Source organism: Actinoplanes sandaracinus (genome assembly GCF_030009775.1).
Lineage (GTDB): Bacteria > Actinomycetota > Actinomycetes > Mycobacteriales > Micromonosporaceae > Actinoplanes > Actinoplanes sandaracinus.
In genome coordinates, this window is sequence record NZ_JASCTH010000032.1 from 1 (window position 1) to 57,671 (window position 57,671).

The 57,671-nt window shown below is 69.7% G+C and carries 48 protein-coding genes (1 of these 48 running past the window's edge); 20 read left to right on the top strand and 28 right to left on the bottom strand.

What is annotated here, in order from left to right; all coding sequences use genetic code 11:
- The first annotated feature begins 123 nt into the window (after positions 1–123).
- Positions 124–1,038 (top strand): IS5 family transposase, encoded by a 915-nt coding sequence (locus QLQ12_RS37310; RefSeq protein WP_282765628.1) that lies wholly within the window; start codon positions 124–126, stop codon positions 1,036–1,038.
- A gap of 47 nt (positions 1,039–1,085) precedes the next feature.
- On the opposite strand, the gene QLQ12_RS37315 is transcribed toward QLQ12_RS37310, so the two are convergent.
- Genes QLQ12_RS37315 through QLQ12_RS37325 form a run of 3 tightly spaced genes read right to left on the bottom strand, consistent with a single transcriptional unit; the run spans position 1,086 to position 6,146 of the window.
- Positions 1,086–3,083: a serine/threonine-protein kinase gene (locus tag QLQ12_RS37315; protein WP_282765629.1), complete on the bottom strand. Its 1,998-nt coding sequence runs from the start codon at positions 3,081–3,083 to the stop codon at positions 1,086–1,088.
- Between the two features lie 42 nt (positions 3,084–3,125).
- Positions 3,126–5,147, bottom strand: a complete 2,022-nt coding sequence (locus QLQ12_RS37320) for a hybrid sensor histidine kinase/response regulator (protein ID WP_282765630.1) — start codon at positions 5,145–5,147, stop codon at positions 3,126–3,128.
- 60 nt (positions 5,148–5,207) lie between these two features.
- The gene (locus tag QLQ12_RS37325) at positions 5,208–6,146 is read right to left on the bottom strand and encodes a ribose-phosphate diphosphokinase (RefSeq protein WP_282765631.1); all 939 of its coding nucleotides are present in this window, start codon (positions 6,144–6,146) and stop codon (positions 5,208–5,210) included.
- A 68-nt stretch (positions 6,147–6,214) separates the two neighbouring features.
- Here QLQ12_RS37325 and QLQ12_RS37330 point away from each other — a divergent pair, with 68 nt between their 5' ends.
- Positions 6,215–7,057 carry an ABC transporter ATP-binding protein gene (locus tag QLQ12_RS37330; protein ID WP_282765632.1) on the top strand — a complete coding sequence of 281 codons (843 nt, stop codon included), beginning with the start codon at positions 6,215–6,217 and terminating at the stop codon, positions 7,055–7,057.
- Between the two features lie 158 nt (positions 7,058–7,215).
- On the opposite strand, the gene QLQ12_RS37335 is transcribed toward QLQ12_RS37330, so the two are convergent.
- The 4 genes from QLQ12_RS37335 to QLQ12_RS37350 form a co-directional block, all read right to left on the bottom strand.
- Complete coding sequence (locus QLQ12_RS37335; RefSeq protein ID WP_282765633.1) at positions 7,216–7,869, bottom strand: ABC transporter ATP-binding protein; 654 nt, start codon at positions 7,867–7,869, stop codon at positions 7,216–7,218.
- A 167-nt stretch (positions 7,870–8,036) separates the two neighbouring features.
- Entirely contained in the window at positions 8,037–11,030 is a 2,994-nt protein-coding gene (locus QLQ12_RS37340; RefSeq protein WP_282765634.1) for an FtsX-like permease family protein, read from the bottom strand.
- Positions 11,027–14,041, bottom strand: a complete 3,015-nt coding sequence (locus tag QLQ12_RS37345; RefSeq protein ID WP_282765635.1) for an FtsX-like permease family protein — start codon at positions 14,039–14,041, stop codon at positions 11,027–11,029. The genes QLQ12_RS37340 and QLQ12_RS37345 overlap by 4 nt, the downstream gene beginning before the upstream one ends.
- Before the next feature lie 83 nt (positions 14,042–14,124).
- Complete coding sequence (locus tag QLQ12_RS37350) at positions 14,125–15,081, bottom strand: magnesium transporter CorA family protein (protein WP_282765636.1); 957 nt, start codon at positions 15,079–15,081, stop codon at positions 14,125–14,127.
- A gap of 60 nt (positions 15,082–15,141) precedes the next feature.
- On the opposite strand from QLQ12_RS37350, the gene pnuC reads away from it, so the two are divergent.
- Positions 15,142–15,843, top strand: a complete 702-nt coding sequence (pnuC, locus tag QLQ12_RS37355) for a nicotinamide riboside transporter PnuC (protein WP_282765637.1) — start codon at positions 15,142–15,144, stop codon at positions 15,841–15,843.
- Here pnuC and QLQ12_RS37360 read toward each other — a convergent pair.
- Positions 15,756–17,213, bottom strand: coding sequence for a DHA2 family efflux MFS transporter permease subunit (locus tag QLQ12_RS37360; protein ID WP_282765638.1), 1,458 nt, complete (start codon positions 17,211–17,213; stop codon positions 15,756–15,758). The genes pnuC and QLQ12_RS37360 overlap by 88 nt on opposite strands.
- Before the next feature lie 80 nt (positions 17,214–17,293).
- Here QLQ12_RS37360 and QLQ12_RS37365 point away from each other — a divergent pair, with 80 nt between their 5' ends.
- Positions 17,294–17,953, top strand: coding sequence for a TetR/AcrR family transcriptional regulator (locus QLQ12_RS37365; RefSeq protein ID WP_282765639.1), 660 nt, complete (start codon positions 17,294–17,296; stop codon positions 17,951–17,953).
- 216 nt (positions 17,954–18,169) lie between these two features.
- Positions 18,170–20,266, top strand: coding sequence for an alpha-amylase family glycosyl hydrolase (locus QLQ12_RS37370; protein ID WP_282765640.1), 2,097 nt, complete (start codon positions 18,170–18,172; stop codon positions 20,264–20,266).
- Positions 20,267–20,466: 200 nt separating this feature from the next.
- Here QLQ12_RS37370 and QLQ12_RS37375 read toward each other — a convergent pair whose 3' ends face one another.
- From QLQ12_RS37375 to QLQ12_RS37400, 6 genes are all read right to left on the bottom strand, one after another.
- Positions 20,467–23,286 (bottom strand): DUF5682 family protein, encoded by a 2,820-nt coding sequence (locus tag QLQ12_RS37375; RefSeq protein ID WP_282765641.1) that lies wholly within the window; start codon positions 23,284–23,286, stop codon positions 20,467–20,469.
- Positions 23,287–23,414: 128 nt separating this feature from the next.
- Complete coding sequence (locus QLQ12_RS37380; RefSeq protein WP_282765642.1) at positions 23,415–24,527, bottom strand: ATP-binding protein; 1,113 nt, start codon at positions 24,525–24,527, stop codon at positions 23,415–23,417.
- A 36-nt stretch (positions 24,528–24,563) separates the two neighbouring features.
- A complete protein-coding gene (locus QLQ12_RS37385; RefSeq protein WP_282765643.1) occupies positions 24,564–25,925 on the bottom strand; it encodes a VWA domain-containing protein in 1,362 nt (453 codons plus the stop codon).
- Positions 25,922–27,289 (bottom strand): hypothetical protein, encoded by a 1,368-nt coding sequence (locus QLQ12_RS37390; RefSeq protein ID WP_282765644.1) that lies wholly within the window; start codon positions 27,287–27,289, stop codon positions 25,922–25,924. Before QLQ12_RS37390 ends, QLQ12_RS37385 begins: the two co-directional genes overlap by 4 nt.
- Entirely contained in the window at positions 27,289–27,789 is a 501-nt protein-coding gene (locus QLQ12_RS37395; RefSeq protein WP_282765645.1) for a hypothetical protein, read from the bottom strand. Before QLQ12_RS37395 ends, QLQ12_RS37390 begins: the two co-directional genes overlap by 1 nt.
- A gap of 157 nt (positions 27,790–27,946) precedes the next feature.
- Positions 27,947–29,932 carry an ATP-binding protein gene (locus QLQ12_RS37400; RefSeq protein ID WP_282765646.1) on the bottom strand — a complete coding sequence of 662 codons (1,986 nt, stop codon included), beginning with the start codon at positions 29,930–29,932 and terminating at the stop codon, positions 27,947–27,949.
- 296 nt (positions 29,933–30,228) lie between these two features.
- Between QLQ12_RS37400 and QLQ12_RS37405 the strand changes: the two genes are divergently transcribed.
- The 4 genes from QLQ12_RS37405 (at position 30,229) to QLQ12_RS37420 (ending at position 32,738) form a co-directional block, all read left to right on the top strand.
- Positions 30,229–30,375: a hypothetical protein gene (locus QLQ12_RS37405; RefSeq protein ID WP_282765647.1), complete on the top strand. Its 147-nt coding sequence runs from the start codon at positions 30,229–30,231 to the stop codon at positions 30,373–30,375.
- A gap of 385 nt (positions 30,376–30,760) precedes the next feature.
- Complete coding sequence (locus tag QLQ12_RS37410) at positions 30,761–31,255, top strand: fibronectin type III domain-containing protein (RefSeq protein WP_282765648.1); 495 nt, start codon at positions 30,761–30,763, stop codon at positions 31,253–31,255.
- A complete protein-coding gene (locus tag QLQ12_RS37415; protein WP_282765649.1) occupies positions 31,191–31,841 on the top strand; it encodes a DUF6209 family protein in 651 nt (216 codons plus the stop codon). Before QLQ12_RS37410 ends, QLQ12_RS37415 begins: the two co-directional genes overlap by 65 nt.
- A 315-nt stretch (positions 31,842–32,156) precedes the next feature.
- Positions 32,157–32,738, top strand: a complete 582-nt coding sequence (locus tag QLQ12_RS37420; RefSeq protein WP_282765650.1) for an RICIN domain-containing protein — start codon at positions 32,157–32,159, stop codon at positions 32,736–32,738.
- 72 nt (positions 32,739–32,810) lie between these two features.
- Here QLQ12_RS37420 and QLQ12_RS37425 read toward each other — a convergent pair whose 3' ends face one another.
- The 6 genes from QLQ12_RS37425 to QLQ12_RS37450 form a co-directional block, all read right to left on the bottom strand.
- Entirely contained in the window at positions 32,811–33,737 is a 927-nt protein-coding gene (locus tag QLQ12_RS37425) for a SpoIID/LytB domain-containing protein (protein ID WP_282765651.1), read from the bottom strand.
- A gap of 47 nt (positions 33,738–33,784) precedes the next feature.
- Positions 33,785–34,561, bottom strand: a complete 777-nt coding sequence (locus QLQ12_RS37430) for a peptidase inhibitor family I36 protein (protein WP_282765652.1) — start codon at positions 34,559–34,561, stop codon at positions 33,785–33,787.
- Positions 34,562–34,620: 59 nt separating this feature from the next.
- A complete protein-coding gene (locus QLQ12_RS37435; RefSeq protein WP_282765654.1) occupies positions 34,621–35,481 on the bottom strand; it encodes a peptidoglycan-binding domain-containing protein in 861 nt (286 codons plus the stop codon).
- Between the two features lie 262 nt (positions 35,482–35,743).
- On the bottom strand, positions 35,744–36,745 hold the full coding sequence (locus QLQ12_RS37440; protein WP_282765655.1) for an NBR1-Ig-like domain-containing protein: 1,002 nt from the start codon (positions 36,743–36,745) through the stop codon (positions 35,744–35,746).
- A gap of 12 nt (positions 36,746–36,757) precedes the next feature.
- Entirely contained in the window at positions 36,758–37,198 is a 441-nt protein-coding gene (locus QLQ12_RS37445) for a hypothetical protein (protein ID WP_282765656.1), read from the bottom strand.
- Positions 37,199–37,376: 178 nt separating this feature from the next.
- Entirely contained in the window at positions 37,377–37,826 is a 450-nt protein-coding gene (locus QLQ12_RS37450; protein WP_282765657.1) for an MmcQ/YjbR family DNA-binding protein, read from the bottom strand.
- 98 nt (positions 37,827–37,924) lie between these two features.
- On the opposite strand from QLQ12_RS37450, the gene QLQ12_RS37455 reads away from it, so the two are divergent.
- Positions 37,925–38,587 carry a class I SAM-dependent DNA methyltransferase gene (locus QLQ12_RS37455; protein ID WP_282765658.1) on the top strand — a complete coding sequence of 221 codons (663 nt, stop codon included), beginning with the start codon at positions 37,925–37,927 and terminating at the stop codon, positions 38,585–38,587.
- A gap of 112 nt (positions 38,588–38,699) precedes the next feature.
- Here the strand turns inward: QLQ12_RS37455 and QLQ12_RS37460 are convergent, their stop codons facing one another.
- From QLQ12_RS37460 to QLQ12_RS37495, 8 genes are all read right to left on the bottom strand, one after another.
- Positions 38,700–39,725 (bottom strand): hypothetical protein, encoded by a 1,026-nt coding sequence (locus QLQ12_RS37460; RefSeq protein WP_282765659.1) that lies wholly within the window; start codon positions 39,723–39,725, stop codon positions 38,700–38,702.
- A 402-nt stretch (positions 39,726–40,127) separates the two neighbouring features.
- Positions 40,128–40,346: a hypothetical protein gene (locus QLQ12_RS37465; RefSeq protein ID WP_282765660.1), complete on the bottom strand. Its 219-nt coding sequence runs from the start codon at positions 40,344–40,346 to the stop codon at positions 40,128–40,130.
- Between the two features lie 48 nt (positions 40,347–40,394).
- A complete protein-coding gene (locus QLQ12_RS37470) occupies positions 40,395–40,535 on the bottom strand; it encodes a hypothetical protein (RefSeq protein WP_282765661.1) in 141 nt (46 codons plus the stop codon).
- A 342-nt stretch (positions 40,536–40,877) separates the two neighbouring features.
- Complete coding sequence (locus QLQ12_RS37475) at positions 40,878–41,570, bottom strand: hypothetical protein (protein ID WP_282765662.1); 693 nt, start codon at positions 41,568–41,570, stop codon at positions 40,878–40,880.
- A complete protein-coding gene (locus tag QLQ12_RS37480; protein WP_282765663.1) occupies positions 41,491–42,267 on the bottom strand; it encodes a hypothetical protein in 777 nt (258 codons plus the stop codon). The genes QLQ12_RS37475 and QLQ12_RS37480 overlap by 80 nt, the downstream gene beginning before the upstream one ends.
- A 1,158-nt stretch (positions 42,268–43,425) precedes the next feature.
- Positions 43,426–44,046 (bottom strand): TetR/AcrR family transcriptional regulator, encoded by a 621-nt coding sequence (locus QLQ12_RS37485; RefSeq protein WP_282765664.1) that lies wholly within the window; start codon positions 44,044–44,046, stop codon positions 43,426–43,428.
- A 90-nt stretch (positions 44,047–44,136) separates the two neighbouring features.
- Positions 44,137–44,910: a class I SAM-dependent methyltransferase gene (locus tag QLQ12_RS37490; protein WP_282765666.1), complete on the bottom strand. Its 774-nt coding sequence runs from the start codon at positions 44,908–44,910 to the stop codon at positions 44,137–44,139.
- The gene (locus tag QLQ12_RS37495) at positions 44,907–45,857 is read right to left on the bottom strand and encodes a GlgC family sugar phosphate nucleotidyltransferase (RefSeq protein WP_282765667.1); all 951 of its coding nucleotides are present in this window, start codon (positions 45,855–45,857) and stop codon (positions 44,907–44,909) included. The genes QLQ12_RS37490 and QLQ12_RS37495 overlap by 4 nt, the downstream gene beginning before the upstream one ends.
- A 131-nt stretch (positions 45,858–45,988) precedes the next feature.
- Between QLQ12_RS37495 and hisD the strand changes: the two genes are divergently transcribed.
- The 10 genes from hisD to QLQ12_RS37545 all read left to right on the top strand — a co-directional run.
- A complete protein-coding gene (gene hisD, locus QLQ12_RS37500) occupies positions 45,989–48,652 on the top strand; it encodes a histidinol dehydrogenase (protein WP_282765668.1) in 2,664 nt (887 codons plus the stop codon).
- A complete protein-coding gene (locus QLQ12_RS37505) occupies positions 48,652–49,755 on the top strand; it encodes a pyridoxal phosphate-dependent aminotransferase (RefSeq protein WP_282765669.1) in 1,104 nt (367 codons plus the stop codon). Before hisD ends, QLQ12_RS37505 begins: the two co-directional genes overlap by 1 nt.
- Entirely contained in the window at positions 49,749–51,413 is a 1,665-nt protein-coding gene (locus QLQ12_RS37510) for a thiamine pyrophosphate-binding protein (RefSeq protein ID WP_282765670.1), read from the top strand. The genes QLQ12_RS37505 and QLQ12_RS37510 overlap by 7 nt, the downstream gene beginning before the upstream one ends.
- Positions 51,410–52,693 (top strand): histidinol dehydrogenase, encoded by a 1,284-nt coding sequence (locus tag QLQ12_RS37515; RefSeq protein WP_282765671.1) that lies wholly within the window; start codon positions 51,410–51,412, stop codon positions 52,691–52,693. Before QLQ12_RS37510 ends, QLQ12_RS37515 begins: the two co-directional genes overlap by 4 nt.
- A gap of 14 nt (positions 52,694–52,707) precedes the next feature.
- Entirely contained in the window at positions 52,708–53,952 is a 1,245-nt protein-coding gene (locus QLQ12_RS37520) for an aspartate aminotransferase family protein (RefSeq protein WP_282765672.1), read from the top strand.
- Positions 53,949–54,296 (top strand): cupin domain-containing protein, encoded by a 348-nt coding sequence (locus QLQ12_RS37525; protein ID WP_282765673.1) that lies wholly within the window; start codon positions 53,949–53,951, stop codon positions 54,294–54,296. The genes QLQ12_RS37520 and QLQ12_RS37525 overlap by 4 nt, the downstream gene beginning before the upstream one ends.
- Complete coding sequence (locus QLQ12_RS37530) at positions 54,293–55,135, top strand: hypothetical protein (protein ID WP_282765674.1); 843 nt, start codon at positions 54,293–54,295, stop codon at positions 55,133–55,135. The genes QLQ12_RS37525 and QLQ12_RS37530 overlap by 4 nt, the downstream gene beginning before the upstream one ends.
- Positions 55,136–55,200: 65 nt before the next feature.
- On the top strand, positions 55,201–56,421 hold the full coding sequence (locus QLQ12_RS37535; protein ID WP_282765675.1) for an MFS transporter: 1,221 nt from the start codon (positions 55,201–55,203) through the stop codon (positions 56,419–56,421).
- Between the two features lie 9 nt (positions 56,422–56,430).
- Complete coding sequence (locus tag QLQ12_RS37540) at positions 56,431–57,450, top strand: ABC transporter substrate-binding protein (protein WP_282765676.1); 1,020 nt, start codon at positions 56,431–56,433, stop codon at positions 57,448–57,450.
- On the top strand, positions 57,447–57,671 hold the start of the coding sequence (locus tag QLQ12_RS37545; protein WP_282765677.1) for an ABC transporter permease. Its footprint extends 633 nt past the window's final position; 225 of the gene's 858 nt are visible here — the first part of the coding sequence; its start codon is at positions 57,447–57,449; its stop codon lies beyond the right edge, outside the window. Before QLQ12_RS37540 ends, QLQ12_RS37545 begins: the two co-directional genes overlap by 4 nt.

Consider the following 57,671-nt stretch of genomic DNA (forward strand, 5'->3'; position numbering starts at 1 on the left):
CTAGGCCGTGTTTCGTAACGGCTGGCGTTGTGAGGTAGTGCGGCGTGGCGGTGATCGATAAAGGTTGAGGTCTCCGGTAGATCGGTTAGCGACCAAGCAAACCGAAGACCTTCCGGAGACCTCGTGCCGAGCGTAGCGGCAGCGAGGCGTCACGACTTGACCGACTCGCAGTGGGCGGCGTTGCAGCCGCTACTGCCTGCGGAAACGAGTCGAGGACGGCCACGCAGATGGGCCAGCAGACATGTCATCGACGGGATCCGGTGGCGGATCCGGACCGGCACGCCGTGGCGGGACGTGCCCGAGGCGTACGCGCCGTGGCAGACGTTGTATCGCTGGTTCCGGCGCTGGCAGCGTGACGGCACCTGGGCGAAGATTCTGGCCGGGTTGCAGGCCACAGCCGATGCGGCGGGAAACATCGATTGGCGGGTGAGTGTCGACTCGACCATCAGCCGGGCTCACCAGCATGCTGCGGGCGCTCGCCGTGATGGCCGGCTGCAGAAGGAACCGCCGGGCGGCGTACAGACCGAACCCGACGATCATGCGCTGGGGCGGTCGCGAGGCGGGTTCACCACCAAGACGCACCTGTGTTGCGAGCAGGGTCGTAAAACCCTCTCGTTCGTATTCACGGCAGGTCAGCGGGGCGACAGCCCGCAGCTGATCACCGTGATGGAGAAGATCAAGGTGTACCGGGTCGGCGGCGGCCAGCCGCGGACCCGCCCCGACCTGCTTCTGGCGGACAAGGCGTACACCAGCCGGGGCAACCGCGGATACACCCGCCGCCGCAAGATCCGGGTGTGCATCCCCAGTAAGGCTGACCAGGATGCGCACCGCAAGGCCAAGGGGTCCAAAGGCGGGCGGCCACCCGCCTTCAATCCCCAGCAGTACCGGCTACGTCACGCCGACGAGTGCGGCATCAACCAGCTCAAACAGCATCGGGCGATGGCTACCAGGTACGACAAGCTCGCCGTCCGCTACGAAGCCACCGTCACCATCGCCGTCATCAACCAATGGCTACGCCCATTACGAAACACGGCCTAGCCGGGTGGTCTTCGGCACGCGGCTAGCAGGTGGTCTTCTGCATACGGCTACCAGGTGAAGGGGCGGCTCCGGGTGGTGCTGTTCGTGGTGCGGCCGTCGCGGACGTAGCGGACGGACATCACCACGGTGTAGCTGCGGCCCCGGCGCGGACCGGCGTGGGCCGGGCCGCACTCGCGGGTGAACGACTGCCTGGTGAAGTTCACGCTCTCACAGGTGGTCGGTCCGGCGACGGTACGGCCGGTCGAGGAGTCCTGGAGGGTCACCTCGATGCGGGCACGACCACCGGCGGGTGCGGTCAACGTCGCCTTGTAACGGACGTTCCGGCCCACCGAGTGGCACGGGCCCGGGCCCAGGGCGGTGCGGCTGGGCAGGTCGAAGACGAAGTTCCGGGAACACTGCCATGGACCGTGCGGCCTGGCCTCCGGCAGGGGCTGCCGGGTGGCAGTCCTGGCCGGGGCGGGGCGCGTGGCCCGTACCGCCGCGTTGTGGGTCTGTGAGTGGGGAAGCGCGACGTTGCGGGTGGCCTTGCGCTGCTTGCCGGGCTTGGTCGACGGCTGGCGCGAAGCGCCGCCGGGCCGGGGCGAGGTGACGGTGAGTTGCGGGGCGCTGGGGGCGACGATCACCGTGGGCGCCGTGTCGGGCGTGCCGCCGGAGCGACCCAAATGCCAGGCGGTGGTGGCGATCGCGGAGGCGATCATGGCGCCGGCGGTCAGCGCGGCGATCGCGCCGGGCCGGGACCAGCGGTTGGCGGGTGCGTCGTTGCGAGGACGCCGGCGGCGCGGGGCGGGAACCCGGGAACCGCCACGGCTGGAGGATCGGTCCGGTAGATCATCGAAACCGGAAGCCCCTGCCCCGCCGCCGTCCCGACGGGAAGCCGCGTCACGGCTGGCAGCCCAATCACCGCCCGAAGTCCCATCACGACCTGAAGCCCCATCACGACCGGAGGCCCCGTCGCGGCTGGAAGCTCCATCACGACCCGAGGGTCTATCAGCGCCTGTGGCCGCATCGCGGCCTGCGGCTTCGTTGCGGCTGGGGGCCTCGGACGAGCCGGAAGTCCCTGCGGCGGGGGCGGCGGATCCGGGCGCGGGGGCGGAGGCGGCGCGGTCGTCGCGGCTGGGCGCCGCGTTCAGGAGGGCCGCGCGGGCCGGCGGGGCGTCCGGGGGAACGTCGCGGGCCGGGCGACGCGGATCGGGCACGGCTTTCGCGGCGCCCGGTGGCGGCAGGGCCGGCGCCGAGGCCAGGTTGGTGGCGATGGCGGTCAGGTCGTTGACGAGTTCGGGGGCGCTGGGCCGCAGACGCGGTTTAGTGGCCAGGCAGCGGGTGATGACCCGCCAGAGCGGGCTGGGCAGGCCGGTGCGGCGTTCCGGGTCGCCCTCCGAGTGCAGGCGCATGAGTTCCGGGATGGAGTCGGAGCGGTACGGCGGGTGCCCGCACACCAGCTCGTAGAGCAGCACCCCGAGCGCGTAGACGTCGGTGGCCGCGCTCGGCGTGGTGCCGTGGAAGGCCTCGGGCGCCATGTAGTGCGGAGTGCCGACGACCGCGTTCGGTGTGGTCATGCTCGGCAGCGTGAGGATCCGGGCGATGCCGAAGTCGGTGAGCCGGGTCTGCCCGCCCGCGTCCAGCAGGACGTTGTCGGGCTTCAGGTCACGATGGATGATGCCGAGTTCGTGCGCCTCGGCCAGGGCGGCCGCGATCTGGCCGGCGAGGCGGGCGGCCTCGCCGGGCGCGACCGTTTTGGTGCGGTGCAGGTGGTCACGCAGGTTGCCGCCGTCGACCAGGTCCATCACCAGGCCGAGGGTCTCCCCCACGCTGAACAGGTCGCGGACCCGGACCACGTTGGGGTGGCGCAGCATGAGCAGGATGGTCCGCTCCTGCACGAACCGGGTGACCAGCCGCGGCTGCCGCAGCAGACTGTCGTGCAACAGTTTGACGGCCACCGGTTCGCCGGTGGAGTGGTCCTCTCCGCGCCAGACGGTGCCGGTCGCGCCCTGTCCGATAGGACGGATCAGGCGATACGAATTCCCGACGACTTGGTCCTGAGCCACCCGGGAATAGTGCTGTTTGCCCGATAATATCGCAACTAAGCGTCATTTTCCTGACACTGGTGGCTGAGGGCCGCAGAGTGAACGGATCGCCCCCAGCAGAGTCGACCGGGTGAACGGCTTCTCCAACAGCATGCTGTTGTCGTCGAGGTGCAACTGCGGGCCGAGCGACGCCGCCGTGTAGCCCGACATGTAGAGGACAGGCAGGTCCGGCTGGTGAGTGCGCAGTGCTCCGGCCAGTTCCGGGCCGGTCATCGTCGGCATCACCACGTCGGTGATCAGCAGGTCGGGCCGGGCTCCGGAGGCGACCTGGGTGACCGCCATCAGCGCGTCGGTGGCCACCGCGATCTCGTAGCCCGCCGGCTCGATCAGCCGCCGCACCAGCTGGGCCACGTCCGGCTGGTCCTCGACGATCAGCACCCGGCCGATCACCGCGTTCTTCTGCTGCCGCTCGCCGGACGTGCCCGCCTTCTGCTCGGCCGCCGGCAGGTAGATGTGCACGGTCGTGCCGAGCCGGGGCTGCGACTCCAGCTCGATGTGGCCGCCCAGGTTGTGCACGATCCCGGCGGTCGTCGCCAGGCCCAGGCCGGCGGCGGTCGCGCGGGTGGTGAAGAACGGCTCCAGCGCCCGCTTACGGACCTCGTCGTCCATGCCGGAGCCGGTGTCGGTGACCACCAGGTGCACCAGTTTCCCGGTCGGCGCGCCCTCGGCCAGCTGGCCCGGCTCGACCACCTCGTTGGTGGCGGTCACCCGGACCATGCCGCCGTGCAGCATCGCGTCCCGGGCGTTCGCGGCCAGGTTGACCAGCGCCTGCTCCAGGGGGCCGCGCTCGGCTTTCACCGGCCACACGTCCGGGCCGAACGCCAGGTCCAGGCCGATGCGCTCGCCGAGCGTACGACTGAACAGCGCCTGCACGTCGGTGAGCAGGTCCGGGATCGGGATCACCTCGGGCCGGTTGCCCTCACTGCGACCGAACGCCAGCAGCTGATGGGTCAGCGTCCGCCCGGTGCCAACCGCGTCCATGATGTCCTTGGCCAGCTGGTACGACGGCGAGCCCTCCTCGGAATGGCCCAGGATCATGTCAGCCGAGCCGGCCACCACGGTCATCAGGTTGTTGAAGTCGTGCGAGAGGCCGCCGATCAGATGGCCGAGGCTGTCCAGCCGGCGCAGGTGGTCGAGCTGGCGCTTCAGGCCGCGCGCGTCGATGTGGTCGGTGGTGTCGGTGACCATGCAGAGCACGCCGCCGAACTCGTGGTGCTCGTTCTGGACCGGCATCATGCTGATCCGCACGCTGCGCCGCGACCCGTCCGCCCGCATGAGCCGCGTGGCGCCCACCGTGGACCGCCCGGTCTTGCACTCGTTGATCCGGCGGTCCAGCTCCTTCTGCCCGACGTTGTCGAGGAAGCCGCGCAGCGACACCCCCATCAGCTCGGCCCGGGGCATCCCGAGGACCACGCCGATCGCCTCGTTCGCGTAGTTGGCCACCCCGTTGGGGTCCAGCTGGAGCACGCCCTCGGGGATGGTCTCCAGCACCCGGCGGTACCGCTCCTCGGAGGCCCGCAGCCGTTCCTGGGCGCGGGCTGACGACACCGCCAGGGAGAGCTCACCGGCGATGTCGCGGGCCAGTTCCACCTCGGGGGTGGAGTAGAAGGCGTCCGGGGCGTGCCGGGTCAGGATCAGATAGCCGGCGTACGTGTTGTCGACGATCACCGGGCAGAGCACGGCCGCCGTGATCGACGATTCCGGGCCGCCGAGACCGGCCGCCGAGTCACCGGCCAGCACGATCGGGCGGCGACTGGCCGCGAGCGCCGTCGAGTACTCGTCTTCGGGGGCCTGGCCGGCCCGGTCCAGAGCCCGGGCCAGCGGTTCCGATTGTTCGTCGTCGAGATGGCGGTACGAGATCTCCTCGTACCGCCCGTCGTCGCGGAGCAGTTGCACACCGGCGCCGTCACCGATCATGTCGGCGGCGGCGCCGGCGGCCGTGGTGCGGACCTCGACCGGGTCCGACGCCGCTCGACTGAGCGCGAGGGCGAGATCGGCAAGCGCGTACCGGAGGGGGTAAGCCATGACACCCATGAGCATCATGATTCGCGTTTGCCACGCGGTGTGCGGCCGATTCGCCGGAAATCAGGAAAAGAGGGCACTCACCGACTCGCCGTTGTGGATCCGCCGCATCGCTTCGGCCAGCGCCGGCGCCACCGAGATGACGGTCAGTTTGTCGGTGCTCTTGCTCGCCGGGATCGGCACCGTGTTCGTGCAGACGATCTCCTCGATCTCCTTCTCCGCCGACAGCCGCTGCACCGCGTCGTTGGTGAACAGACCGTGCGTGCAGGCCACCCGGACGCTGCGCACGTTGCGTTCCCGCAGACGGGCCAGCAGTTCGAAGACGGTGCTGCCCTTGGCGATCTCGTCGTCCAGCACGATCACGTCCCGGTCGGCGACCTCGCCGATCACCGAGCTGATCACCACCTTGTCGTCGGCGAACCGCTGCTTCGCCCCGGCCGCCACCTCGATGCCGAGCATTCGCGCGAAGGCCGCGGCCTCCTTGGCGTTGCCCAGGTCGGGGGAGACGACGACGCTGTTGCTCAGGTCGTACCCCCGGAAGTGGTTGGCCAGCTCGCGCAGCGCGTGCAGGTGGTCGACCGGAATGCTGAAGAAGCCGTGCACCTGCGGCGAGTGCAGCGTCATCGCCAGCACCCGGTCGGCGCCGGCGGTGGTCAGCAGATCGGCGACCAGACGGCCGCCTATCGAGATGCGGGGGGCGTCCTTCTTGTCGCTGCGCGCGTACGCGTAATGCGGCAGCACCACGGTGATCCGCGCGGCCGACGCGCCCCGGGCGGCGTCGAGCATGAACAGCAGTTCGGCGAGATGCTCCTGGGTCGGCGGGACCAGGGGCTGAATCAGGAAGACGTCACGTTCCCGGCAGTTCCCCTGCAGCTGCACTTCGATGCAGTCGTTGGCGAACCTATCGATCCGGGTCGGCATCAGCGGAACACCGAGGTGCTCGCAGATCTCCTTAGCAAGATCAGGATGGGCAGATCCGGTGAAAACGGCGATGTCACGCACGGCCCCCACCCTAGAAGGCCCTCGGACGGGGTCGTCAGGGCGGTCCGGGCTCAGTTAGCTTGGCAACCATGAACGGACTTGCCGTCGCCTGCCGCCGAGTGGTGCACATCTATCGCGCGGAGGCCGGTGACGTGGTGGCGCTCGCCGGCGTCGACCTGTCCATCGCCCCCGGAGAGACTCTCGCCCTGGTCGGGCCCTCCGGCTCCGGCAAATCGACGCTGATCGCCCTGCTGGCCGGGCTGATGCGCCCGTCCGCCGGCCGCATCAACATCGGCACCTACGACATGGGCAAACTCTCCGACGGCGAGATCTCCCGGCTGCGCGGCACCGAGATCGGCGTGGTCCTGCAGGGCGCCGCCCGCAACCTGCTCCCCTATGCCACCCTGCACCGCAACATCTGGCTCGCCCAGCGCCGCGCCGCGCACACCCGCGGCATCGAACTCGACGATCCGGACCGCATCCTCGACCTGGTCGGTCTCCCCGGTCAGGGCCGCAACAAACTCGCCGACCTCACCCCGGGCGGCCGGCAGCGCGCCGCGCTCGCCGTCGGCATCGCCACCGGCCCCGGCCTGCTGCTCGTCGACGAACCGACCAGCCGCCTCGACACGGCCGGCCGCGACGAGGTCCTGGACGCTCTGGAGACGGTCAACACCGAGCGCCAGACCACCATCGTGGTGGTCACCCACGACAACGAGGTCGGCACCCGCCTCGGCCGCGCCGTCACCATCCGCGACGGCCGCGTCGGCGCCGAAGGACGCGACGGGCAGGACTTCGCGGTGGTCGCCGGCGACGGGACGGTGCAGCTCCCGCCGGAGGTGCTGGGGTCCTATCCGCCGGGGACGCTGTTCACCGTGCAACAGGTGGAGGGCGAGGTCACCCTGGTGCCCTCCGGGCACGAGACGCAGGTCTAGGGGCGGTTCAACCTTTCGGGGTACGAGCCCTGAGCACCGCCCCACCCCTCATCCGGATGCGGCGGTGCGGGTTCGTAGCCGAGTCCCCGCCGCCGGCCGCAGCGCGGGGATCCACCGTTCGCGGGCCCACCCCCACCCGGACGGATGCCCAAACCGGGTCAGGGGCGGGCCCAGGTGGCGACGCCGTCGGCGAGGTGCAGTTCGCGGTCGCACGCGGCGGCCGCCTCCGGGTCGTGGGTGGCGAAGACGACCGCCGCGCCCCGGCCCGCCTCGGCACGCAGCAGGTCCAGCACACGCTGACGGTTGGCCGCGTCGAGTTCGCTGGTCACCTCGTCGGCCAGCACGACGTCACCCCGCAGCGCCAGCCCGCGGGCCAGGGCGGTGCGCTGCTGCTGACCGCCGGAGAGTTCGTCGATCAGCTGGTTGGCCTGGCCGGAGAGTCCGAGCGACTCCAGCGCACCGGCGGTCCGGCGGCGGGCGTCCGCGGGCGAGCCGCCGGTCGCGATCACCGCTACCGAGATGTTCTCGGCCGCGGTCAGGATCGCCGCCAGCCCGTTGTCCTGCGGGATCAGCACCACTGAGAGCGAGACGGCGTGATCGCGGGAGGTCAGCGGCGTCCCGTCCACGGCCACCGTCCCGGCGCGTGCCGGTAGAAGGCCGGCCATCGCGTTGAGCAGGGTGGTCTTGCCCGCGCCCGAGGTTCCGGTGACCGCCAGCACCTCCCCCGGGCGGGCCGTCACGGTGATCCCGCTCAGCACCGGGCCGGTGTCGCCGTACCCGAACTCGGCCGCGTCCACGGTCAACGTCGTCATCTCCGCCTCCTCACCGGCAGCGCCTCGTCGCCGGCTTCGTCGTCAGAACACTCGTCCGGTCTCTGCTCACGCCGTGCCCCTGTTCGCGCGGCACGCCGTGCCCCTGTTCGCGCGGCACGCCGGCGCGGACCGCGGGCGATCGCTGCCGCCCGCTCCGCCACGGGCGGTCATCGGGGCTCGATCCGGCGGCGGAGGTCGCGGCCACCGAGGACCGCGACCAGGAACTGGACGACGAGAACCGCGGCGCCGGCGCCGAGCAGCACCTCCGGGCGTGGCCAGGCGGGCAGCGGCAGGTCGGGCGGGGTCAGCCCGGCCAACGGCAGCGCCCATCCGGTGAGCCGCCACGCCGCCGCCGCGACCAGCAACCCGAGCGCCGAGGCGATGAGGACCAGCACCGGGTACGTCCAGAGGGTCGCCTGCCCGGCCGGGCGGGGCCGGAGCCCCTGGGCGCGGAGCGCGGCGAGGTCCTCGGTGCGGCGGATCCGGTCGACGGCCACGGTGAGGGCGAGCGCCCCGGCGCCGAGGAGCCCGGCGAGGATCGCGGCGAGCGCGTGGAACCAGAGGGCGACGGCCGGGCCCTCGTCGTCGAGCGCGGCCCGGACCTGGCCGGCCGAGGTCTCGGACACGACGTGCAGGCCGTGGTCGGCGAGGCGGTCGACGATGTCGGCCGGTGCTGCCGCGTTGAGCCAGATCTGCGGTTCCGGCGCCCTCTTGGGTTCTCTGGACAGCAGGTCGGTGTATTCGAGATCGACGAGGATCGCCTGCCGCCCGACACCGGGAACGGCCGGCAGGGCGGCGACCGGCGCGACCGGGATGGTCGTGGCCCCCGCGTCGAGGATCGTCCCGTTGGCGGGAGCCGTCCCGGCGTACCCGATGGGCAGTGGAAAGGGGGTGGAGGCCGGCTGGATCCAGGCGGCCTGGGCGACGTTCGCGGAGACCTCGAACTCGGCTCGCAGACCGTCCGGTGACGCCGACAGGCGCGTCTCGCTGGTGGCTCGCCAGCGGGCCGCGTCGGTCAGCGGCGCCGGTGTGGTGGTGGCCAGCGACCGGATCACCACATCGCCCCTGACCCGGGTGACGGTGCCCGCCCCGGAGATCCGGATGGCGTTGATCTGGCATCCGCCGAGGCAGATCGGCACTTCCTGGCGATAGGTGTGCGTTCCTGAGCGGAGGTCGCCGAGTTCCACGAGGCCTTCGCCCTGGCCGGTCAGCGACGACACCGAGACGGCGAGTTCGAGGGCATCGGTCGAGGTGGTGGTGGCCTCGACCGCGATGTCCTGGCTGCCGAAGGCGATCGGGGTGGGCGCCGTCGGGCGCAGGCGCTCCCGCAGGTCGTCGCGGTCGGGGGCGCCGCCCGGCCAGGCGGGGACGCCGGGCAGCGCCCGGGTGTCGACGGCGAGGCCCGGTGGTGCGCCGGCGCCGCCGGCGATGTGCACGGCGGCCATCGCGAACTTGCCGTCCGGGTCGATGGCACGGACTCCGTTGAGCAGCCGTTGCCGGGTGACGGACTGGACGGTGAGGACCCGGTCGGCGCCGGTGCCGAGCCGGGCCTCGGCGTCCCGGCCGCCGGCGGCGGTGTCGACCGTGCACGCCGCATAGCCGGCCACCGCGGCGGAGGCGACGAGCAGGGCGAACAGGCGGCCGGCGCCGGGACGGCGGGACAACTGGAGGCCGGCGAGCGCGACTCCGAGCCGTCCCCGGTTCAGGGCGCGTACGGCATACCGGTTGACCAGGGGAAGCAACAGCCGCGCCGCCACCAGCGCCAGGGCCAGCACGATCAGCGCCGGTGCGAAGAGCCCGACGCCGGTGAGTGGATCCTCGACGAGGGCGAACTGGGCGCCGGTGACGGCCGCGAGCACCACCACCACCACCTCGGCCGCGGGCAGCCGGCGGCGGTCCACGACGGGCGCCCGCCGCAGCAGGCCGGTGACCGGGCTGACCAGTTGCCGCCGCTGGGCCACCACCGCGGCGACGAGGGCGGCGACGGCGGCGAAGGGGGCGTAGCGCAGCGAGGTGAGGGCCGGATCCGCCCCGACACCGGGGAACAGGATCGCGGCGACCGTGTTGACGAGCAGTTGTCCGGCCAGGCAGCCGGCGACCGCCCCGGCCAGCACCGCCACGAGACTCTCGCCGGTCGCCAGCCACCACCGGGTCCACCAGCGCGAGCCGCGGAGCGCCACGACGGCGAGTTCGCTCTGCCGGCCCACGGCGCCGTAGCCGACGGTCAGGTAGATGGTGAAACAGGCGAGCAGCACCAGGGGGATCGACAGGACCGGCACCAGGAGGCGGGCCGCGGCCCGGTCCTCGTCGATCCGATCGAGCAGGCGGGGTATCCCGCTCTCGAACCGCAGCGATCCCTCCAGCTCGTCGGCGGTCGCGGCGAGCCGGCCCATGTCGGCCCGGAGCTGGCCGAGGCGGTCGACGTCGATGGTCCCGGGCTGGGGGACGCCGTCGATCGCCATCGCGGTGGTGGTCCGCACCATCGTGTCGAGCGTGACGGCGTTGGTGAAGACCGGTTCGCCCGGCCCCATGTCGTCACCGGAGACGAAATAGCCGTGCAGGCCCCAGTAGGCGTCGGTGGGATCGATGGGCCGATAGGTGCCGGCGACGGTCAGCGTCTTCGGCGAACCGTCGGGATCCCAGGTGGGTGGCCGGGCGAGGCCGTTCATCCGGGCCGCGGTCAGGGTGATCGTGTCGCCGGCGGCGATGCCGAGCCGCTCTGAGCTCGCCGCGCCGAGCAGCACATCGCCCTCGCCGACCAGGCAGCGACCGGCGACGATGCGCACGTGGGCGCACAGGTTCTGGCGGAAGACGAGCCGGGACGGCAGGGAGTTGTCCTTCTCCAGGCCGACCGTCGGCACCTCGGCGGAGTGGTGGAAGGTGAACCCGTTCAGGCCGAGGAACAGCACCCGGCCGACGTCGGGGAACCTGATGTCGACGGTGCCGAGCGGGTCCTCCTGGTTGTCGATGGTGTGGCGGGTCACCAGGGTGAGGTCCCTGGCCGGCGCGCGAGCGATCTGGCGGTCGGCGACCACCCGCTCGGCCGCGACCAGGTAGGCCGGCGCGGCGACGGCGGAGGCGACCGCGAGCATGGCCAGCAGGGCGAGGGTGACGGCCTGCCCGCGCCGGTTCCAGACCATCGCCAGGACCAGGGAGATCATCGGCCGGCCTCCCCTTCCCGCAGGCTTCTCATCAGGGGTTGCAGGGCGATCAGGCCGGTCAGGCCGAGCACGATGAGGGCCACCGCCACGGCAAGCGCGGCCACCAGCGGATCCAGCGGGCCCGGTGGCGCGAGCACCGCCCAGCCGTCGGTGAAGGGTGGAACCGCCCGGCGGGTCACAGCGATCGCCAGCAGCGCGGCCAGCACTCCGCCGAGGAGACCGGAAATGATCAGTGCGGCCGTGCCGGCCCAGCCGGTTCGCACCGCCACCCGGCGAGGCAGGCCCTGCACGCGCAGGGCCGCGAACTGCTCGGCGAGCGACCGGCGGTCCACTGTGGCGGCGACCGCGACGATGGCGGCCGCCAGCAGCAGCGCGGCGGCGCCGGCCAGCAACTCGAACCGGACCAGGATGGCCGGGCTCTGGACGCCCAGCCGGTCGGCGTAGGCGGTCACGTCGGTCTCGGCGGTCACGGTCAAGCCGCCCGCGGTGAGCGCCTCGACGATGCCGGGCCGGGCGGAGGGCGCCAGCCACACCTGGAACTGCCCGCCGGGGTCGGCGTCGGCGGCCAGGCGACGGGTGGTGTCGAGGTCGACGAGCAGGCCGGCGCCGCCCACCGCGGGCAGCGCGGCCACGGACCCCGTCACCTGTACGGGCACCGGCTCCCCGTACGCCGGAAGCAACGCGTCGCCGCCCACCCACCGCTCGGGAACCGGCCCGGCCAGCAGCGCGGGCAGCGGCAGGAGGCTGTCGGACGCCCAGGCCTCGACACCGACCCGGTCCTCCTTGGTCACGTTGGGGTCGGTGGCCAGCCGCAGGGTGCCGTCCGCCGCGACCAGGTCCAGTGCCGCGCCGTTGGTGCCGACTCGCCACCGGGCGATGTCACCGAGCGCGGTGGCGTCGAGGACCGGGGTCGCCGGGGCGCCCTGGCCGAGCCCACGCACGGTGACGGCGGTGCCGGCGGGCGGCGCCTCGGTTCGCCCGGTCCGGTTCGGCGGGGTGGTCAGGTCCCACCGGATGATCCGGCAGCCGGGCGCCGTGGCGCAGGCGGTCACCGGCACGGTCACCGTCTGGTCTCCGCCCCGCAGCGTCCCGAAGCCGACGGCCGCCGGCTGCCCGGTGCCCTCGTGCTGCAGGTGCAGCGTGAGCACCACGTCGGCGGGCCCGTCCCGGCGGGCGTTCAGGGTGAGCCGGTCGCCGGTGACGAGGGGCAGCGGTGTCAGTGCGGCGGCGGCCGCGGCGGCCGGCAGCGTGGCGGCCCGGCCGTACTCGGGCCGCCAGCCCGCGACCGCGCCGAGCCGGGCGGTGTCCACCTCGAGGACCTGGACGTTCTCGGTCCGGTTCCGCACGACGGCCATCGCCTCGCGGCCGCCCGGGTCGGCTCCGCGGACCGCGTTCAGCAGCACGGTCCGGTTGGCCGCCCCGACGTTCAGCACCCGGTGCGCGCCGAGTTCGGCGGCGCTGCGGGCGGCCCGGGCCTCGTTCTCGGCGGCCCAGCCGCCGGCCGCCGTGACGAACAGCGCGACCGAGACCACGACCAGCGCGAACAGCCGGTCGGTGCCGGGCGACCGGGAGATCCGCAGGGCGGTCAGCCCGGTCAGCAGCCGCCCGGATCGCAGCGCGGCGGCGCCGCCGCGGTCGGTCGCCAGGCTCAGCAGCCGCGCCGCGACCAGGCCCACCGCGAGCGTGGCCAGAGCGAGGGCGGCTCGGCCCAGGCCGTCCGCGGGCCCACCGGAGCGGGCCTGGTAGATCGCGACGGCGGCGACGGCCAGCAGCACCGTGTCGACGAGGGCGGGACGCCAGGTGCCGCGCCCGGACGCGGCTCGCTGCAGGAGCGCGGCGACCGGCCGGCCGAGCACCGTGGCCTCGACCGCGGCGAGCACGGCCAGGCCGCCGAACAGCACCGCGGCCACCGCCGCGGCGCTGTAGGTCAGGGCGGTCGCCCGGTCGGCCGCGGCCGGCACCGGGCCGGCCAGAGCCCACGCCAGAAGGTATCCGGCGGGGGCGCCGAACAGGACGCCGGCGACCAGCGGCACCAGATGTTGCCCCCAGGCCAGCCGCAGCCGCCCGGACCGGCTCACCCCGCGCAGTTTCAGCAGGCCGGCATCGGCCCGCCGGTCGCGCAGGGTGTACCAGCCGGCCAGCCCGATCGCGAACCAGGTGAGGATCAGCAACTGCGCGCCGGAGGCCGTCACGCCGTTCAGGATCAAGGCGCGGTCCCGGACGATCGCCTGGTGGAGCGGGCGGGCCAGACTGGTGAGCCGCAGTTGGGACTGGCCGAGCCGGCGGTCGGCGGCGGTGAGTTCGGCATCGAGGTCGAAGCCGCCGGCGCCGCGCAGCAGCGCGTCCGGCAGCACCACGTCGTACGCCATCATCGGGCTCAGCAGTTGCGGGTGCTCGAAGGTGGCGGCCGCGGTGAACAAGGGGTCCGGACCGGACGCGGCCCGGAACAGGCGGTTCGCCCAGTACGGCCCGGTCACGTCGGTCAGCGCGTAGAGCCCGACCACGCGAAGGCTGAGCGGAACGCCCGACGCGATGGTGAGCATCTCCAGGTTTCCGCCCAGTCCGGCGCCGAGCCGGCGGGCGGCCTCGTGGCTGATCGCGACTTCGCCGCGGGCCGCCGGGCAGGCCCCGTCCAGCCGGACGTGATCGCAGAACTCCTGGCGGTGGGCCAGGTCAACGCGGACGGAGCCCGGACCGGTCCGCACCTCGATGTGGTGGGTCATCCCGCCGGTTCCGGCGCCGGCGCCGGGTGGCAGCCCGGCTCGCGCCTGGTCGGTGAACCGGCCCAGCGCGGCGTCCGGCCGGCCCTCGGTGTCGAGGCGCTGGGTCACCGTGACTATCCGCTGGTCGGCGGGCGCGGCCCGGAGGTAGGCGTCGGCGGCCTTGCCGACGGCGGCGAACCCGTACCACGGGCCGGCCGCGGCGACGGCCGCCGCGATGGCGGTCAGCACCAGAATCGTCAGCGCCTGCGCGGCTCGGGTCCGCACCGCACCGAAGACGAGCGCGAACATTCACCCCTCCCCCGGTTGCGGGGGACGTTACGCGATGGAGCCGCCGCGCGGCGACCCTTGTGGACGGACGCTGCTTAACCGGTTCACAACCAACCGCGGCGCTTCAGGTAGAGATAGAGCGAGCCGCCGGCGACCACGATGAGGGCGCTGCTGAGCACGAAGCCCCACCACCGCTCATAACCGGGGTACGGCACGTTCTGTCCGAAGTAGCCGGTCAGCGCGGTCGGGATCGCGATGATCGCCGCCCAGGCCGCCAGTTTCCGGGTCACGTCGTTGAGTTCGTTGCTCTGTTCGGCCAGATCGTGGTCGAGCAGCTCGGTGATCCGGTCACGCGCATGCTCGATCAACTCCAGAGACCGGTGGGCGTGGTCCTCGACGTCCCGGTAGTACGGCCGCAGGTGCTCCTCGCCGGCCAGGTCCCGGGCGACGTCGGCGACCACCTCCGGCATCGGGGCCACCGCCCGGCGCAGCGCGGCCAGAGCCCGGCGCAGGGCGAAACCGTGCCTGCGCACGTCGCGGGGCGCCGCGCCCTCACCGAGCATCCGGTCCTCGACGCGGTCCATGGCCTCGTCGATCCGCACGGCGACCGCGTGCTGGCCGTCCACGACCAGATCGAGCAGCCCGTACACGAGGAAGTCGACGCCGCCGGCCGCGGCGAGCCGCTCGTCGGCGTCCCACCTGGCCAGCAGGGGTTCCAGGTCGAAGGGCGACTTGCGCACGGTGATCAGTGCCCGCGGGGTGACGAACGCGCTGATCTCGGTCTTGCGCACCTCGTCGCCCCACTCGACCGCGTAGACGTTGAGGAAGAGGTGGTGGCGGTAACGGTCCACCTTGGGCCGCTCGTGCCGCCCGGTGGCGTCCTCGACCGCGAGCGGGTGCAGATCGAACTCGCCCGCGACGGCCCGCAACTGTTCCGGACCGGGATCGTCCAGGTCGAGCCAGAGCACCGCGTCCGGGTCGGCGTCGAGCCGGCCGGCCGCCTCCCCCGCTCCGAAGCCCTCGGCGGTGAGCCGGCCTTTGACATAGAGACGGGAGGCCACCGGCCCACTATGCCCGCCGGCGGAAACGGCACGGAAACCGGTACGTGCCTACGATGAGCCGTGACCTGGATCGATCAACTGCTGACCACGTTCTACACGGCCCAGTGGCAGGTGACCGACGGCCAGGCGATCTACTGGCGGGAGATCGTCGGCAACGCGTTCGGGCTGGGGTCGGCGCTGTTCGGGCTGCGCCGCAACGCGTGGGCCTGGCCGGTCGGGATCGTCGGCAACGTGCTGCTGTTCACCGTCTTCCTGGGGCAGGCCCTCGGCAACGAGTCCGGCACCCCGCTCTACGGCCAGGCCGCCCGGCAGGTCTTCTTCCTGATCACCAGCGTCTACGGCTGGTGGGCCTGGCGGCGCAACCGCCGCCGGGACCACGGCGCCGCCGTGGTCCCGCACTGGGCGAGCCCGCGGCAGCGCCTCACCGTCATCCCGCTGGCCCTGGCCGCCGTGGTCGGCTGCTTCTTCGTGTTCCGCGAGATCGGAGCCGGTTTCCCGGTGCCGTGGTGGTACTACCTGGCCGATTCGTGGATCTTCGTCGGCTCGATGCTGGCCACCTATGCGATGGCCCGCGGCTGGGTCGAGTTCTGGCTGTGCTGGATCGCCGTGGACCTGGTCGGTGTGCCCGAGTTGCTGCACTTCGGCTACTACCCGTCGGCGATCCTCTACGCCGTCTACGCGCTGTTCGTCATCTGGGGGTTCGTGGTCTGGCTGCGGATCTCCAGGGCCTCCGTCGCGGTGCCGGAGCCGACGCCGGCCTGACGGCGCAGCATCCACAGGCTGACCGGCACCCCGGCGGCCACCAGGACGGCCGCCACCACCAGCGAATACCGGTAACCCGCCAGGAAGTCCCCGCCGGCCGCCTCGGTCCGGGCGGTCAGGATCGCGCCGAGCACCGTGACGCCGAGCAGCCCGAACACCTCCCGCGCGACGTTCAGCATCCCGGAGGCGATACCGGCCCGCCACGGCGGCAACGCGTCGACCACCACGGTGTTGAGCGGAATCAGCAGGCCGCCGCCGACGCCGTAGAGGGCGAACCAGGGCAGCAGGTCGGCATAGGTGGTGCCCTCGCCGTACTGTGCGATGCCCGCGATCGCCGCCGCCATCACCGCGAGACCGAAAGCGGTCACCCGGGCCACGCCGAATCGCAGCTCCAGCCGGGGCGCGAGCACCGCGCCGGCCGCCGTGATGATCGCCATCGGGATGAACGCCGCGCCCGCCCCGGTCGGTGAGAATCCGAGGACGTTCTGCAGGTAGATGGCCATGTAGAAGTAGATGCCGAAGACCCCGAACGCCCACAGGCCCATCGCCAGCAGGCCGCCGGTGAACATGCGGGACCGGAAGAACTCCAGGTCCACCATCGAGTCGGCGTTGCGGTTCTGCGAGATCACGAAGACCGCGGCCGCCACGGCCGCCACCCCGAAGGACCCCAGGATGAGCGGCGAGGTCCAGCCCTCCGCACCTCCTTCGATCAGGGCGTACGTCAGCGCGAACAGCGACAGCGAGGAGGAGGCCAGGCCGGCCGGGTCGAGGCGGCGCAGGACTGTGGTGAGCGCGGCCGTCCGCGTCGCGCGAGCCGGCACGCTGAAGAGCGTCAACGCCAGCGTGGCCACACCGATCGGCAGGTTGATCAGGAAGATCCAGCCCCACGAGACGTGCTCACTGAGCACCCCGCCGGTGAACGGCCCGATGGCCAGAGCCAGCGCGCCCACCCCGCCCCAGACGCCGATGGCGGCGCCGCGCTCCTTCGGGTTCGGGAACAGCTCCTGCAACAGGGCGAGGGACGCCGGGGCGAGCAGCGCCGCGCCGATGCCCTGCACCGCCCGTGCGCCGATCAGCAGGTTCTGGCTGTCGGCCAGCCCGGCGGCGACCGACGCCACCGTGAAGACCGCCAGCCCGGCCAGGAACGCGAGGCGCGTGCCGAGGACGTCGGCGATGCGGCCGCCGGCCAGCAGCAGACCGGCGAAGACCAGGATGTACGCGCTGGTGATCCATTCCAGCCCGGCGATGCTGAGCCCGAGGTCACGCTGGATCGATGGCAGCGCGACATTGACGACGTTGTTGTCGAGATAGGTCATGAAGGTGCCGAGCGCCACCGCGACCAGCGCCCACCACCGTCGGTTCTTCTCCATCAGGCTCTCCCCCTGTACGTCGTACTTGTACGTTGTACATGTACCTCGTACATGAGACCTGTACCTTGTATGGTTGTCAAGTGACGGGTGATCGACTGACCAGAGCCTCGGTGGCCGACCGGGCGCTGCGCCTCGCCGACGAGGAGGGGCTGGACGCGGTCACCATCCGCCGCCTCGCCAAGGAGCTGGGGGTCACTCCGATGGCCCTCTACTGGCACTTCAAGAACAAGGACGAGCTGCTGCTCGGCGTGATCGATCACGTGCTCAGCCACGTCCGGGCCGACGCGTCCGCCGGCGACCCCTGGCAGAAACGGCTACGCACCGTCGTCGAGACCGTGGTGGGCGTGATGCGCGAGCACCCCTCGCTGCCGGGGCTGCTGCAGGTGGTCGACAAGACGCAGGCGGAGAGTTTCAGCAGAGCGACGAACGACACTCTCGCCCTGCTGTCCGATGCCGGCTTCACCGTCGAGGAGGGGTACTGGGTCGCCACGTACCTTCTGAACGGCGCCATCGGCCTGGTGTCCGGGCAGCCGGGATGCCCGCCCGGCACGCCGGCGGGAGAGGCCGGGGAGTGGCTTCGCCGCAAACGCGTCCAGCTCGCGACCCTGCCCGCCGACCGGTTCCCCATGATGATCGAGTACGCGAGCTCGCTGCGCGACGAGCCGGACCTCGACCGCTACTACGCGTTCAGCGTGGACCTGCTGATCGCGGGCGTCGAGGCGATGGCCGCCTCCCGCTGACCCTCGCGTGAACGAAGCCCTGCCGGCGCCGGCGGGGCGTGCTCCCTTCTCGGACCGGCACCCGCATTGAGTGCACCTTTTTGCAGCAGGAACTCAAGGTCTTCCAGTTCGTGAAAGAAGTTGCTAGCTTTCGCGACATGTGAACGCGGGATTACCAACTCGCTAACCCCGCATCTGCTCCGCAACACCGCCGTCCCCGAGGTGGTTGGAGGCCCCGTGTCCCGGACACTCCGCCGAGCGCTGGCCGCGCTCTGCGCCGTACCCCTGCTCCTCACCGATCCGCCGGCCGCGCGCGCGGCTAGCACGGCGACCGTCCAGCACCCCGCACCAGCCGGCGGCGAGATGCTCGGCGGCGACCCGCGCAAGGACAGCATCTACTTCGTCCTCACCGCCCGATTCAACGACGGCGACGCCGGCAACAACCGTGGCGGCAGCCAGCACACCAGGTCCGGCAACGCCGCGGGCGACGACCCGATGTTCCGGGGCGACTTCAAGGGCCTGGTCGACAGACTCGACTACATCAAGGCGCTCGGCTTCTCCGCGGTCTGGATCACGCCGGTCGTGCTGAACCGGTCCGACTACGACTACCACGGCTACCACGGCTACGACTTCTACGAGGTCGACCCGCGACTGGAGTCGGACGGCGCGTCCTATCAGGACCTCATCGACGCCGCCCACGCCAAGGGCCTGAAGATCTATCAGGACGTGGTCCTCAACCACACCTCACGCTGGGGGGCCGACGGGCTGTTCACGCCGACCGTCTACGGCACGCGGGACGACGAGTGGAAGTGGCTCTACAGCGAGAAGACGGCCGGGAAGACCTACGACCCGCTGGACGAGCACGCCGGTGACGACCCCACCATGACCGCGGCGCAGAACGCGCTCGCCAAGGGCCGTCCCTACAACGGCGACCTGTGGAGCGGCACCGCACCGGCGGGGAACACCTGCCCGAACTACGGCGCCGCGACCGGGGCCAGGAGCCCCGAGGGATACACGCTCTACCACTGCCAGTGGCCGTCGCCGACTACCAGGATGTTCCCGTCGACGCTGTTCCACCAGTGCTGGATCGGCAACTGGGAGGGCGAGGACGCACGCTCCTGCTGGCTGCACGAGGATCTGGCCGACCTGAACACCGAGAACGCCGCCGTGCAGGAGTACCTGATCGGGGCGTACAAGAAGTACATCGACATGGGCGTGGACGGCTTCCGCGTCGACACCGCCGTGCACATCCCGCGGGTCACCTGGAACCGGCGGTTCCTCCCGGCCTTCCAGCAACACCTCACCGCGAAGTACGGCGCCGGCAAGGCCGGCGACTTCTACATCTTCGGCGAGGTCGCCGCGTTCGTGCACGACAAGTGGAACCGTGGCTCGGTCAACCACTCCGCGCAGTTCTTCACCTGGAAAGAGCGGGCGACCTACGCGGCCGATGACGTGACGGCGGCTCGGGAGCAGTTCGACCACGAGAACAATCTGGGTACGGGGAACCAGCCCACCAGCACCAACGCGTTCCTGTCGGGCAACAGTCACCACGCGCCCGATCACAGCAGGTTCTCCGGCATGAACATCATCGACATGCGGATGCACATGAACTTCGGTGACGCGTCCAACGCCTTCCGCAACGGCAAGGACTCCGACGACTCGGTGAACGACGCCACGTACAACGTCGTCTACGTCGACTCGCACGATTACGGCCCCAACAAGTCGTCGGTCCGTTACGCCGAAGGCACCGACGCCTGGGCCGAGAACATGACCCTGATGTGGACGTTCCGCGGCATCCCGGCGCTGTACTACGGCTCGGAGATCGAGTTCAAGGCAGGCCAGCGGATCGACTGTGGTCCGTCGTGCCCGCTCGAGACCACCGGCCGCGCTTATTACGGCAGCCACCTCGCCGGCAGTGTCACCGCCAGTGACTTCGGTGTCGTCGGCTCGGCCAGCGGAACCGTCGCCACCACGCTGTCCCGGCCGCTGGTCAAGCATCTGCAGAGGCTCAACCTGATCCGCCGGGCGGTGCCGGCCCTGCAGATGGGCCAGTACTCGACCGAGGGCGTCAGCGGCGGCATGGCCTACAAGCGCCGCTACACCTCGGGCGACGTCGACAGCTTCGCCCTGATCACCGTCTCGGGCGGCGCCACCTTCAGCGGCATCCCGAACGGTGCCTATGTCGACGCCGTCACCGGCGACACCAGGACCGTCACGGGGGGCTCCCTGACCGTGGACCTCAACGCGAAGGGCAACCTCCGCGTGTACGTCCTCTCCACCAGCGCCGATCCGGCGCCGGGCAAGGTCGGCGCCGACACCGCCTACCTGAGGTGATCTCTCCTCCGGCATGACCGATCCCCCGAGCGCCGACCGGGCCCCCACCCGGTCGGCGCGCCCCGTCCCCGGCCCGGCGCCACTCGCCGGGCCGCATCCGTCCCGCGCGTCTCACCGCACGCTTCCCCGGCCCGGACCGGCGCTCCTCGCCGCCGGTCCGTGACCGTCCCGCGGGGTTCTGCCGGGCCGGGCCCTTCTGATCAGGCGCCGACCAGGTGGGCCACCGCCTGTGCCGCATCGGGATAGGTGGTGAGCAGGCCCGCCGCGGCCACGTCCGCGGCGGGCGCCGCCCCGGCCGGGACGGGCGACCAGCCGCCCGCACAGCCGAGCATCGACGCGACCGCATCGGCCGCCGCCCGGTTCCCCACCAGCAGGGCGGCGGCCGCACCCGCCGGGCCGGAGAGGCCGGTCGCGCCGGACAGGCCGGCGACGGTGGGACGGCTCACCGCAGCGCCGCTCCACGGTGGGGTCCACGAGTCCAGGGCGGCGAGCGTGGCCGGGAAGGTGCGGCCCGCCTCCCTGGTCAGGACCGGAACCAGCTCGGCGGCCTGCTCCTTCAAAGTGACGAGCAGGGTCGGCAGCCACGGCAGCAGGATCCGGTCGGGAAGGCGGCCGAACGCCTTCGACAGGATCTCGACGACGAACGGCGCCAGTCGCGGAACCGGCTCGCACGCCTGCACGAAGCCCGCGACGTACTGCGGGAACGCCGGCACCACGAGCGGGTTGCCGAGCAACTCGTCGGCCCGCTCGCGGAGCTCGGCCATCGGCAGCTCGCCGAGCTGGTACCGGGCCGCCCAGAGCAGGGCGACCTTCGCCGGGGACTCCGGATGTGACTGCCGGACCGCCAGTTCCAACTGGGTCCGGTCGCAGCCGAGCGACAGGGCCAGGCTCTCCATGCTGAACAGGAAGCCCAGCATCGCCCCGACCTGGCGCACCCCGGTCTCCTCCGCCACGAACGAGGTCGGCAGGAGTGTGCAGTAGTGGGCGTATCCCCCGGTGACGAATCGCTCGCACCAGGCGGGCAGCGCCGGCAGGGTGACCCGGTAGTAGCCGAGCAACCGCCGGATCCGCCGCAGGACCGCGGGCGCCTCGTCCACCGTCCGCTCGGCCGCCAGCAGCTCGACCGCCCGGTTGCCGAGTTCGTCGGTGAGCCGCGGGCTGCGCAGGAAGAGCAGCGAGTTCTCGACCGCCTTGAGGGCGGACGCCGCGGTCGCGTCCGCGCTCCACGCGTCCCGTCGCAGCCGCTGTTCGAGCACCTGCTCGACGGTGACGCCCTCATAGCCCAGCTCGATGATCGACCGCTGGTGGCGGCCGAGATCAAGGTCCCAGCTCTCCTGAATGTGCTTCTCGCCGAGCCGGCGGGAGCCCATGATCGGGCGGACCGCCGGGCCGGGCAGCAGGTAACGCAGCATCCAGAGCAACTGGGAGCAGGCGGCCAGCTCGGGCTGGGCGGCCAGGTCGAGCAGCGCCCGCTGGACGGCCCGCTGCTCCAGGTTGAGGCCGAGCGGGGCGAGCCGGTCGAGCACGTCACGGGCCAGCGGGGGCAGAGACTCGTAACCGACCTGGCCGATCCGGTCGCCGCCGAGCAGGATCTCGCAGAGCCGGCCCACGTCGCGCCGGCCGGGCACGGTGTCCTTCTCGATACAGGTGACCGCGGCGTCCTGGAAGTCGTACGGCGTCGGCCGTGCCCGCCCTCGCATGCCCGCCAGCAGCACCGACGTCTCGAACACCGCGATCGCGTCGGCGGTGCTGGCCAGGTAGCCGTTGCGCCGGGCGAGCCGGACGATGTCGACGCACCAGCCGCGCAGCTCCTCCTCGTCCAGGCCGTTCAGGGCGACCGCGCCGGACAGGTAGCCGGTGAGGTGGTCGGTGACCGGCACGGCCCCGATCGCCGGCGGCGGGGGCGGCGTTTTCGCCTTCTTCTTGCCGGAGCTCTTCTGCCCTTGCAGCCGGAACGGCGTGAGCCAGTTGCGGCTCAGGTTCTTCTGCCAGGTCGCGGCCGCGATCGAGACCGAGCCGGGAGCCAGCCCGAACTGCGCCTCGATCGCCGAGTGGCTGGACGGGATCAGACCGTAGAGCCAGTTCGTCGCGGTCCGTGGACTGATCGCGAAGTCCGGCGCCGACGGGTCGGAGCCGGCTTCCGGCACCCGGCTGGCGGCGTGGAAGGCGCCGCAGATGTAGATGCAGTCCGCCCGGTCCGCTCCGGACGCGGCGAGGTGCTCGCGGATGCGCGTCCACATGTAGCGCTCGCGGTCCTCGTCGCCGGCGAACCGCCGGGTGTCGTGCGGGGCCAGCCGCCGGAACAGGCTGCCGATCAACACCATGACCTGCCGGTACGTGTCGTGGTCGGCCCCGGCGAGGGGCTGTTCGACATATTGGTCCCACCACTCGGACCAGTGCCGGACCCGGCCGTGGTGCAGCAGGTGCTCCTCCAGCTCGGCGAACCGGGGCCGTAGATCACCGATCTCCACGCCGACCGCGTCGCCGTGCAGGTCCCGCTCGTGCTCGGTGTCCTCGGGCTCGTCGGTCTCGTGCCGGTGGCCCGGCTCCGGCTGCCATTGGAAGACGTGGTCGGTGGACCGGTCCACCAGGACCAGCTCGACGCCCGGCGTCTCCAGCGCGTAGGCGATCGCCTGGTACTCCGCGGACGCCTCGGTGATCGGCGCGATCACGCTGAGCGGCGCGGACTCCTGCGGGAAGCCGTCCAGCTCGGCGGCGAACGCCTGCAGCGCCACCGGCAGCCGGCAGTTGCGCAGCTCGGTGAGGAGCGGGCCGAGATCCTCACAGAGTTCCAGATAGATGACCTTCGGCTGTTTGAGGCGCAGCCGCCGGACCATGGCGAGTGCCGAGGCCGGCGAGTGGTGGCAGACCGGGAAGATCTCCAGCGGCTCCCGGAGCGCGTGATCGACGTCGTCGACCATGCCGGCGAGGATGCCCGGCAGAGCGGCCGGGCCGCCCGCGAGCGCCTCGGCCGCGCCCAGGAGCTGCGCCCGCAGCGCGCTGAACGGGCCGCCTCCCACAGCGCTTTCCCCGGCGGGGCCGCTCACCGCAGCGCCGCTCACGACAGAGCCGCTCACCGCAGCGCCGCTCACGACAGAGCCGCTCACCGCAGCGCCGCTCACCGCAGCCCCGCTCGCCGCAGCGCCACTCAAGACAGGGTGGCGATCGCCTGGCGACCGCCCTCCAGGAAGCCGTTCCACTCGCCGCCGTGGTCCTTGCTGCGCGGCTCGACCACGCCGTGCCAGTACTTGTTGAGGATGGCGAGGTCTTCCGGGCTGCGCCGGGCCAGCGACCCGACCAGGGACCCGGCGAGCGTCTCGGCGGTCAGCTCACGGGCTCCGAAGAAGTTGCTGTGCAGGATCGCGTCTTCCAGGACACCGATCTGCTCGGCGGTGGAGAGCGCCGACTCCAGTTTCTCGTCGTCACTGGTGGCCGAGGCGGCGGCGGCCCGCAGGTCGGCGAAGCTCTGCAGCAGAACGTCGAGCAGGGTGGGCGGCACCTCCAGCTCGATGTTGTGCCGGCGCAGCAGTTCCTCGGTGCGGAACCGGACGATCTCGGCCTCGCTCTTCTTGTTGGTCACCACCGGGATGCGGACGAAGTTGAAGCGCCGCTTGAGCGCGGAGGAGAGGTCGTTGACGCCGCGGTCACGGCTGTTGGCGGTCGCGATGATCGAGAAGCCGGGCTTGGCGAAGACGATGTTGTCGTCGTCCAGCTCGGGGATCGAGACGTACTTCTCGGAGAGGATCGAGATCAGCGCGTCCTGCACGTCGCTGGTGGACCGGGTCAGCTCCTCGAAACGGCCGATCACGCCGCCCTCCATCGCCGTCATGATCGGCGACGGGATCATCGAGGACCGGGACTGACCCTTGGCGATGACCATCGAGACGTTCCACGAGTATTTGATGTGGTCCTCGGTGGTGCCGGCGGTGCCCTGCACGACCAGGGTGGAGTTGCGGCTGATCGCGGCGGCGAGCAGCTCGGCCAGCCAGCTCTTGCCGGTGCCGGGGTCACCGATCAGGAGCAGGCCGCGGTCGGAGGCCAGGGTGACGATGGACCGCTCGACGAGGCTGCGGTCACCGAACCACTTCTGGCTGATCTCGCGGTCCAGGCCGTCGGCGCGCTCGGAGCCGAGGATGAACAGGCGCACCATCTTGGGGCTGAGCCGCCAGGAGAACGGCTTGGGGCCGTCGTCGACCGACTCGAGCCAGTCCAGTTCCTCGGCGAACTTGACCTCGGCGGGGGCGCGCAGCATCTCAGTCATTGCGGGAGATCTCCTCAGTCGCGAACAAGTCGTGGATCATGCGATGAAGTTCTTGAGCTCGACGACGAGCTTCTGGATGCGGCCGGAGACGACCGGGGTGCCCAGGTCCTTGAAGCGCTGACGGAACCACGGGTTCACGTTCTGCGTGCCGGAGCTGTTCACCGAGCCGACCGGGATGAAGCGGACCCCGGAGCGGTGCACCGCCTCGATGCCCTCGAACAGCGGCTGGGACCGGTCGAACTCGTAGAAGTCGGAGATCCACACCATCACCGTGTTGCGGGGATCGGTGATCTTCGGGCGGGCCATCGCCATCGCGACCGGCCCGTCGTTCCCACCGCCGAGGTCGGTGCGGAGCAAGACCTCGAACGGGTCGTGCACCCAGGGGGTGAGGTCCAGGGCCCGGGTGTCGTAGGCGATCAGGTGCACGTCCACCTTGGGCAGTCCCGCGAAGATCGAGGCGAGGATCGTGCAGTTGACCATCGAGTCGACCATCGACCCGGACTGGTCGACCACCACGATCAGCCGGGCCGGTGTGACCCGCTTGGCGGTCTGCCGGTAGAACAGCCGGTCGACGTAGAGGCGCTCGTCCTCCGGGTTCCAGTTCGGCAGGTTCTTCCAGATGGTGCGGTCGAGATCGAGGTTGCGGAACACCCGTTTCGGCGGGATCGACCGGTCCACCGTGCCGGCGCTGGCCTGGGCCACCTGGGTGCGCAGCACCTCGGCCACCTCGTCGACGAAGCGCTTGATCAGAGCCTTGGCGTTGGCCAGGGCGACCCCGTCGAGGTTGCGTTTGTCCCGCAGGAGCTGCTCGATCAGCGACATGCTCGGGGTGAGCTGCTTGGCGAGCCGGGGGTCGGCCAGCACCTCGCGCAGCTCCATCCGCTTGACCAGGTCGCCCTCGATGCCGGCGAGCACCGGGCCGAGGCCGGCGTGTTCCCCGGCGTCGGCGGCACGGCCGCGCAGCCGCCCGGGCTCACAGCCGAGCGCCCGCTCGAACCAGGCCGCGTCGGCCTGCCAGCCGGCGAGCTGACCGGCGGTCACGTTGCCGGAGCCGGTGCCGAAGACGTTGAGCAGCACCTTGGAGACCAGCGCGGCCCGGCGCACCTCACCGTCACGGTCGTCACCGGTGGGCGCCATCAGGCCGTCGAACTCGGCTTCCAGATGCGGGAACCGCTGCACCACGTTGTCGACCGAGACCGACGGGTCGAGCAGAGCCGCGGGCAGGCCCAGGTCGTCGACGACGGCGACGCTCGCGGACTCCAGCGCCGCCTGCTCCTCGGGATCGAAGAGCCGGGCCAGAAGACGCCAGTAGAGCGCCTGCCGCCGGTGCTCCGCGGTGGCGGTGGCGGTGGCGGTGGAATCCGCCGCTTCCGCCGGGCTGATCGGGTCAGTGGTCATCGCCGCAGCAGCCTTCCCGCGCGTTCCCGCAGCACCTCGACGGCGGTGCCGGCGGTGGCCTCGGCCTTGGCCGCCTTGGCCTCGGTGGGGCCGAGAGCCCAGTCGGCCGTGTGCACGGTGACCGGCTTCTTCCGGACCGTGGCCTGCACGGCGAGCGGCTGCACCGCCCAGCGGCCGCCGTCCCAGCGGAGCAGCCCCAGGCAGGCGGTGGACGCGGCGACCAGGGCCGGGGTCAGCGGCCCGGCCTCGGGGAGCCGATCGGAGTCGACGGCGAGGGTCACGCCGCCCAGGTCGAACGAGCCTTCCCCGGCCGTGTAGCCCTCCAGCAGGACCGGCTCGGCGATCGCGGCCGGATGGCGGTCGAGCGGGGCCACCGCCGGAGCGGACACTCCACCGAGCCGGACCCGGGCCGCCGCGAACGGGTCGGCCGGCTCGCCGACCGCCGCCCGCGACTCGTCCCAGAGCAGGTCGCCGCCCGGGGTGAGCGGCATGCCGGACAGCTCCACCACCCGCTGCCCGGCCAGCGCGGCCCGGAACACCGGGAACGCGGACAGCATCCGCCAGGCGGACGGGCCGCTGATCGTGTCGACCTTGGCCGCGGCCACGCTCGTGCGAACCAGGCGCACTCCCCCACCGGGCGACTCCAGGAGCCCGTGCGCCTGGGCCCGGAAGACCGTGGGGTGCTCGTGCAGGTCGACGCCGAGCAGCAGGAACCGGCCGTCGGCCGGGGCGGCCTCGTGAGCGGGAAAGGTCTCCTGGGAGAGCAGCACCGCCCGCGACCAGAGGTCGGCCCAGCGGCGCACCGGGACCCGGTCGAGCGTCGCGACCGGGGCGGCGCAGCGCAGCTCGGCGGAGAACCCGTCGAGCAGCACGGCGAGGCGGCGGCCGGCCGGATCGGCGAGCAACGCGCTCACGACCTGGGCGCCGCCGTTCGCCAACTCGTGATCGACCCCGCGCCACCCGGCGATGGCCAGCTCACGCAGCCAGGACCGGCCGCCGGCCAGCACCTGCCCGGAGTGGGCCGGGCCGGCCGGTGCGGCCCACGGCTCACGGACCCGGCCGAGCGCCTCGTCGAGGCCGGCGAGCAGGGCGTCGTGCACGGCCCCGGTGAGCGCGGACCGGGCGCCGGCCAGCACCGCCACATGATCGTCGGTGACCGTGCCCGCGACGACCTTTCCGATCGAGTCGCTGACCCGGCCGGCCAGTGGTGAGCCGGTGAAGGCGGCGGCGAACGACTCCAGGGCGGCGGCACGGTCCTCGTCGATCCGGGCGAGGCCGTGCACCAGGGCGTCGTCGAGGCCGTCGATCAGGGCGAGGGCCTCGTCGAGGCCGGCGGGACGGGACCGCAGGGCGTCGGCCAGCATCAGCGCACCGCCCCGGCGGCCGGGAACCACTGCAGCTCGGGCAGCGGATCGGCGGTGGGCGGCACCTCGAGGTAGGCGAGGTGGCGCAGGAACCCGCTGAACACCTCGGCGGCCCGGTTGGGGGCGGTCGTGGTGTGCAGGCCGGACCACAGGTCGCCGGCTCCGTCGGGCAGTGTCACCCGCAGGTATCGGGCGACGCGGTCCAGGCCGTACTGCGCGACGGCGGCCTCGGCCAGGGCGCGCAGGTGGTTGCAGGCCCGGGTGCCGCCGGAGAGGCCACCACACGGCCGGTTGTTGTTGGTGTTGCAGCTCAGGCCGTGGTCACCCGCGGTGATGGACGAGACGTAGACGCGCTCGACGTCGGACCCGCTGGAGACCACGCCTTGCAGACGGCCCTCGGACAGCTCCACGAACGGCACCTTGGCCAGCTTGCGGGGCCGCACGGGCGCTATGACGGGCGCTGCGCTGCGCCGCTCATAGGCGTCGCTCTCACTGGTCACAACAGACCTCCTCAGAACCAGGTGCGGAAGTTCTATCCCACGGGTACGACAAAACCGCGCCGGTCCAGGTGGTGGCACGGGGCCGGGCTTTTCGCGTACACCCGCGCATGATCCTCAGGACGGTCGGCGGCGAGCCGGCCGGGGAGGGGAACGCCCGTCAGCCGGGCGAGCCGGCCAGGCGCTCACGCACCCCGGCCGCGTCGGGGTGGTCCAGTGAATCCAGGATCCGGAGCGCCCGCTGCCAGCTCTCGCGGGCCGCGGCGACCTCACCCTGGGCCAGGTACGTGGCGCCGAGCCGTACCGCCATGTCGGCTTCGTGATAGTGGTCGCCCAGTTCGGCGTGCAGTTCGATGCCTTCCCGGTAGTGCTCGGCGGCCAGGTCGTACCGGCCGAGGCCGTGGAACGCGACGCCCAGGGTGTCCAGGGTGGCGGAGAGCCCCACCCTGTCCTCGGCCTTGCGTTGCAGTTCCAGGGCCTCCGCGCATTTCTCCAGCGCCTGCCGGTGTTCGCCGAGCCCGGCGAGCAGGTGGCCCGCCATGTTCAGCGCGAAGCCGAGCACGACCGGATGGTCGGCTCGGCGGGCCAGGGCGATCGCCCGCTCGGTGTATTCCAGTCCCTGCGAGCCGCGGCCCTGGAGGTCGCGGGCCCAGGCCGTCAGATAGAGACAGTGCGCCGCCCGGGCGGTGTCGCCGAGCCCGAGGTACAGGTCGTTGGCCTGCTCCAGATGGGCGAACGCGTCATCGGGACGGCCGAGTTGGAGATAGCCGTTGGCGGCGACCCGATGGGAGAACGCCTGAGCGCCGCGGTCCCCGATCCGGCGCGCGGCTTCGAGCGCGGTGGTCTGCACGGTCACCCACTCCCGCCAGTCACCGTTGCGATCGAGGAACTCCCCCATGCCCCAGGCGAGCTGCCAGGCTTCCCGATCCCTTCCGGTACGCACGGCGAGCTCGAAGACGGCGAGCAGTACCCGGATCTCGGCGGCGAACCAGGCCAGTCCCGTCGTCTCGTCGTCGCACGGGGCCACGGTGGCGGGGCGGTCGCCGGCCGGCAGTTCCATCGCCGCCCGGAACGGGTTGATCGCGGTGCCGGCGGCGTGCGCGCCGTGGACGAAGTGGACGATGAGCCGGTCCTGCGCCGCCTGCCGGTCCTGCGGGGTGTCGAGCTCCTCCCCCAGCTCGGTGGCGTAGGCCCGCAGCAGGTCGTGCAACGCGTACCGGCCCGGCCGGTGCTCGATCAGCAGTTGGGCCCGGGTGAGCCGGGCGAGCTCGCGCTGTGCCGTGGCCGGTGTCGTCCCGGCCAGGGCCGCCGCGGCGGGTTCGGTGATCTCCGGACCCGGGTGCGGACCGAGCGCCCGGAACATCCGCCGGGCCGCCACCGGCAGGGAGTCGTACGAGTAGGAGAACGCGGCCCGAACGTCGGTGCTCACGTCGTCGCTGTGCATCGCGTCCAGCCCACCGGCGGTCCGGGCGAGCTGGGCCGCGATGTCGGCCAGTGAGAACGACGGGTTGACGGCGCTGCGGGCGGCGACCACGGCCAGGGCGAGCGGCAGCCCGCCGCAGGCGGTGATGATGCGCCCCGCCGCGGCGCTCTCCCCGGCGATCCGGCCCGCCCCGAGACGCTGGGCCAGCAGGGCGCGAGCCCCCTCGTCGTCGAGGGGGCGCAGCGGCAGCGGGTGCGCGGCCTCCGCGACGACCAGGCCGGTCAGCTCCCGTCTGCTGGTGAGCACGGCCAGGCAGCCGCCGGGCGGCAGCAGCGGCCGGACCTGCTCGGCGTCGGCGACGTTGTCCAGCACGACCAGCACCCGCCGGCCGGTCAGGGTCGTCCGGTACAGCCGTTCCGCGGCGTCCGTCTCCGCCGGGACGCGGTCACCCAGCACGCCCAGCGATCCGAGCAGCTGACGCAGCGCCTCGCCGGTGGTCATGACGCGCCCGGGATGGAAGCCGCGCAGATTGAGGTAGAGCTGACCGTCGGGGAACCGGTCGGCGACGCGATGGGCCCAGTGCAGGGCCAGGCTGGTCTTGCCGACCCCGGCCATGCCGCTGATCACGATCGGACGGCCGGGGGCCAGGTGTTCGTCCATCCGCGACAGCTCCGCCGCGCGGGCGACGAACATCGGCTGCGGTGACGGCAGGTCGTGGGGCACCGGCTCGGCCCGCCGCGCCGGGACGGTGGCGCGTCGGCGGTGGTCCTCGAGCCGGTCCCGGGCCGTGGCCAGCGCGCCCTGCTCGGCCGACGTGGCGCCGAGAATCCTGATCAGGCTGTCGAACCGATCGGTCGGCGGCAGGACCCGGCCGGCGAAATATTCTCCGACGACGCCGTGCGACCAGCCGGCACGCTCGGCGATCTCGCGATAGGTCAGCTGTCTTCACGGCCCGTGGTTTAGCGCTCCTCGCCGTGGGGGTACAGCGTCGCCGCTCTCCCCCACATCAAGGAGTGAACATGTCCATCCAGGGACTTTTCTATATCATCGCCGTCATTCTGCTGGTCGTGGCGGCGCTGCCGATCACCACCCGCGGGATCAACCTGGCGCTGCTCGGAGCGGCCTTCGCGCTGCTCGGCTACTCGTGGGACACGATCACCGCCTGAGCGTCCTGATGCCCACGCCGCCGCGTGGTGGTCGATACCTCCCCTGTGGACGACCACGCGGCGGCGTTCCGATCTCGCCCCGGCCCGCGTCGCACGAGACGCCGATGACGGCGAAGGCCCCTGCGAGGGCGAAAGGCCTTGCGGGACTGACCCCGTCCTTGACCGCGCGTTCCGAGCCGAGTTGAGCTGGGTGACAGCGGCCACATCAAGAGTTTCGCAGCGCCGCGGTCAGGGACTACGCCTAGCACAACATTGCTTGAAGAGATCGATTGATGGCGCTCCGTGACGGTTCGGCTTGACGACTCCTGTAAGCAGTTGCAGGATTCGATGGCTACTTGCAATCGCCGCAAGCGATCCCGTGCTCCATCGTCCGCCGGGAAGGGAAATGATGCAGCCCGCCACCCCGCTCATCACACCCCCCGTGGCCCGGCGAGCGAGTGTGCTTCTGCTCGCCGCCACGGCCGTCCTGCTCGCCGCCGCGACGCCGGCCGCCGCGGCCGGCACCACGGCGCCCGGCGCCCCGGACGGCGTCTCCGCGGAGGGGAACGGCCCCCTGAGCGTCTACTGGGCCACCGCTCCGAACGACGACGATGTCACCGCCTACCGGGTGTACCGCAACGGCCAACAGTTGGCCACGGTGCCCGGTGACGCCACCAGCTATCACGACCACGCGCTGACCGGCAGCACCTGGTACACCTACGGCGTGCAAGCGGTGGACGCCGCGGGCAACGCATCCCCGGTCGTCTCCGCCCCGCCGGTCACCTCCGCTCCCCTGCCTGCGCTTCCCCACCGACCGCAACGACACGGTCGAAGGCGTGCTGGAGGCGAACAAGCCGGTGCTGGTCGACTTCGCCGCCGACCGGCTGCCGCGATGCCGTAGCCAGTACGCCGGTGGCGACGCCTGGAGTATCGGTGTCGAATACCGCGTCGACGGCGGCCCGGTCCAGCGGCAGCCGGTCACGCGGCTGGACGAGAACCGCCGGCAGGCCAAGGCCCTGGCGGCGCTGAACCTGCCGCTCGGCGCCCGCGACCTGGAGCTGTGGTTCGTCGCCGGCGACCGCACCGGCTGCGTCGAATACGACTCCCGCTTCGGCGCGAACTACCGCTACACCATCGAGCAGCCCGCGCTCGTCTCGTTCCGCGCCGACTGGTCCGAGGAGTTGACCGGGCAGGTCCGCAAGAACCGGGCCCTCACGGTGCGATACGACATCGCACGCCTGCCGCAGTGCCGGGAGACCTACAACGGCATGCCGGCGTGGAGCATCGACGTCTTCTACCGCCTCGACGGCGGTCCCGTGCGGTCCGAGCCGCTGACCGACCCGAGCGGCCGAGCCACGCCGACGAACATCGACCTGTCGCCCACCACGGGCCGGGTGGAGATCTGGTTCCGCGTTCACGGCCAGCGCAGCGGCTGCACCGCGTACGACTCCGACAACGGCCGGAACTACGTCTTTCTGACGGCGTGACCGGCGGCGTCGACCTCGGCGGTTACAGCCGCCCCAGGGGGTATGCCGACGCCACCCTGACCGGCCCCACGGCGGCACGCCAGAGGAAGCCATTTTATTAGCGTTAACATTACTCATTACTGCCGACTAATATGAACTTTTAGCAGCGATGACCATGCGTCGTACGGATCAATATGGCCTCCTTCCCAAAAGCGGATAGTTATCGCTAACATCGGTGGCCGTGATGCACGGCGGGTTCTGGCCGGAGCATTTCCCCGTCGGCCCGCCGTCGCCGGCGCCATCCGCAGCAGCCACTTCCGCCATAGGAGGCAGTTCATGTATCCGTCCAGCGCCCGCCGCCGCCTGCCGCGCCGCGTCCTGACCGCGTTGCTGGCCCTCACCGCAAGCCTCGCCGCCGTGCCGCTCGCGTCGCCCGCGCACGCCGTCGCGGACGATCCCGTCTGTTACCGGGGACCCAGCCCGGCGGCCTACTACAAGATCACTAACGTGAAGACCGGCAAGTCACTGAACGTCGCCCGCAAGTCGAAGGCGGCCGGCGCGCCCGTCATCCAGTGGACGTACGCCGGTGGGACGAACGAGCAGTGGCGCGCCCTCTGCGTCGCCCCGTTCCAGTACAAGCTCGTGGCCCGGCACAGCGGGCTGGCCCTCGACCTGGCCGGGGGCGGAGCCGCCGCCGATGCCGCGGTGATCCAGAACCCCTACACCGAGGCCCCGAGCCAGAAGTGGGGCATCTGGCGTGCCGGCCAGTCCGGCGCCCTCGCCACGTTCCAGCTGTACAACCAGGGCACCGGCAAGGTCATCGACGCCGGCTCCGACGGCACCGCCCTGCGGCAGGCCGCCATCCAGGACGGCAACGAGAGCCAGGTGTGGACCTTCGAGGAGGTCGGTCCGGCCTGAGCCAGTGCCCGCCCCAGCACGACGCGCCGCCTGCCGTGAATCCATGGCAGGCGGCGCGTTCGGCGCGTGACGTCAGGAGAGAGCCACGCCGCTGTAGTAGTGACGCAGGATCGCCTGGTAGTTCTTGCCCGCGTTCGCGAGATCACGCGAGCCGTACTGCGACAGCCAGTTCCCGTTCTCCCAGGCACCGCACGCGGTCGTGGTCGCGCAGTAGTGCGCCCGCAGGATGTTGCCGTTGCGGGTCATCCGGGTCGACCAGGTGCTGTCCACCGCGGCGGACGTCGCCGCCACCGCCGACGACGGCCGGTAGACCTGGTCGTCGGTGTTGTCCTTGACGTCGTAGCACTGTCCGGCGGGGGTCTTCCGGGTCGAGTGCAGCGCCCAGTACCAGGCGTAGCTCTTGACCGCTACGGCGCCGGCCTCCAGCGAGGCGTCCGGCCAGCTCGTCACCCATTCGTTCGGGAGGACGTTCTTGACGTACGTCTTGAAGTCGACTCGGTCGACCCGTCCGAGACCGGCCCGGTAGACCAGGATGGTGCTCGGCGGCTTGCTGTGGGTGCCGTCGGTGCTGCAGCCCGTCTGCCCGCCCGAGCTCACCAGCTCGTGCGAGGCGTTGTTGTTCTTCAGCGTGGCGTTGAGGTTGCCCTTCGCCCCCGCCGCGAACGACTGGCTCGTACCGGCGAAGTTGCTGTTGAAGTAGACCTTCACGGTCTTGCCGGTGCGGTTCCAGACCGACGCGGCGTTGTTCTTCACGCACACGCCCTTGCCGTTGCCCTCGCCCTTGAAGTCGTAGCAGGACGGCTGGGTGGTGCCGTAGTCGTCCATCGACTCGGTGAAGTCCGAGATGGAGCCGGCCTGGCCACTGTTGTAGTAGTAGCAGAACTCGCCACTGTCGCAGTCCCCGTCGCGGTCCGCGGCGTAGGCCGCGCCCGGCGCCACCGCGACGCCGACGAACGCCGCCACCAGCACGGCCAGCATGGCCGGAACCCTTTTCAGCATGGTCATCCGTGGCCGCCGATCGGAAGAAGGTGCGAGCGCATGCCGGGTCACCAGCTGCTCGGGACGTAGGCCCAGCCCAGGTAGTCGGCGCGGTCCCGGAAGGTGTTGGTCTGGTAGACCGTCGGGCCGGTGCTGATGGCGCTGTTACCGCCGATGGAGAGCATGACGTGCCCCGCCGAGTCGGTGGACGTGAAGAACACGGCCGTTCCGGCGGGCGGCACCGAGCCGGTGTGGATGCGCCCGTTGTTCTTCTGCCACTGGTAGTGCGTCCGCGCCGTGGCGAACCGGCCGCTGGTGCCGAACGCCCGCTCCACGAACAGCTCGCACTCGCGGTTCCAGTCGGTGGCCCCGAGCCGTGCCCGCGCGAACGCGACGGCCTCGGACGCGCGCGGGTCGGCCGGGAAGCTGGTGCTGCCGCCGATGTCGTGCGAAGCGTTGTTGTTCTTCAGCGTGGCGTTGAGGTTGGCCTTCGCACCGTTCGCGAACGACTGGCTCGCTCCGCCGAAGTTGCTGTTGAAGTAGACCTTCACGGTCTTGCCGGTGCGGTTCCACACCGACGCGGCGTTGTTCTTCACGCACACGCCCTTGCCGTTGCCCTCGCCCTTGAACTCGTAGCAGGACGGCTGGGTCGCGCCGTAGTCGTCGATCGAGTCGTCGAAGTCCGAGATGGAGCCGGCCTGGCCGCTGTTGTAGTAGAAGCAGAACTCGCCACTGTCGCAGTCGCCGTCCCGGACCGCCGCCGACGCCGGGGAGCCGACGCTCAGGAGTGAAGTGGTCATGGCGAGCGCTGCGCCGACGACGGCAAGGCTCTTGCGGATGTTCATGGTGTCCTCTCGTGGACAGGGAGCGATGAAAGGGGGTTCGGTACGGTTTCGGGTGCGGGTCACTGCGCGCGCTGGTACTGCTCCCAGGTCTTGATCGGGATCCGGGGACCGTCGTCCGGGCCGCGGTTGGCCAGGCCGTTCAAGCCGAGGTAGTAGTCGCCGGACTGGTGCTGCGCCTGGACGGAGAGGTCCGTGTCGTTGATCGCCACGGCGTGGATGTGCCACGGCCAGTCACCCTGGCTCGGGCTCCGGAGCCAGGCGGCGAAGCCGACCTGCCGCAGAGCCCGGACGGCGGCGGTGCGCTTGGCCGCGGTCAGGCCGGCGACCGCGATGTCCACCACGCCGCCGCCGTCGTGCGTACCAGCCGAGGTCGGGTCGCCCCCGGGGTTGTACGAGCCCTGCTCGACCACCAGGGCGGAACCGAGCAGACGCTGGGCCTCGGCAAGCATCGCCTGGGTACGGGCGTTGACGACGAATCCGTCACGCTGGACCTTCGCGCCCGGGCTGATCGTCTTGCTGACGGTGTACCGGTTGAGTCCGAGCTTCGTCAGCGACGTGGTGCCGGGGAGCCCGTTCGCGGCCAGGCCGGTGTATCCGAGCGAGCGCTGGTAGGCCGCGTACGCCGTGACGGTGGTGGTGCCGAAGTAGCCGTCGACCCACTGCGCGTCCAGCAGGTTCTTGGCCTGGAGCGCCTGCTCGACGGCGAGCACCGAGCTCTTCGCGCCCGGAGTCAGGGTGTCGTCGGCACGGCGGGGGTCGATCTGGGCGGCCAGGACGGTGGCCTCCATGTCCACGACAGGCCGCGCGGCCGTGGTGACGCTCTGCGTCGTGGTGTCGGATGTCGCGGCCCCCGCTGGGGCCGGGACGCCGACGGCCATGCAGAGCGCGGCGAGCCCGACGGCTAACCGTGGACGGCGCATGGTCGATCCTCCTCGTAGGTGGTGAGTCACGTTGGGAACGGACATCACCCTGCGAGAAAGGACCTGCTGTTCGGTACCCCCGTTGTCCTGTCAGATCCGTAAGACCGTCACGGACCTCGATGGATGTGGTGTTGTCAGCTTGGACGGCGCCGGGGAATGACATCGAGCGTCCCCGCCCTGACATCGGCCGAGACGATCAGGGCGGGGAAATCGTTCGCCGGCGGCGGTCCGGCGGGCCGGCCGTGGCTACCGCCGGGCGTGCTCAGGGGGTGACGTTGACCAAGAAGTACACCGGCCGGCGGCTGGGGAAGTAGGGCTGTCCATGCTCGTCGACCATCTTCCAGCTGACCCAGCACTTCCCGGGACGGCTCGGCGCGGTGACCCGGACACGGATCATCACCTGCTCGCCGGGCGGCGTGTCGCCGATCTCCACCCGGTCCGGCACCTTGCAATCGTCTTCGTCACCGGCGTGGTTCATCGGCGCCAGATAGCGTTTGTGCCAGGCGACGGTTCCCACGTTCGCGATCGCCCACACCTTGTCGAACTCGGAGTTCACCCGAACCGGCGAACCGTCGGGGTAGGTGATGTCGGAGACGAACTTGCTCGCGTCCCCGGGAATCAGCGCGTCCGAGAACGCCGCCGATGACGGCGCCGCCACAGGGCCGGCGCTTTCCGAAGCCCACCGGTTGCGGACCGTGACGCCCACGACGGCGACCATCATCATTACCGCGGCCGCGGCGATGAACCACGGCAACCGCTGACGTCGCACACTCGTGACGTCGCCCACCGCCGGCGCCTTCGGATCCACTTCGGCGCGCAGCGCGTCCGGACCCGCCGGCACGAGTTCCGAAGACGAGTCACTGCTCGACGCGGCAGACTCACCGGCCGCCGGAGCGTCCACGGGCGTGTCCACAGTGTTCGCCGTGTGGGCCGCGGCCGGGAAATCGATGATGCCCGGCGTCAACTCGCTCTGCGGGACGGCGCTGACCGTCACCGGGCGCTGCGCGTCCTCCCATCGGCGCCGCCACTGGGCCTCGTCCGCGTCGCAGGCCCGGACGAACTCACGGGTGGTCTCCCAGGAGGGGAATCTGGTCCCGGCCGCGGCCTCGTGCAACGTCGTATGTGAGATCCGGCCCGATCGCCCCGCCAGCTTCCGGAACGACGGGTTGCCTACCGCCGCCCGCAGCGTCCGCAACTGTTCGGCGAATCTTTCGGCGGCCGTACCGTCCTGAATCGACTCACTGCCAGCACGCTGGTCTTCCATCCATCCCCCACCTCAGACGCCGTCGTCAGGCGTTGTCAGAGCGTGTAAGAGGGTATCGAACAGCACTCGGAGGCCATCAATGTGTGCAGCGCCGTACGTGTGGGACCAGTTCCGGGCCAGCCACGGCTCGTACCCGGTCTGCACCGCGGTCGTGACCACGGGCACGATGCACGACCCGCAGTGCACGAGCGGCACGGAGATCTGGCCCTTGGGCGCCAACACGCTGTCACAGTGCACCCGGGCCATCGGCACGATCTCCGGCGTGGGACAGGCGAAGACCGAAGAGCGCTGCCGACCGCCGCTCTCGACGGTCCGGGCACGGCGGTTCAGCTGATCGCCGTACCGCCGATGATGCCGTGCGACCAGCCGCACGAGGCGCGGGAACCGCGCCGGAGACGACGATGGCCGCCACGGGTTGTGGCGGCCATCGCCGCGATCCGCGTGATCGACCACGCCGCGGATCCCTCACACCATGGCGATGGCGGGCCCGGAGGAGAGTCTGATCCCGACGGACACCACCGAGAGCATTGTCAACGATCTCCACACTTCCCCGTACCAGTGCGTGAATCGGTCGGCGCGACGGACGGCCGGCACCGCTACCAGCGGGATTCGGCCCACCCGGGGAAGCCCGTTACGACACCTGAGCTTGCGCCGCGTCCGGCCGTGAAAGGCGCGCCGTCTCGGCGAGCCGGGCGGCGAGAAACTTCGGGGCCATTTCGCCATAGCTGTCGGTGAGGAGCTCGGCGATCTCGGTCCAGTCGGTGTGGTCGCCGAGGACGACGCCGGCGACGTTGCCGCCCCAGCCCGCGCGGAAGAACGGAAAGCCGTTACCGGTCAGGCCGAGCAGGTCCTCGGCGGGGACCCGAAATGTCATCACGGTCGGCGGCTCACCGGCGCTCGGATGCCGAGGGTAGTACAGACTCCGCGTGGGGTCCGCCGTGTAGACATGGGCGATCGTCCGCTTACGGATCCGCCAGCGGACGCCGATCCAGGCCGGCTCCTCATATGCCTCCGGCAGCCCTCGGCAGATGGGCCGCAGCCGGTCCAGGATCTCCGGCCGCACGTCTCCAGGGGCGGACATGGGCCGACAGTACCGGATGGTCCCTCACGTGTTCTCCCTCGGACGGCCGGCGGTAGGTTCGCCGCCACAACGGTTTCGACGGCGAAGGGTGGCGGGATATGGACGCCAGGACCGAGGAACTGCGGGACGCGCACGACGTGCTCTCGCAGTGGTACGCGAAGAACCTGGTCGGGGTGCTCGACAGCATGCCGGTCGAGCGGGCGATGCTCGACCTGTTCGCCGAGATGACCCTGGCCGTCGGGACGGAGGTCGCGGACGTGGGCTGCGGCACGGGACGACTTCTCCCGTACCTCGCGGGCCGGGGTCTGTCGCCGCGCGGGGTGGATCTCTCCCCCAAGATGATCGAGGTGGCGCGGCGGGACCACCCGGGCTTCGCGTACGAGGTCGCCGACCTCCGCGAGTTGCCGTTGGAGGACGTCTCGCTGGCCGGGGTGGTGTGCTGGTTCTCGTTGATCTACCTGGCGCCGGACGCCCGGGCACGCGCGTTCACCGAACTCGCCCGGGTCGTGAGGCCGGGCGGATACCTGGTGACGGCCTTCAAACACGGCGACGGCACCCTGCGGCGCAACGGGCTCAGCACCGATCTCGGGGTCGACTTCGATCGGTACTGGCTCTCGGCCGCGGAGATGGAGGAACGCTTCGCCGCCGCCGGGTTCGCCCTGGTGTTCCAGGGCAGCGTCCCACCCGAGGAAGGCAGTCCTCCCTACGGCTACATGCTGGTCCGCAAGACCGGGCTTCGCTCGGACGACCCGCGCGCGTGACGGTCACGGGCGCACCTGGAGATCAAGAAAGCGCTCGGCTTCCGCACGTGCCTCATCCAGGGTCACCATCGCTCACCTGCCTTCCTTGTTGGTGCAGCCGTTCGCGGTCGGCTCAGCATCCGCCGTAGCCGCCGCTGTACCCGCTGTAACCGCTGTAACCGCTGCTTCCGAGGTCTGCGGTGGTCGATCCGGCGCCCGGCCAAGCGACCCTCTGCCCACCGCTTCGAGACGCTGGAGGCCTCGGTTCGGGCAGCTGAGCGAGCTCGTCGAGCCTGCCCTGCTCGGTGAGCAGTTCTCGGAGCGCCCGCAACGCCCCCTGGTCGCCGTACCGGCTCCACGCCGTCCTGGCCTGCTCCTCCAGTTGCTGTGCCAGCCCGTGCTCCCGCAGGAACTCGGCTGCCTCCTCGAAGCGTGGAAGCTTGCCGTTCGGACCGACCCGCATCACTTCGGCGGCCTCGTCGATCCGGCCGCTCGCCGCCAGGTGCCGTGCCAGGGGCAGGTGGAATCCGCCTATGCCGGCGTCGATCAGCTGCCGCCACACCGCCGGGTCCGGCGCTCCCATCGCGTCGAGCAGCACGGCGACATCACGCAGGGCGGAGATGTCCCCTGGGTCGAGGTGCCGCCGCTGCTGGGCCGCGCCCAGCAGTCCCGGGCCGTCGATGCCCGGCCATGGTGTGAACAGCGGATGATCCTTGCTCAACCCTTCGACGCAGGATCTCCGCAGGGCCGCCACGTCGCCCGGCTTCCCGTGCTCGGCCAGCACCTCCAGCAGCAGCCGATAGGCCTCCGGGTCACGACGCTCGGCGAGCGACCACAGAATCGAGATCTGTTCGGCGTGATCGCCGGCGGCCCCACACGCGGCGGCCAATTTCAACGACATCTCCCCGTCGACGGCGCCATCGGCGGCGCCATCGGCGGCGATCCAGTAGCGCATGCCCATCCGGGTGCCCGGCGGCGGCACGAGCATCAGTGGGAACAGGCTGACGACCGTGATCAGCAGGGCGATACCGGCAGGCCACGGCGCCCGGCCGTGCAGCGTCGTCCAGGCAGCTATGAAGATCAGGGCGAGAAGGGTCAGCCGGATCGTCCACGCGTGCCGTACCGCGTCCTTCATCCGCTGCTCGTGCAACCGCGACACCTGCGCATCACCTCGTCATCCAAGGTCCGTGCGGCCGTGGGCGCCACCTGACCGGTCTCACCACCAGCGAATCCGCCTCGGCAGCCATCAGGCGGCGCGGTCTCATCAGTCGGAGTCCATCGGGCGTGTTCGCCGGTACGTCCCCAACGTATCGAGAGTTCCGGATTCCCGCGTCCACCCGCGGTTGGACGCGGAGGTAAACCGTCGGCCTACCTCCGCGCCGTGAAGCGATCGGTCCGCGGGACGGATCCGAGGGCGGTAACAGAGGTTGAGTCCGTTGTCGTCGATCACGACGTAGCGGCCAGCCCGGATGGACCGTCGCGTGTCGCGTCCATTGAGGTGGTGCACGACTCGCCCACGTTGGGCGTGCTGAGCGGTGCGGGCGCGGCCGGACCGTCAGCGTCAAGCGCGCGTCGGGGTGCTGGTGTTCCTGGCGGCTTCTGCCGGACCGTTCTGTGGATGGCTGGCAGGACCCGTCGTGCGTAGCGAGGTTGCGGCGAGGACGGCCGTGCCAGCGATGAGTGCCGCGCAGACGACGCCGATGGTGTTGAGTCCGCCGGTGTAGGCGTCGTGTGCCGCCGAGAGCAACTGTTCTGCGAGGTCGGCGAGCAGGTGCGGCACGGTTGCCGCTCGATCACCACCGGCAGGATCGCCTACTGCTGAGGATCACTACGTGAGCCCGGCTGCGATGACTTCCATCGAAGCTTTAAACGCCTCAATCGCCTGCGCTCGGTACTGCGGCTTCTTGTCGCCGCTCACGTCCGTAGTCATGTAGTCGAACCGGGCGTTCACCGAGATGTTGTCGCCCATGACGGCCTCGAAACGGAAGTCGTAGGCCGAAGACCGGCGCCTTGGTGGCCACCTCGTAGTACTCGCCTTTCGGCTCGACGGCGCACATCGGTGTATTGGTTCCGAATTCCACATATTTGAACGTCGCAGCATATGGGACGGCCCCGTCGCCCGGAAACGTCAGCGTCTTGTCCAGCGCGTCGCAGACCGCACCAAGTTCGACCTCCGTGGCCCGCTGGACAGGGGACGCTGCCGGGAGTGGCGACTGAGCCGGCGGCATCGACTCGCCGGGGCCGGGTTCGGCTGAAGATTCGCAGCCCGCCGGCAGAAGCGCGACAGCGACGCCGGCCACTACTCGTCTCATCATCGGGTCGCCTCCGTTGTGTAGTCCGGACCGTTCGTGTCGTTGTCGCCCGGGGTCGTGTCGTTGACATATGAGGGCGCACCCGGAGTGTGCACCTGCCAGCCGCTGCGGTCGGTGTCCCCGGCCCAGTCACGGGCCTGGCTCGGAGCGGGGGGCTCGTCCCAGTCTTCCATGACGGCGTGGAAAGCCGCCCCGGCCTGCGCGTCGGTCGCCGCGTAGGCCTGCGCCGCCGCCTTGATCTGCTCGCCCGCGAGATAGAGGCGTCCGCATGCGGTCCTCAGATACTCGCCGTACTCCACGACCATGGCCTTCACCTTCGGGTCGGCCATGCCAACGGAACCGTCCGCCGTGGCCAGCGAGGCGTCGGCCGCCTGGACGGCGGCAATCTTCGGGATGAGCTGAACCTCGTAGATCTCCGCGCATTCGTAGCAGGTGTCGGCGAGCTCGAGGACGGCGTCGACGGCGATGTGGAACTGTTTGCTGCTGCCGGGATCGCCGGTGGCGCTGTTCTCGGCCAGGTCGTACAACTCCAGGTTGAAGCTGTGCAGCCCGAAGACGGCGTCGCGGAGGCTGTGCATGCCGTTGTTGTAGTCCTTCTCCCGAGAGAACAGGTCATCGGCCTGCTCGTCGAGATGGCCCCAGAGAGCGGTCATCACCGCCTCGACGTCGTGGGCGTACGCGGTGCTCTTCATCTTCGGTGCGAAGTTCTGCCCGAGGATGCCGATGAGCTGGACACTCGGCACCAACAGCCCCCACGACCGGGTTCCAGCCGCCGGCGATGCTGAGCGCCGTGCCCATCCCCTGGCAGGTCTGCCATACCGGGTTGAGGTCGGTGGTGACCTTCTTGGTCGCATCGAGCGCCTTACCGGCGTCGCTGAGGATCTTCAGCGAGCCGGCACGCATCTCCTGGATGACGCTGCCTCTGGCGCTGTAGAGGTTGTGGATCCACGCGACGATCCCGGCCTGGTGGAGAAAGGTCGGAGCGATCGAGGCGAAGAAGCCGCCTTTGAGGTAGTCGGCGGCCCATCCGGTCCAGTCCTGATACCAGCCCGCATTCTGGCCGTCCTCGCCGACGAGCTTGGCAACCTTCTGGATCAGGTCGGTGTTGCTCGCGAGTGTGAAGCCTCCGTCAGAGTTGGCGGCGGACTTCAGGCCCAGGGTGCTGCCGATCGCGAGAAGCGCCTGCTGCGCGCCCTCGATCGCGTGCTGATCATGCCGGTCGAACTGCGGCAGTTTGCCGAGAACCGCACTGCCTTCAGCGTGCGCCCAGTCTTCGACGTGCTGCATGATCGAATTCATGCCGCACGTGACCTCGCTCGGCGCGACCACCTCATTGCCGTAGCGATCGGTCGTGAACAACAACCCGGAGTCCGCGGGATCTACAGCCACGTCAGCCCATCGTCGAACAGCGACTCGTCGACGGCCTGCAGAAACGCTGGGAGGACACCGCCGCCCCCGAATCTGAACGATGACCACGTTCGCGACATAGTGGTGTTCACGTTGGGAGCAGCACAAATCAATCTCAGGAGAGGTCAGCCCCAGCCAACCCCGCCTGCTCCACTACTACTCCCAAAACCATGACAAAACACCCGCTGTCATGGATCATGACAGCGGGTGTTTTTGCAGGTAAAAGGCTATGTGGGCGATACTGGGATCGAACCAGTGACCTCTCCGGTGTGAACGTAGTCCGAATAAGCGACTGACCAGCAAAAACACAGAGCCGACCTGCTCAGCCGCCGTTCCCCGACATCGCTGAACGCCGTTCGGCGCTGTCTGAAGCTGCCGATTTCAACCCCGCCTGCTCCCTGCCCGTTCGCCAGTTTTGGGAGCAGCGCCGCATCACCTACACCGAACAACCCGATTTCATCGTGGCGGTGCTCCCCACCATCGCTGAATACCGCCTCTGAACAGTGCGAACACCATGGCCGGCGAGGAGCAAGCTGCTCCCCCCGGCCGCCATCACCTCAGCCAAGCCCAACGACCTTGTCGAGCCAGCACCCATGCTCCCAACGCGCTCCCCGCGGACCGGGAAGCCAAGATCACACAAACGGAGTTCCGACTACCCCCGGAGCGCCACTCTTACAAACCCGGGTGAGGCCGACCGGAAGGATCCGGCCTCACCCGGGGTTCAGGGGCTTAACACAGCCGGACGTCTCCTTAACGTCGCAGGACGCACGCCGTCATCGAGGCCAAGGGTGGAGGAGCAGAGTCCAGGTAGTAGGACCGTCCTGTCGGCAGTCGAATGCTCCGTAAAGATGCTGACCATAGGTACGGTCAGCACCTCGGTCATCACATTCCTGTAGCGTGGAGAAAGTGCCGCCATAGACAACCCCTGCCGCGTTGGCAGGGGTCGCCGCCGTGAGTGAGAACACAGAAACGGCAAGGCCCAGTGACGCAATTTGGAGAGCTCGAACAGCAAACGAACGCAAGGTTAACAATCCTCTCATACGAGCTTACTGTCATGCTGATACTGGAATTTGGCCACATCACATTCTCTTCAGGGGAATTCGTGATACCCGTAATAAATATTCCGCTGAGAGGATGCGGCTAGCCGATTCGGCTGTTCCCGGCCAATGGTGGACAATGCAGGATCTCGGCGGCCGCTGACTGGAATGTCTGCATCGCGCGAGCGCTGTCAATCATCTCGTTACGGCTTGTCAGGTGCAGGACCAACCCGTCTTCGAGAGCCATCAGGGCCTGAGCGGCCGATTCGACCGATGTCGTGCGGAACACCCCGGCGGCGATGCCGTCGCGAACAATCTCAACATAGAGACCCACCTCGGTTCGCCAGAGTTCACTCAGGAGCTCGGCGTGGCGATGGCTACGCCGCGCAAGCCCATGCACCTCGTAGAGAAGCTCGATGGTGGTCGCGTCCGCGAAGATCGGTACGCCAGCTTTGAAGCACTGTATGAGGCGGCTGCGGGGATCGGGCGAGCCATGAGCCGCGGCGGTCCGCGAGGCCAGGTAGTTGGCGACTGCGTCCTGGTGCACCGCGAACAGAAGGTCATCGGTATTCGCGAAGTGATACAGAACCGAGCCGGCCGACATGCCAGCGTACGATGCCACGTCACGGATCCGAACACCCTGCAGCCCACGTTCCCGGAGGAGCCTGGCGGTGGCTTCGACGAGGCGGCGGCGACTTGAGTTCGACCTGCCTTGACCGTTCATCGGCACATCGTCCCAGATGGCCCTTCAAGCGTGAGAAAGACGTTACGAATTCGTGTCGAGGGTCCTCCCGCTGGAGACCAGTGACCCCATTCATCGGCGTTTCCAAATTACTTCGGGCGCGGGGACAGATTGGCTCCGTGGCGTCCGTGCCACGATCTCGTAGTCCCACTGGGCGAGGATGGCGCTGGCCTCGGCGAGCCCGCGTCCCTTGTGGAAGTTGGCGGCGATACGACCGCCGCGCCGTACCGCGCGGGCGACATGCGGCAGGTGCTCATGAGAGCTGGTCAGATGGAGGACATAGCATGCGAAGGCCCCATCGAAGCAGCCCTCCGGCGCGGACGCCAGGTCCTCGACGGTCGTAGTACGGAGCCCTCGCCGCTCAGCAATGGCGCGCATCGTCGGACTGATGTCCACGCCTACCGAAAGGAACCTGTCTTCTCCAAGAACATCGGCGGAAATTCCGGTTCCGCAACCATAGTCAATCAGCCGCCCCGGCCCTAAACGCGCAACCATGCGGCTTATCGCGGCCCGATTCTGCGCCGTGTCGATCTGGTGGTCGTAGGCATCGCCGACCGCTTCATAGAGGTACCGCTCGGCAAGTAAACGGCTGCCGGGATTACGCTGGTCGTAGATGACGCGATGGCGATCCAGATAGCGTTCCCAGGTAAGGCCCGCGTCCAGCAGTGCTGCGTCATCGATCGCACCGGTGAGGCGCACAACGGACGGAACCGGTCCCGGTAATGCGACTACATGGGCCGGCAGCCTGGGGATGAGTTGCCGAGCGATGAGATAGACCGACAGCTCCGGCGCGCCGACGGCACGTACGGCAGTGCCGGTCCGCCCGGCGGGATTCTCGTCCGTCATGCGTGCGTTCCCACCGCGTCGAATTCCAGTGGCCGAACCTCATGGGCAGATATCAATGACCCGCGGATCCGCTGGCCTGAGGCGACGGTCACGCCGGGTAGTACGACCGAGTCCTCCACCGCCGCGCCTGCCTCGACCGAGGCTCCGGCCATCACCAGGGAATTGCGAACCGTTGCACGGTGGTCGACCGAGCCAGCCAGACACGAACCGGTCGAGGTCCCCACGTGAAGTTCCTGCTCCATGCTCAGCAGGCCGCGCCACGAGCCGACGTCGGACCAAGGCGCGGTCGAGGTCTCCAAACGTACCGGGACATGTCGTGAAAGCTCGGGAAGAATCCGGTTGAACCACGGATCCGCGCCTAAGGCCATGCAGGGATCCAAGCTGTCGAGTGACCCGGGCGCCAAGACGGAGACCCCGATGGCGCGCTGCGTCAGAGCGGTCGGCGAAGGCGAGTAGCGACCGTCCAGGTCAGGCTGGGCCCACACCTCCCGGCCTGCGGAACCAGCGCCATCGGCGCACAGCGTGATTCCGGTGCGCCGATCGATCGCTCGCGCTATGAGCGAATGCCACTCCCGGTCAAGCACCAGGTCGCCGTTCAGGATCACCAGCACGTCGTGTGCGTTGAGTCGGCGAGCACGCGCATAGATCGGAACCCACGGATCGCCGTCAACGAAGAACACGTCCGCTTGCGGCGTCACCGCGTGGACCTCGGCGATGACGTCGTCCGCTGTCGACCGGGCGGGCACCCGGCAGGCGAGATGCACTGACGGACGCCGCCGAGCCATCGGGCCGAGCAGCCGCTCCAGCAACGTGCCCTCGCAGGTCGGCAGCAGCGTCTTCGGATGTTCGCCGGACCACGGTGCGAGCCGGCTGGCGTGGCCGGCGCTCAGAACGAGTACGGCGAGACCCGTGCGGCTCCCCGTCCACGACACGGAATCATCGGACAACACTGGCTCCCTTGTACGTCTGTTCAGAACGTTGCGAAATTCCGAAGCGCCTCACCTGACCCAGCATGCTGACGACCAGGACATCTGGCTCGCCTCGGCGGCTTGACAAACAGTAGGCTGATCCTGAACATATGTACAAGATCGGTTTCGATCTTTATTTGTCGACGTCATGTCGACGGCAGGAGGGCGGTCCGGTGGCTGATCCGAGGATCATCAGCTGGCACGAGGCAGGCGTTGAGCGGCGGAAGGCGCTCCTGGGACGCGGCGGCACCCAGGAACGACTGCAAGGCAGCCCTAGCCTTGCAGCGGAGATTCGTGATCTCCTCGAGGATGTCCGGTCGCGCGGTGACGCGGCGCTACACGAGGCTCTCGCCCGGTTCGACAAGGTGGAAACCGATACCCTCCGGGTTACCGAGGCCGACATGCTCCAGGCCGAGAAGCACATCAACCCGGAGCTGTCTGAAGCCATCGATCTGGCCATCAAACGGTCGATGAGATTCAACAAGCAGATCGTCCGGCGCGCGACATGGACAGCGCGGACAGCCGGCGGCGGGACCATCGGTGAGATCGCCCGGCCGCTGGAGTCGGTCGGCCTCTTCGTTCCCTCGGGGAAGGGCTCGTTCCCGAGCGTCATGGTTCAGATCGGTGCCCCCGCGGTGGCGGCGGGAATGTCCGAACTGCGCCTCGTCGTCCCGCCGATGCCGGGGAGCGGCGGGCAGGTCGATCCGGCGACGCTGGTGGTGGCGCGGCGCCTAGGCATCACCGAGGTGTACCGACTCAACGGGCCGAGTGGCGTCGGCGCACTCGCCTACGGCACGGAGACGGTGCCGAAGGTACGCAAGATCGTCGGCCCGGGCAGCGTCCCGGTAGCAATGGCCCAGCAATTGGTGCAGGCGGAAGGAGTTGTGGTCTCGGGAGGTCTCGGGCCATCGGACTCACTCATCGTGGCGGATTCCAGCGCCGACGTTCCCATGCTCGCCGCCGACGTGATCAATGAGGCCGAGCACGGTCCGGACAGTTCGGCGGTGCTCATCTCGACCGACCGAAACCTACTCGAGCGGGTCGCTGTCGAGATCGAGGCACAGCTTGCGGATCTGCCCGAACCGCGGCGCGCATACGCTACAGCCTCGATCTGGCAGAACGGCGGCCTCGTGCACGCCCTGGACTTGGCCGAGGCGTGGCAGCTCGCCAACGACTACGCCCCCGAGCACATCCAGATCGCCATGGCCTCCCCGGAGCGATTCCTCGAAGAGGTCCGCTATGCCGGTACCGCGCTGCTCGGCCAGTGGACCACCTTCTCCTGCTCAAACTTCGTCATCGGCACGCCGGCCACCCTCCCAACCACGGGATACGCGAAGCAGATCAGCGGCGTAACGGCACACACCTACCTCAACACGATCTCGATGGCGCAGATCGGTCAGCAGGAGTTCTCAGAGCTTGCGAAGGGCGTCACCGCTTTCGCTGAGCACGAGGGCTTCCCCGCGCACGCGGCTTCGGTGGCCGTCCGGACCGCAGCGAACCGACACGACGCCGACGGTGGTGGTACTGCTGCTCGTCGTCGCGGCACCGTTCTACTGGTTCGCTGGCGTACCGATGTGGTGGAGCGGCTTCGCCGGATGGGTTTCGCCGTCGCCGTCCTCTACCTGCCGTCCGAGGCCGCGCAGGTGAATCGCGACCTCGTGGACTATGCCGAGATGGTCGACGACGTGGTGAACATCGAGCGTATCCACGGCGCCCTGGCGCGAATGGCGATTCCCGACCTTGTCGGTCTGCTCAACATCGACGAGTGGTCCCTGGTCGCCAGCTCCTACGTCGCCCAGCAGTTCGGCTTGCCGGCAATGGATCCCGACGTGGCGATGAGATTCCGCGACAAGTATCTACAAAAACGCCGGCTGCATGAAGCAGGCGTGCCAACCTCGCGGGTCGAGTTGATACCCGACATCTGCGGACCCGATGTGCCCGCCGCTGTCGAACGGTTCGGCTACCCGGCCGTGCTGAAGCCGCTCGCCGGCGCCGGCGCCGCACTGACGTACCGCGTCGACTCGGAGTCGGACCTGAGCGAACTCATCGAGCGCGCTGCCAGCGACTCGTACGGCAGGCGAACCTATTTGATCGAGGAGTTCCAGGCCGGCGACGAGTGGCACATCGACGGCTATGTGCGTGACGGCGAGCTGGCCTTCTTCTCGGTCGCCCGCTTCGACGAGCCGATCATCCAGGTCCACCACGGCTCCGCCATGGCGTCGCGAAGCTTCGATCCCGACACCGACAAGTGGGCTTACGAACTGGTCGGCAAGCTCGCCTCCGATGCGCTGAAAGCTCTCGGGCTCCGTGACTCGGTCTTCCACCTGGAGGCGTTCCATCGACCGGACGGGCAGCTGATCTTCGGTGAATGCGCGGCAAGGCCGGGCGGCGCCATGATCGATGAGTCGGTACACGTGAAGTTCGGCGTGGACCTGATCGAGGCCGCCATCGCGTTCGCGACGGGCGACCACGACGCTCTGCCGAAGCCAACGGTGCGGCCCGGGGTGGTCGGGTTCACCTACCTTCCGTCGAAGCCGGGCCTGATCGCGTCGATGCCCAGCGAGAAGGAACTGCTCGAACGCCCCGGCGTGGCCAGAGCCAGGTACTGGGTGAAAGCCGGCGGGCGGGCACCCGACATGACGGTGTGGAGTGCCGCGCGTGTCGGCGAAGTGGTCCTCTGCGCGCCTGACGCGGAAACGTACGACTCGTACTTCGCCGGGATCCTCGGCTGGTTCGAACAGCATCTTCACCTGGCTGAGGGTGAAGCCATCTGATGGACGAGAGCCTTCTTCTGCCGGCCACCGCGGCGCCTTTCCAGCTGGATCCCCAGGGAGTGGAGCGACTCGCCCTCAGCGAATCGGCCTTCGGGCCCTCACCGAGGGCCATCAGTGCGGCAATGGCGGAGGTCCGCAATGCGCACCTCTATCCCAACGCCGACTCCGAGCCGGTACGCCTTGCCGTCGCGTCACTTTACGGCCTTGATCCCGGGCAGGTGGTGGTGGGCAACGGGGCCGACGAACTACTGTTGCTGATCGCACTCGCCTGTGGCGGCCATCGCGTACGTGCCACGGTCTGTGCCAGCACGTTCGCCGGACACGCCGCGAGTCTCGCGGTCGCGGGTTGCGAGGTGACCCAGCTCCCGATTGATGACACTGGCCTCGCCCTGACCGATCTGCTGACCGCCGCGGAGACGGCCGACGTTCTCTATGTCTGCAATCCCCACAACCCCACCGGCACGGTGCTCGGGGCCGACCAGATAGCGACGCTGGCCGCGCACAGCCGCCGGTATGGCTGTGCTCTGGTCCTCGACGAGGCATACGCCGAGTTCGCCGATGCCCGTGTCTTCGGCTCAGGTACGGGCATGGTCGCAGACGACAACACGGCCCCCGTGGTCGTCATCCGCAGCCTTTCCAAGGCGTACGGCCTGGCCGGCCTGCGCTGCGGTTTCGCACTTGGGCCGCCCGCGCTGATGAACCGGGTCGCCCGTATCGCGGCGACGCTGCCCTATCGGGTCAACCGCGTTTCCCTCGCCGCGGCCGGCGCCGCGCTGGCCGACCGCGACCACCTCGAGTGGGCGCTGGAACAGACCACGCACAGCCGTGAATGGCTGCGCCGGGAACTGTCCGACCAGGGGTTCCGGGTGCCACCCACTCAAACCAACTTCCTGTTCGCTCATCTCGGGGACGACGGACCGCAGATCGTCGAGCGTCTGCTGACGGAGCACTCGATTCTGGTCCGTGATCTCACCGGAATGGGCTTCCCCGGATGGGCACGGATTGGTGTGTGCCGCCCGGAATTCGTACCGAGACTCGCCGGGGCGCTGACCGCCGTCCGCGATGACGCGAGCGCTGACACGAAGAGGAGCACAACATGTTGACCGGCGCAGAAGCGGTCGCACGCTTGTTACGCAAGGCCGGTGTCCGCAGGGCCTACGGTGTTCCGGGGCAAAGGGTTCTACCGCTTTTCGCGGCTCTCGCCGAGGAGAACGTGCCGGTCGTGGTCACCCGCCACGAGCAGGGCGCCTCCTTCATGGCGGACGTGTACGCGCGACTCGGTGGCATGGGGTGCATCGTCACGACGTCGGGGCCAGGAGGCATCAACGCCTTGGCCGGTGTCGCGTCGGCCTTCATGGACAGCGTGCCGCTCATCGTGCTGACCGCGCAGGCGGAGGTGGCGGAGTTCGGTCGTTACGGGATCCAGGAAGGCAGCGGTCTGGGGCGCACCCCGGACGTGCGGCAGATCTTCGCGGCCACCACCAAGGCCAGCTTTCAACCGCGTACTGTCGACAAGCTCGTCGATGCGGTGGCCGAGGCGCTGGCGCTCGCGGTCCGTGGGCGGCCTGGACCTGTACACATCGATGTTCCCTCTGACCTCCTCACCGACAAGGTGGCCGCGGGGCTGGTCGAGGAGCTTGCCGCCGGAGCACCGGCTCCGGCAGCCGTGCCCGAGCCGGCTGCGGAACTGATCCGTGAAGTCGCTGGGCGCATTCGCTCGGCGAAGTCCCCGCTGCTGCTCATCGGCAACGGCGTGGTTCGTGGCGGCGCCGTCACGGCTGCGCAGCAGGTCGCTCGGCACGGCAGCATGTGGATCGCGCACTCATTTCTCGCGAAGGGTGCGTTCGACGAGACCAACGCGGCCGTCCTCGGCCCGGTCGGCGTTTTCGGTACGGAGGCCGCGAATCGGGCCTTGCATGATGAGGCCGACCTCGTGGTCGCTGTGGGCGTCGCGTTCTCCTACCTGACCACAAGCGGCTGGCCCGCGCGGTTGGGCGGTGGCCGTCTGATCCGTTGTGATCTGGATCAGCGTGAACTCGGCACAAATTACACCGACGGGGTCAACATCCATGCGGATGCCCGCGTCTTCCTAGAATCGCTGGCAACCGAACTCGCCACGTCGGACGAGGGCAATGCCCCACTTGGGCCGGATCTGAAGGCACGATACCCCGACCTCCGTGCACCGGAGGAGTCAGCGGCACTGCACCCCATCCGGGTGTGCGACGTCGTCGGAGAGTGGATCGCCGAGAACACGACCGTGGTCGCGGATGTCGGCCAGAACGCCTATTGGGTCGAGCGACATCTGAAGACTCGCGGCGGCGGCCGCTTCATCATCAACGGAGGACTGGGCGCGATGGGACACGGTGTCGCGGGTTGCCTGGGAGCATGGCACGCAGGTCAGGATGCGGGGCGGCCGGGTCCGGTCCTGTGCACTACCGGTGACGGCGGGTTCATGATGGGTGCTCTGGAGGTGTCGACGGCGGTTTCGGAGGGCGCCGACGTCACCTGGATCATCTTCAACAACGGGACGCTCGGCACTCAGAAGGAATGGTACGTCCGCCAGGGTGCGAGCGGTTCCGAGATGGATCTGCCCGACACCGACTACGTGGCGCTCGCATCGGCGATGGGCGCGCGTGCATTCCGGGCCACCACCGAGGAGGAGCTTCGCGAGGCCCTGGGCTCGGCCGGCGCCCATTCCGGTCCGACCGTCATCGATGTCGTCATCGACCCGGTCCCCGCACCGACGGTGTTCGGATCATGACGCCATCCCGCAACGGCGTGATCGCCTATCCTTCACCGCAGTTCGACAGTTATGCGCGTACGTCAGGATCGGCGGGCCCTCTCGTCGACCCCGGCACCATCGCGGAGGTCCGGGCGGTCTTCCGGAGAGTGGCCGAAACGGGCCTCGAAGCGGTCGCGGACATCTCACGGCAACGTGACGGGCTGGCTCCCGGTACACCGATCGTCGTCGACCCGTCGGTGCTGAAGGCACAGGCCGCGCTCGTCGACGATCATCTGGCGGACAGCCTCCGCGAGGCTTACCGGGCTCAGCTGGCGGTCGCCGAGGCCGCACTCGCTCAGGACGTCACGGTGGACGTTCGTGACGGTGTCGTCACGAGACTCGTCCACCGGCCCGTGACCAGCGTCGCCCTCTACATTCCCGGCGGTCGTGAGCGATATCCGTCCACCCTGGTAGGGCTGCTCGCCGCCGCCCGTGCGGCCGGCGTTCCCGAAGTCACCGTGCTGCTGCCGCCGGATGCCGCCGGACTCCCAGACCCGGCGTGCGCCTGGATCTCCGCACTGGCCGGTGGCGTGACCACGCTCTGCGGAAACGGCCCGGCGCTGATCGCGGCTCTGGCGCTCGGCGTCGACGGCGTGCCCCCGATTCGCATGGTGGTCGGCCCCGGCGGTCCGGCAGTGGTGGCGGCTCAGCTCATCGCGGCTGAGCACGGCCTGGCCACCGGCCCCGCCTTCGGTCCGACCGACTGCGCCGTGCTCGCCGGTCCCGACGCCGACCCGCGGCTGCTCGTCGCCGATCTGCTCACCGAGTCCGAGCATGGGCACGACCCGCGTCTGGTCCTGATCGGCTGGGGCGGCGTCGAGCACGCCTTCCAGGAGGCACTGACCAAGGACCCCGAGGGCGAACAGATCTGGGCGCGTACCGGGACGATCGTCGTCTGCACCGATGAGAGCGACGCCGTCGAGGCCGCGAACAGGCTCGGCGGTGAGCAGATCCAGTTGGCGACCGGCCTCGACGACGCCAGAAGGCTACTGGACCGGGTCGAGGGATACGCCAGCGTACTACTCGGACAGGACACCTCGATCTCAGCCGCCTATCTCACGGGTGCTCCAGGTTGCCTGCCCACGGGCCCCGCCGCCAGGAGCGTCTCGGTGGTCACCTCCCAGACCTTCCGTCGCACGATGGTCGTCGGCCAGGTCGGTCCGTCCGCACAGTCCCCGCTTGCCGAGCTGGTGACACCCCTGGCCGCATACGAGGGGTTCCCCAGGCATGGAGCAAGCCAACAGATCCGATCGAAATGAGGAACGACCGACCCATGGACGAGCTTTCCGGCCGATTCGCCGAGTCCGAGATCTTCGTTGAGCGTGCACATGGGCCCTGGCTCATCAGCGAGAACCAGCGCTGGGTCGACCATGTCCTGGGCAACTGCTCGCAGCTACTAGGTCACAGCCACCCGGTCGTTGTCGACCGGGTCCAGGAGCAAGTCGCTCGGATGACGAACGTGGGCGACCACAAGACGAACGAGGCGTACCGTCTCGCACGACGAATCCTGGAGATCTCGGGCATGGATTCGCTGCGATTCGTCAGCAGCGGGAGCGAGGCCGTGCACGTGGCGCTCCGCACCGCACGGGCGGCGACCGGTCGCCGAAAGGTGCTGAAATTCGCGGGCCACTATCACGGATGGTTTGCCGAGGAGATCTCGCGATTCGTACCTCAGCTCGACTACGCCGGTGGCATCTCACCGGCCGCGCCGGGTGATCTGCTCATCGCGGACTGGAACGACGCTGATGCCGTCCGTGCGCTGGTGGCGGAACACGGCAATGAACTCGCCGCGATCATCTGCGAGCCCATCCTGTGCCACGCGGGTCCCGTACCTCCGGTCGATGGGTTCCTAGAATTGCTGCGCTCCCAGACAACCGCATCGGGCGCCCTATTGATCTTCGACGAGTGCATCACGGGATTCCGCCTAGGCATCGGCGGCGCTCAGGAATGGTCCGGGGTCAAGGCCGACCTGGTGACCTACAGCAAGGCGCTGAGTGCGGGCTTTCCGCTCGGCGTGTGCGCGGGCACCGCAGCCGCGATGGCGCCGCTGGCAGAAGGACGCGCATACCAAGCGGCGACCTACGACGCCAACTCGGTCTCTGTCGCCGCGGCGCACGCCGTGCTCGACGTCCTCGGCACGGAGCCGGTCTACGAGCGGATCACCTCCTACGGCGAGCGGCTCCGCGGCTTCATCGGTGAGACGCTCACCGCCCACGACGTCAAAGCCGTCTGTCAGGGCGTGCCAGCCGTATTCCAGCACTTCTTCACCGAAGCGCCGGTCCGCAACCATCGCGACGCCCTGGCCTCCGACACCGTCCTCTACGGTTTCCTCGTCGAGGAGCTCCTGAAGCGGGGCGTCAACATCTACAAGGGCGATCTGCGGCCCGATCCGGATGCGAGCTGGCTGTCTCAGTGGTTCGTCAGCTCGGCGCACGACGACGAATCCTTCGAGACGACGACGGCGGCCTACCCGGCGGCACTCCAGGCGGCGCTCCGCCGGCGTCGGGAGGCGAAATGACGGCCGGTGAACCGATTCAGCTGTCCACCCACATGTGGATGCGTACCCTGGTCGACCTCGGCACATTGTCCCTGGACTACCTCGAGATCCAGCCCGGCTCGATCCGGACGCCGGTCGTGCACGACAACTGCGACGAGTTGTCATACATCCTGTCCGGAGAACTCGAGTTCCACCTGGGTGATCAGAAACGGGTGATGCGGGCGGGCGAGGCCATCGGTGTTCCGCGCGGCGTCCCGCACGGCAGCGTCAATCACGGGCCGGAGGTCGTTCGCATGCTGGCCGCCAACTCGCCGGCGTTTCGTCTCGAGGACGAGGTCGAGCTTCAGCCGGAGGAAGAGGCATGAGCCCGGCGGCGAACCCTGTGGTGCAATCCGTGTACCTGCTCGACGACCTGAGCGACCGGATACGCGAACGAGCCCACTCGGCGGGCCTCGGCCCTTCGGAGACCTCGACGCTACTCGCAGCCGCCAGGCGGACGACGCTGGAAGCGGCGGCAGCATTCCCGCTCGGTGAGGTGAGCGTGGACCTGATCACCTGGGAGCACGTCACAGAATCGCTACGGGTACGGCTGGGCAGCCTGCCCGCCCCGTCAGTGACTGCCGAGACACTTGTCCTGGGTGACGGTGGCGCGCGGCTCGCGTCGATCATCGAGGCGTGGGGGATCCGGCTGCCGGGCCGGGTGGAGATTCCCGTGGCCAAGGTGCTCGAAGACCCCGCCAACGCGTTTTACTCACCGCACCACATCAGGCAGCGTGACAGGAAACCTCTGGCGGTCGGCACGGTGAGCAATGCCGGCGAGCTCATCGTGGTGGACGACTGTGTGCAGACCGGCATGACCTTCGACGCCGTCGCCGCGGCGACGGGCGCGCGGAGCGGGTCCATCATCACCGGCATCTGCAACGAGGCGACGCTTGGTCGTCTTCGCGCCGACGGGTGGACCGTCCACTACGGTGTCCTCCTGCCCGGACCCACGTACCCGGATTCTTACTCGACCGACCTCTTCTGCGTACGCGACTTCGTCGTCACCGACGCTGTCCGCTTCGCCGACGGCAGCTCGACCTCGTACAGTTCAGGCGGCGACTGGCTGGAGCTCCTTTACGGTGACCCACAGGCAGCGGAGACCGTCCGCGCGGCTTGGATGGAGCTTGCCGAACTGCTGGCCGGGGCGGGCGTGGAAGTATGACACCACGGTGGGCCCGAGCACGTGGGCTGTGGCCCCGCGATCCACACGAGCGTCGCCTCGCATCGATGTCGCTGGTGGACTCGGTCGGTACGGGAGTCTTCGTTGCCACGGTCCCGCTGTTCCTCATCAGGCACCAGCACCTCAGCGCCTACCAAGTGGGATGGATGCTGTCGGCGGCGGGCCTGGCCCTGCTCCTGACAACGGTGCCCGCCGGGCATCTGGCTGATCTGCTTCCGCTGCGGGCGCTGTACGTGGCGGGGTCGCTGGTGCAAGCTGTCGCCAGCGTGATGCTGGCAGTGGCACCGTCGACGGCTGCGGTCTGGGTGGCCCTCATCGCAGCGAGCTTCGGGGCGGGGATCGTAGCCCCGCCCCGGTCGGTCATCGTCGCCCGGGTCGCGGCACCTGACAACCTGGTGCGGGTACGGGCGTACAACCGATCCGTATTCAGCGTCGGCATGTCGGTCGGCGCCGGAATCGCCTCCCTCGTGGTACTAGCGGATCGTCCCGGGTGGTACGGCGCCGGTTTCGCGCTCAACGCCATCACCTTCGTGGTCAACAGTGTCCTTGTCCGTCTTCTTCGCATCCGGGTTCCGGAACCTCAGCAAGCCGCTACCAGCAACAGCGGGCCGGCCCGTCATACCGGGGACCGCTGGGCGGTCTACCGCGATGTCCGGTTCCTTCTCGCCGCCGCCGTCAACGCGCTCCTTTTCATGACCGCGGTACTCGTCGATCCGCTACTGGCGGTCTACGTCGCTACCGGCGCGAACACCCTCACGGTGCTCATACCGGCGCTGATCGCTCTCAACACCGTGCTCACGGTCGTACTCCAGGTTCCACTCAGCCGCCGGTGCGTCGGGGCGGAGGGCGTCCGTGCCACCCTGCGCCGGGCGGGTGTCGCCGTCCTGGTGGGCTGCGTGTTCGTGGCGCTGAGCGCCGCCAGCGATTCGAACGCCGGCGTGATCGGTGCACTGATCCTGGGCATGACCGCTCTGACCTGTGCCGAGATCTTCATGTCGGCGGCGTCCTGGGAAACCTCGTTCCTGTTGGCGCCACCTCACCTGCAAGGTCAGTACTTCTCGACGTTCAACCTCGGCCCCGGCCTTGCCATGGCATTCGGGCCCGGGCTGCTCGCTCCCTTGGTGCTTCTGGACCACGGGGTCGGGTGGCTCCTCGCCGGGTCGGTGCTGTGCGCGGTGGGAATCTTCGGTGCCTCGGTCACCGGCAACACGATCGCACAGCGAGTTGTGCTCGCGGCGCCGGCGCCCACCCCCTCAACGACCAATTAAGGACAGTCTATGAACTCGCGTTCCCTGGTGCCGCGCCGACTTCTGGCGGTACTCGGCTCGGTCCTTGTCGGTTTCGGACTCGCGGCCTGCAATTCCGACGTCCCCAGCTCGTCCGGCGATGCCAACCCGGCTCGCGTGAGCATGGGCACCCAAGCCTGGATCGGTTACGGACCCTGGCACATCGTGAAGGAGAAAGGATTCGACAAGAATCACGGAATCGACCTCGACCTCGTCAACTTCAACACTGACGCGGACCTGTCGTCGGCATTCGCGGCAGGCCGCCTACAGGCCGGGAACGCCGCGACCAACACGGTCGCGCAGTTCCTGAAGGCGGGCCAGCCACGCACCATCGTCCTGTTCGAAGACACCTCCCGCACCGCAGACGCCATCCTGGCCCGCCCGGACATCCGTTCAGTCGCGGATCTCCGCGGCAAGAAGGTCGCCTTCGAGGAGGGCACCACGAGCGACATCCTGCTGCGCCACGCGCTGTCCACCGCCGGTCTCGGAATGGATGACATCAAGGTGGTGCCGACTCCCGCCTCGGATGCCGGATCGGCACTGATCTCCGGCGGTGTGGATGCAGCGGTGACCTATGAGCCGTACATCTCGGCCCTCCGGCGGCAGGATTCTGAAGTCGCGCCGATCTTCACCGCGGGAGACAAGCCCGGTCTCATCTCGGACACCCTCACGGTCAACACCGAATGGGCTAAGAAGAACCCGGCGGTGGTATCAGATCTCCTTCTCGCCTGGAACGACGCCGTCATGTACTACCGCGAGCACAAGCAGGAGGCTCAGGCCATCATCGCGAAGGGGGTCGGCGTCGATGTCGCCGATCTGACGACAAGCTTCGACGGTGTCGACTTCTATGACCTTCAGCAATCGAACACATACCTGACGAAGGAGTTCCCGGAGACGGCTTCCGTCATCGAGAAGGTTCTTTCCTCCACGGCGGACGAGTCGGCATCGGGCGTCAGTATCGCCGGAGCGGTCGACACCTCGTACGGCGCGAAGGCCGGAGGCGCGAATTGAGCCTCGGCCACGCAACCCCGGCGACCGGCGAGTTGAGCACGGCTCGCCGGGCCGTGCAACCGGTGCGGCGCCATCAACTGTTTCACCAGCCCTCCCGTACCGCGTTCTGGATCTGGGGATCGGCCGTCATGGCCGCCCTCGGCATCGTGTGGTTCGGGGTGACGGCGCTCGAATTTGCCAATCCGTACTTTCTGCCCTCGCCCGGAGCCGTTTGGACGGCC

Coding starts and splice junctions, on each gene's coding strand:
- QLQ12_RS37320 (WP_282765630.1), bottom strand. CDS start 5,147: ATGGCTTACCCCCTCCGGTACGCGCTTGCCGATCTCGCCCTCGCGCTC.
- QLQ12_RS37330 (WP_282765632.1), top strand. CDS start 6,215: ATGAACGGACTTGCCGTCGCCTGCCGCCGAGTGGTGCACATCTATCGC.
- QLQ12_RS37335 (WP_282765633.1), bottom strand. CDS start 7,869: ATGACGACGTTGACCGTGGACGCGGCCGAGTTCGGGTACGGCGACACC.
- QLQ12_RS37340 (WP_282765634.1), bottom strand. CDS start 11,030: ATGATCTCCCTGGTCCTGGCGATGGTCTGGAACCGGCGCGGGCAGGCC.
- QLQ12_RS37345 (WP_282765635.1), bottom strand. CDS start 14,041: ATGTTCGCGCTCGTCTTCGGTGCGGTGCGGACCCGAGCCGCGCAGGCG.
- QLQ12_RS37360 (WP_282765638.1), bottom strand. CDS start 17,213: ATGGAGAAGAACCGACGGTGGTGGGCGCTGGTCGCGGTGGCGCTCGGC.
- QLQ12_RS37380 (WP_282765642.1), bottom strand. CDS start 24,527: ATGACTGAGATGCTGCGCGCCCCCGCCGAGGTCAAGTTCGCCGAGGAA.
- QLQ12_RS37385 (WP_282765643.1), bottom strand. CDS start 25,925: ATGACCACTGACCCGATCAGCCCGGCGGAAGCGGCGGATTCCACCGCC.
- QLQ12_RS37390 (WP_282765644.1), bottom strand. CDS start 27,289: ATGCTGGCCGACGCCCTGCGGTCCCGTCCCGCCGGCCTCGACGAGGCC.
- QLQ12_RS37405 (WP_282765647.1), top strand. CDS start 30,229: ATGTCCATCCAGGGACTTTTCTATATCATCGCCGTCATTCTGCTGGTC.
- QLQ12_RS37410 (WP_282765648.1), top strand. CDS start 30,761: ATGATGCAGCCCGCCACCCCGCTCATCACACCCCCCGTGGCCCGGCGA.
- QLQ12_RS37420 (WP_282765650.1), top strand. CDS start 32,157: ATGTATCCGTCCAGCGCCCGCCGCCGCCTGCCGCGCCGCGTCCTGACC.
- QLQ12_RS37425 (WP_282765651.1), bottom strand. CDS start 33,737: ATGCTGAAAAGGGTTCCGGCCATGCTGGCCGTGCTGGTGGCGGCGTTC.
- QLQ12_RS37430 (WP_282765652.1), bottom strand. CDS start 34,561: ATGAACATCCGCAAGAGCCTTGCCGTCGTCGGCGCAGCGCTCGCCATG.
- QLQ12_RS37435 (WP_282765654.1), bottom strand. CDS start 35,481: ATGCGCCGTCCACGGTTAGCCGTCGGGCTCGCCGCGCTCTGCATGGCC.
- QLQ12_RS37440 (WP_282765655.1), bottom strand. CDS start 36,745: ATGGAAGACCAGCGTGCTGGCAGTGAGTCGATTCAGGACGGTACGGCC.
- QLQ12_RS37450 (WP_282765657.1), bottom strand. CDS start 37,826: ATGTCCGCCCCTGGAGACGTGCGGCCGGAGATCCTGGACCGGCTGCGG.
- QLQ12_RS37455 (WP_282765658.1), top strand. CDS start 37,925: ATGGACGCCAGGACCGAGGAACTGCGGGACGCGCACGACGTGCTCTCG.
- QLQ12_RS37470 (WP_282765661.1), bottom strand. CDS start 40,535: ATGGGCGACAACATCTCGGTGAACGCCCGGTTCGACTACATGACTACG.
- QLQ12_RS37475 (WP_282765662.1), bottom strand. CDS start 41,570: ATGAAGAGCACCGCGTACGCCCACGACGTCGAGGCGGTGATGACCGCT.
- QLQ12_RS37485 (WP_282765664.1), bottom strand. CDS start 44,046: ATGAACGGTCAAGGCAGGTCGAACTCAAGTCGCCGCCGCCTCGTCGAA.
- QLQ12_RS37490 (WP_282765666.1), bottom strand. CDS start 44,910: ATGACGGACGAGAATCCCGCCGGGCGGACCGGCACTGCCGTACGTGCC.
- hisD (WP_282765668.1), top strand. CDS start 45,989: ATGTACAAGATCGGTTTCGATCTTTATTTGTCGACGTCATGTCGACGG.
- QLQ12_RS37505 (WP_282765669.1), top strand. CDS start 48,652: ATGGACGAGAGCCTTCTTCTGCCGGCCACCGCGGCGCCTTTCCAGCTG.
- QLQ12_RS37510 (WP_282765670.1), top strand. CDS start 49,749: ATGTTGACCGGCGCAGAAGCGGTCGCACGCTTGTTACGCAAGGCCGGT.
- QLQ12_RS37515 (WP_282765671.1), top strand. CDS start 51,410: ATGACGCCATCCCGCAACGGCGTGATCGCCTATCCTTCACCGCAGTTC.
- QLQ12_RS37520 (WP_282765672.1), top strand. CDS start 52,708: ATGGACGAGCTTTCCGGCCGATTCGCCGAGTCCGAGATCTTCGTTGAG.
- QLQ12_RS37525 (WP_282765673.1), top strand. CDS start 53,949: ATGACGGCCGGTGAACCGATTCAGCTGTCCACCCACATGTGGATGCGT.
- QLQ12_RS37530 (WP_282765674.1), top strand. CDS start 54,293: ATGAGCCCGGCGGCGAACCCTGTGGTGCAATCCGTGTACCTGCTCGAC.
- QLQ12_RS37535 (WP_282765675.1), top strand. CDS start 55,201: ATGTCGCTGGTGGACTCGGTCGGTACGGGAGTCTTCGTTGCCACGGTC.
- QLQ12_RS37540 (WP_282765676.1), top strand. CDS start 56,431: ATGAACTCGCGTTCCCTGGTGCCGCGCCGACTTCTGGCGGTACTCGGC.